The sequence below is a fragment of the Sphingomonas sp. genome, from assembly GCF_042095875.1.
Classification (GTDB): Bacteria; Pseudomonadota; Alphaproteobacteria; order Sphingomonadales; family Sphingomonadaceae; genus Sphingomonas.
In genome coordinates this window covers 93,780-147,838 of sequence record NZ_JBELMJ010000002.1, presented here as the reverse complement: position 1 = coordinate 147,838, position 54,059 = coordinate 93,780, and the positions used below count along the sequence as shown (strand labels likewise).

General features: G+C 70.4%; 51 protein-coding genes, 4 tRNA genes and 1 riboswitch (1 of these 56 only partly in view). Of the genes, 23 read left to right on the top strand and 32 right to left on the bottom strand.

What is annotated here, in order from left to right; translation table 11 throughout:
• Nucleotides 1–581 precede the first annotated feature (581 nt).
• A tRNA-Thr gene (locus tag ACFDS6_RS01745) sits at nt 582–657 on the bottom strand.
• A 201-nt stretch (nt 658–858) separates the two neighbouring features.
• On the opposite strand from ACFDS6_RS01745, the gene ACFDS6_RS01740 reads away from it, so the two are divergent.
• The 3 genes from ACFDS6_RS01740 to ACFDS6_RS01730 all read left to right on the top strand — a co-directional run bounded on the left by ACFDS6_RS01740 (nt 859) and on the right by ACFDS6_RS01730 (nt 7,245).
• Nucleotides 859–2,112, top strand: coding sequence for a hypothetical protein (locus ACFDS6_RS01740; protein ID WP_375270380.1), 1,254 nt, complete (start codon nt 859–861; stop codon nt 2,110–2,112).
• 291 nt (nt 2,113–2,403) lie between these two features.
• Nucleotides 2,404–7,035, top strand: a complete 4,632-nt coding sequence (locus ACFDS6_RS01735) for an NAD-glutamate dehydrogenase (protein ID WP_375270379.1) — start codon at nt 2,404–2,406, stop codon at nt 7,033–7,035.
• Nucleotides 7,036–7,169: 134 nt separating this feature from the next.
• Nucleotides 7,170–7,245: transfer RNA gene (locus ACFDS6_RS01730), tRNA-Ala, on the top strand.
• Nucleotides 7,246–7,263: 18 nt separating this feature from the next.
• Here ACFDS6_RS01730 and ACFDS6_RS01725 read toward each other — a convergent pair.
• Together ACFDS6_RS01725 and ACFDS6_RS01720 are read right to left on the bottom strand one after the other, a co-directional pair.
• Nucleotides 7,264–7,809, bottom strand: coding sequence for a DUF924 family protein (locus ACFDS6_RS01725; protein ID WP_375270378.1), 546 nt, complete (start codon nt 7,807–7,809; stop codon nt 7,264–7,266).
• On the bottom strand, nt 7,806–7,991 hold the full coding sequence (locus ACFDS6_RS01720; protein ID WP_375270377.1) for a hypothetical protein: 186 nt from the start codon (nt 7,989–7,991) through the stop codon (nt 7,806–7,808). The genes ACFDS6_RS01725 and ACFDS6_RS01720 overlap by 4 nt, the downstream gene beginning before the upstream one ends.
• A gap of 165 nt (nt 7,992–8,156) precedes the next feature.
• Between ACFDS6_RS01720 and cysD the strand changes: the two genes are divergently transcribed.
• The 3 genes from cysD (at nt 8,157) to ACFDS6_RS01705 (ending at nt 11,947) form a co-directional block, all read left to right on the top strand.
• Nucleotides 8,157–9,071 carry a sulfate adenylyltransferase subunit CysD gene (gene cysD, locus ACFDS6_RS01715; protein WP_375270376.1) on the top strand — a complete coding sequence of 305 codons (915 nt, stop codon included), beginning with the start codon at nt 8,157–8,159 and terminating at the stop codon, nt 9,069–9,071.
• A gap of 160 nt (nt 9,072–9,231) precedes the next feature.
• Entirely contained in the window at nt 9,232–11,142 is a 1,911-nt protein-coding gene (gene cysN, locus ACFDS6_RS01710) for a sulfate adenylyltransferase subunit CysN (RefSeq protein WP_375270375.1), read from the top strand.
• Between the two features lie 13 nt (nt 11,143–11,155).
• Nucleotides 11,156–11,947 (top strand): 3'(2'),5'-bisphosphate nucleotidase CysQ, encoded by a 792-nt coding sequence (locus ACFDS6_RS01705; RefSeq protein WP_375270374.1) that lies wholly within the window; start codon nt 11,156–11,158, stop codon nt 11,945–11,947.
• 11 nt (nt 11,948–11,958) lie between these two features.
• On the opposite strand, the gene ACFDS6_RS01700 is transcribed toward ACFDS6_RS01705, so the two are convergent.
• Nucleotides 11,959–12,414, bottom strand: coding sequence for a MaoC family dehydratase (locus ACFDS6_RS01700; RefSeq protein WP_037523666.1), 456 nt, complete (start codon nt 12,412–12,414; stop codon nt 11,959–11,961).
• A gap of 130 nt (nt 12,415–12,544) precedes the next feature.
• On the opposite strand from ACFDS6_RS01700, the gene ACFDS6_RS01695 reads away from it, so the two are divergent.
• Together ACFDS6_RS01695 and ACFDS6_RS01690 are read left to right on the top strand one after the other, a co-directional pair.
• Nucleotides 12,545–14,614, top strand: coding sequence for a catalase (locus ACFDS6_RS01695; RefSeq protein ID WP_375270373.1), 2,070 nt, complete (start codon nt 12,545–12,547; stop codon nt 14,612–14,614).
• 187 nt (nt 14,615–14,801) lie between these two features.
• A complete protein-coding gene (locus ACFDS6_RS01690; protein ID WP_375270372.1) occupies nt 14,802–16,103 on the top strand; it encodes a UDP-glucose dehydrogenase family protein in 1,302 nt (433 codons plus the stop codon).
• 48 nt (nt 16,104–16,151) lie between these two features.
• Here ACFDS6_RS01690 and ACFDS6_RS01685 read toward each other — a convergent pair whose 3' ends face one another.
• The 6 genes from ACFDS6_RS01685 to ACFDS6_RS01660 form a co-directional block, all read right to left on the bottom strand.
• Nucleotides 16,152–16,916 (bottom strand): ABC transporter ATP-binding protein, encoded by a 765-nt coding sequence (locus ACFDS6_RS01685; RefSeq protein ID WP_375270371.1) that lies wholly within the window; start codon nt 16,914–16,916, stop codon nt 16,152–16,154.
• Entirely contained in the window at nt 16,913–17,896 is a 984-nt protein-coding gene (locus ACFDS6_RS01680; protein ID WP_375270370.1) for a FecCD family ABC transporter permease, read from the bottom strand. Before ACFDS6_RS01680 ends, ACFDS6_RS01685 begins: the two co-directional genes overlap by 4 nt.
• Nucleotides 17,893–18,690, bottom strand: a complete 798-nt coding sequence (locus ACFDS6_RS01675; RefSeq protein WP_375270369.1) for an ABC transporter substrate-binding protein — start codon at nt 18,688–18,690, stop codon at nt 17,893–17,895. The genes ACFDS6_RS01680 and ACFDS6_RS01675 overlap by 4 nt, the downstream gene beginning before the upstream one ends.
• Nucleotides 18,691–18,695: 5 nt before the next feature.
• Nucleotides 18,696–20,618, bottom strand: coding sequence for a TonB-dependent receptor plug domain-containing protein (locus tag ACFDS6_RS01670; RefSeq protein ID WP_375270368.1), 1,923 nt, complete (start codon nt 20,616–20,618; stop codon nt 18,696–18,698).
• 202 nt (nt 20,619–20,820) lie between these two features.
• A riboswitch (cobalamin riboswitch) is annotated at nt 20,821–21,042 on the bottom strand.
• A gap of 64 nt (nt 21,043–21,106) precedes the next feature.
• Nucleotides 21,107–21,814, bottom strand: a complete 708-nt coding sequence (locus tag ACFDS6_RS01665) for a queuosine precursor transporter (RefSeq protein ID WP_375270367.1) — start codon at nt 21,812–21,814, stop codon at nt 21,107–21,109.
• A 152-nt stretch (nt 21,815–21,966) separates the two neighbouring features.
• Nucleotides 21,967–22,332 (bottom strand): hypothetical protein, encoded by a 366-nt coding sequence (locus ACFDS6_RS01660; protein WP_375270366.1) that lies wholly within the window; start codon nt 22,330–22,332, stop codon nt 21,967–21,969.
• A gap of 241 nt (nt 22,333–22,573) precedes the next feature.
• Between ACFDS6_RS01660 and ACFDS6_RS01655 the strand changes: the two genes are divergently transcribed.
• The 3 genes from ACFDS6_RS01655 to aguB are packed head-to-tail and all read left to right on the top strand — an operon-like array spanning nt 22,574 to nt 25,321.
• Nucleotides 22,574–23,917 carry a NupC/NupG family nucleoside CNT transporter gene (locus ACFDS6_RS01655; RefSeq protein WP_375270365.1) on the top strand — a complete coding sequence of 448 codons (1,344 nt, stop codon included), beginning with the start codon at nt 22,574–22,576 and terminating at the stop codon, nt 23,915–23,917.
• Between the two features lie 2 nt (nt 23,918–23,919).
• Complete coding sequence (locus tag ACFDS6_RS01650; protein ID WP_375270364.1) at nt 23,920–24,447, top strand: DUF421 domain-containing protein; 528 nt, start codon at nt 23,920–23,922, stop codon at nt 24,445–24,447.
• 22 nt (nt 24,448–24,469) lie between these two features.
• Entirely contained in the window at nt 24,470–25,321 is an 852-nt protein-coding gene (aguB, locus tag ACFDS6_RS01645) for an N-carbamoylputrescine amidase (RefSeq protein ID WP_375270389.1), read from the top strand.
• A gap of 19 nt (nt 25,322–25,340) precedes the next feature.
• Here aguB and ACFDS6_RS01640 read toward each other — a convergent pair whose 3' ends face one another.
• Complete coding sequence (locus tag ACFDS6_RS01640; protein WP_375270363.1) at nt 25,341–25,574, bottom strand: hypothetical protein; 234 nt, start codon at nt 25,572–25,574, stop codon at nt 25,341–25,343.
• Between the two features lie 35 nt (nt 25,575–25,609).
• Entirely contained in the window at nt 25,610–26,278 is a 669-nt protein-coding gene (locus tag ACFDS6_RS01635; RefSeq protein WP_375270388.1) for a uracil-DNA glycosylase, read from the bottom strand.
• A gap of 23 nt (nt 26,279–26,301) precedes the next feature.
• Here ACFDS6_RS01635 and folK point away from each other — a divergent pair, with 23 nt between their 5' ends.
• Together folK and ACFDS6_RS01625 are read left to right on the top strand one after the other, a co-directional pair.
• Nucleotides 26,302–26,799 carry a 2-amino-4-hydroxy-6-hydroxymethyldihydropteridine diphosphokinase gene (gene folK, locus ACFDS6_RS01630; RefSeq protein ID WP_375270362.1) on the top strand — a complete coding sequence of 166 codons (498 nt, stop codon included), beginning with the start codon at nt 26,302–26,304 and terminating at the stop codon, nt 26,797–26,799.
• Nucleotides 26,790–26,865: transfer RNA gene (locus ACFDS6_RS01625), tRNA-Lys, on the top strand. Before folK ends, ACFDS6_RS01625 begins: the two co-directional genes overlap by 10 nt.
• A gap of 154 nt (nt 26,866–27,019) precedes the next feature.
• Here the strand turns inward: ACFDS6_RS01625 and ACFDS6_RS01620 are convergent.
• A tRNA-Gln gene (locus ACFDS6_RS01620) sits at nt 27,020–27,093 on the bottom strand.
• A gap of 153 nt (nt 27,094–27,246) precedes the next feature.
• On the opposite strand from ACFDS6_RS01620, the gene ACFDS6_RS01615 reads away from it, so the two are divergent.
• The 5 genes from ACFDS6_RS01615 (at nt 27,247) to ACFDS6_RS01595 (ending at nt 32,703) form a co-directional block, all read left to right on the top strand.
• Entirely contained in the window at nt 27,247–28,320 is a 1,074-nt protein-coding gene (locus ACFDS6_RS01615) for a Ppx/GppA phosphatase family protein (RefSeq protein WP_375270387.1), read from the top strand.
• A gap of 3 nt (nt 28,321–28,323) precedes the next feature.
• Nucleotides 28,324–29,028: an RlmE family RNA methyltransferase gene (locus tag ACFDS6_RS01610; protein WP_375270361.1), complete on the top strand. Its 705-nt coding sequence runs from the start codon at nt 28,324–28,326 to the stop codon at nt 29,026–29,028.
• Nucleotides 29,029–29,126: 98 nt separating this feature from the next.
• Nucleotides 29,127–31,211 (top strand): sensor histidine kinase, encoded by a 2,085-nt coding sequence (locus ACFDS6_RS01605; RefSeq protein ID WP_375270360.1) that lies wholly within the window; start codon nt 29,127–29,129, stop codon nt 31,209–31,211.
• 224 nt (nt 31,212–31,435) lie between these two features.
• A complete protein-coding gene (locus ACFDS6_RS01600; protein WP_375270359.1) occupies nt 31,436–32,161 on the top strand; it encodes a Crp/Fnr family transcriptional regulator in 726 nt (241 codons plus the stop codon).
• A gap of 131 nt (nt 32,162–32,292) precedes the next feature.
• Nucleotides 32,293–32,703, top strand: coding sequence for a hypothetical protein (locus tag ACFDS6_RS01595; RefSeq protein ID WP_375270358.1), 411 nt, complete (start codon nt 32,293–32,295; stop codon nt 32,701–32,703).
• 13 nt (nt 32,704–32,716) lie between these two features.
• Here the strand turns inward: ACFDS6_RS01595 and ACFDS6_RS01590 are convergent, their stop codons facing one another.
• Nucleotides 32,717–33,211: a TlpA family protein disulfide reductase gene (locus ACFDS6_RS01590; protein WP_375270357.1), complete on the bottom strand. Its 495-nt coding sequence runs from the start codon at nt 33,209–33,211 to the stop codon at nt 32,717–32,719.
• 139 nt (nt 33,212–33,350) lie between these two features.
• Between ACFDS6_RS01590 and argH the strand changes: the two genes are divergently transcribed.
• The 5 genes from argH to ACFDS6_RS01565 are packed head-to-tail and all read left to right on the top strand — an operon-like array spanning nt 33,351 to nt 37,965.
• Nucleotides 33,351–34,718 carry an argininosuccinate lyase gene (gene argH, locus ACFDS6_RS01585; protein ID WP_375270356.1) on the top strand — a complete coding sequence of 456 codons (1,368 nt, stop codon included), beginning with the start codon at nt 33,351–33,353 and terminating at the stop codon, nt 34,716–34,718.
• Nucleotides 34,715–34,951 carry a hypothetical protein gene (locus ACFDS6_RS01580; protein ID WP_375270355.1) on the top strand — a complete coding sequence of 79 codons (237 nt, stop codon included), beginning with the start codon at nt 34,715–34,717 and terminating at the stop codon, nt 34,949–34,951. The genes argH and ACFDS6_RS01580 overlap by 4 nt, the downstream gene beginning before the upstream one ends.
• On the top strand, nt 34,948–36,204 hold the full coding sequence (gene lysA / locus ACFDS6_RS01575; protein WP_375270354.1) for a diaminopimelate decarboxylase: 1,257 nt from the start codon (nt 34,948–34,950) through the stop codon (nt 36,202–36,204). Before ACFDS6_RS01580 ends, lysA begins: the two co-directional genes overlap by 4 nt.
• A 16-nt stretch (nt 36,205–36,220) precedes the next feature.
• Nucleotides 36,221–36,991 carry a bifunctional precorrin-2 dehydrogenase/sirohydrochlorin ferrochelatase gene (locus ACFDS6_RS01570; RefSeq protein WP_375270353.1) on the top strand — a complete coding sequence of 257 codons (771 nt, stop codon included), beginning with the start codon at nt 36,221–36,223 and terminating at the stop codon, nt 36,989–36,991.
• Nucleotides 36,988–37,965 carry a CorA family divalent cation transporter gene (locus ACFDS6_RS01565; protein ID WP_375270352.1) on the top strand — a complete coding sequence of 326 codons (978 nt, stop codon included), beginning with the start codon at nt 36,988–36,990 and terminating at the stop codon, nt 37,963–37,965. Before ACFDS6_RS01570 ends, ACFDS6_RS01565 begins: the two co-directional genes overlap by 4 nt.
• 15 nt (nt 37,966–37,980) lie before the next feature.
• Here the strand turns inward: ACFDS6_RS01565 and ACFDS6_RS01560 are convergent, their stop codons facing one another.
• From ACFDS6_RS01560 to fliF, 18 genes are all read right to left on the bottom strand, one after another.
• A complete protein-coding gene (locus ACFDS6_RS01560) occupies nt 37,981–39,006 on the bottom strand; it encodes an AI-2E family transporter (RefSeq protein WP_375270351.1) in 1,026 nt (341 codons plus the stop codon).
• Nucleotides 39,003–39,848, bottom strand: coding sequence for a YihY/virulence factor BrkB family protein (locus tag ACFDS6_RS01555; protein WP_375270350.1), 846 nt, complete (start codon nt 39,846–39,848; stop codon nt 39,003–39,005). Before ACFDS6_RS01555 ends, ACFDS6_RS01560 begins: the two co-directional genes overlap by 4 nt.
• 172 nt (nt 39,849–40,020) lie before the next feature.
• Nucleotides 40,021–40,419, bottom strand: coding sequence for a flagellar protein FliS (locus ACFDS6_RS01550; RefSeq protein ID WP_174193855.1), 399 nt, complete (start codon nt 40,417–40,419; stop codon nt 40,021–40,023).
• 1 nt (nt 40,420) lies between these two features.
• A complete protein-coding gene (gene fliD / locus ACFDS6_RS01545) occupies nt 40,421–41,929 on the bottom strand; it encodes a flagellar filament capping protein FliD (protein ID WP_375270349.1) in 1,509 nt (502 codons plus the stop codon).
• 57 nt (nt 41,930–41,986) lie between these two features.
• Complete coding sequence (locus ACFDS6_RS01540; protein ID WP_375270348.1) at nt 41,987–43,111, bottom strand: flagellar biosynthesis protein FlhB; 1,125 nt, start codon at nt 43,109–43,111, stop codon at nt 41,987–41,989.
• Nucleotides 43,111–43,884, bottom strand: a complete 774-nt coding sequence (gene fliR, locus ACFDS6_RS01535) for a flagellar biosynthetic protein FliR (RefSeq protein ID WP_375270347.1) — start codon at nt 43,882–43,884, stop codon at nt 43,111–43,113. The genes ACFDS6_RS01540 and fliR overlap by 1 nt, the downstream gene beginning before the upstream one ends.
• A gap of 214 nt (nt 43,885–44,098) precedes the next feature.
• Nucleotides 44,099–44,380: a flagellar biosynthesis protein FliQ gene (gene fliQ / locus ACFDS6_RS01530; RefSeq protein ID WP_375270346.1), complete on the bottom strand. Its 282-nt coding sequence runs from the start codon at nt 44,378–44,380 to the stop codon at nt 44,099–44,101.
• 42 nt (nt 44,381–44,422) lie between these two features.
• The gene (gene fliP, locus ACFDS6_RS01525; protein WP_375270345.1) at nt 44,423–45,319 is read right to left on the bottom strand and encodes a flagellar type III secretion system pore protein FliP; all 897 of its coding nucleotides are present in this window, start codon (nt 45,317–45,319) and stop codon (nt 44,423–44,425) included.
• Nucleotides 45,316–45,663, bottom strand: a complete 348-nt coding sequence (locus ACFDS6_RS01520; protein WP_375270344.1) for a FliO/MopB family protein — start codon at nt 45,661–45,663, stop codon at nt 45,316–45,318. Before ACFDS6_RS01520 ends, fliP begins: the two co-directional genes overlap by 4 nt.
• Nucleotides 45,664–45,675: 12 nt before the next feature.
• Complete coding sequence (fliN, locus tag ACFDS6_RS01515) at nt 45,676–45,966, bottom strand: flagellar motor switch protein FliN (RefSeq protein WP_375270343.1); 291 nt, start codon at nt 45,964–45,966, stop codon at nt 45,676–45,678.
• The gene (locus tag ACFDS6_RS01510) at nt 45,963–46,937 is read right to left on the bottom strand and encodes a FliM/FliN family flagellar motor switch protein (RefSeq protein ID WP_375270342.1); all 975 of its coding nucleotides are present in this window, start codon (nt 46,935–46,937) and stop codon (nt 45,963–45,965) included. Before ACFDS6_RS01510 ends, fliN begins: the two co-directional genes overlap by 4 nt.
• 6 nt (nt 46,938–46,943) lie before the next feature.
• Complete coding sequence (locus tag ACFDS6_RS01505; RefSeq protein ID WP_375270341.1) at nt 46,944–47,576, bottom strand: flagellar basal body-associated FliL family protein; 633 nt, start codon at nt 47,574–47,576, stop codon at nt 46,944–46,946.
• A 15-nt stretch (nt 47,577–47,591) separates the two neighbouring features.
• Nucleotides 47,592–49,922 carry a flagellar hook-length control protein FliK gene (locus ACFDS6_RS01500; protein WP_375270340.1) on the bottom strand — a complete coding sequence of 777 codons (2,331 nt, stop codon included), beginning with the start codon at nt 49,920–49,922 and terminating at the stop codon, nt 47,592–47,594.
• A gap of 42 nt (nt 49,923–49,964) precedes the next feature.
• Entirely contained in the window at nt 49,965–50,390 is a 426-nt protein-coding gene (locus tag ACFDS6_RS01495; RefSeq protein ID WP_375270339.1) for a hypothetical protein, read from the bottom strand.
• 2 nt (nt 50,391–50,392) lie between these two features.
• The gene (locus ACFDS6_RS01490; RefSeq protein WP_375270338.1) at nt 50,393–51,712 is read right to left on the bottom strand and encodes a FliI/YscN family ATPase; all 1,320 of its coding nucleotides are present in this window, start codon (nt 51,710–51,712) and stop codon (nt 50,393–50,395) included.
• The gene (locus ACFDS6_RS01485) at nt 51,706–52,452 is read right to left on the bottom strand and encodes a flagellar biosynthesis protein FliH (RefSeq protein WP_375270337.1); all 747 of its coding nucleotides are present in this window, start codon (nt 52,450–52,452) and stop codon (nt 51,706–51,708) included. Before ACFDS6_RS01485 ends, ACFDS6_RS01490 begins: the two co-directional genes overlap by 7 nt.
• The gene (gene fliG / locus ACFDS6_RS01480) at nt 52,445–53,449 is read right to left on the bottom strand and encodes a flagellar motor switch protein FliG (RefSeq protein WP_375270386.1); all 1,005 of its coding nucleotides are present in this window, start codon (nt 53,447–53,449) and stop codon (nt 52,445–52,447) included. The genes ACFDS6_RS01485 and fliG overlap by 8 nt, the downstream gene beginning before the upstream one ends.
• Nucleotides 53,450–53,463: 14 nt before the next feature.
• A protein-coding gene (gene fliF, locus ACFDS6_RS01475) for a flagellar basal-body MS-ring/collar protein FliF (protein ID WP_375270336.1) crosses the window boundary here: on the bottom strand, nt 53,464–54,059 show its 3' portion. 1,102 nt of this gene lie beyond the right edge of the window; the window shows 596 of its 1,698 coding nt (coding positions 1,103–1,698); its start codon lies beyond the right edge, outside the window; it ends in the stop codon at nt 53,464–53,466.

Here is a 54,059-nt window from a genome sequence, read left to right as displayed (position 1 = left end):
TGCTCGTCATGGCCCCTTCCTCTCAGGAGTTGGGGCCTCCCACAAACCCGGGGCGATTCAATGCGACGGAGCGCGTTAGGGGCGAGGATGCGAACTCGCGGAGAAGTGGAGCGACATGCAGTGCATCTCGCGCGCGCAGGCCTACGCGCATGCCCCAGCCGCAGAGGCAATCGGATCGCTCCACCTGCCGCGGTCGTGAGACCTCTAGCAAGCGCGCGCCGAGCATCGCCTGCAGATCGACTTCTCGCATCGGCGAGCCATTGCTTGTCCTGCGTGATATGTCCACCTAAGCCGCGAGTAGCCGGCTGCAGACGATTGTCCGCGATACTGCTGCATGCCGCCAAGCGAAGCGAGCGACGGCTTCAGTGTGGTCGCAAAATAGGTAAGACGCTGGCGGATAACCAATGCTGCATTGAAATCGAGCGTGGCCGCAGCATGTCGGATGCAAGGGCCGCACGTCGTGACCGCCAACCCCGCTGCCTAATCAAAGCAGCCCCAACTAGGTCCCACGTGGGTTCCCAAGCCAGCGCCCGTTAGCCTCGGCCGCCGCCGCTTTCCTCGCGGAAGCGTGTCAAGAAGGATGGTGCCGCCTACAGGACTCGAACCTGTGACCCCCGCATTACGAATGCGATGCTCTACCAGCTGAGCTAAGGCGGCCTGGTGCGCCCGTGTGTGGGCGAGGCGCGGCGCTTAGCAGGCGTGGGGGTGGGTGACAAGCGGGATCGTCGCGGCCGTCTGCCGGGCGAACGGCGCGGCCGCGCGGGTCCACGGTTTACGTGGCGTTTACGGGTGCGCGCGCATGTCGGTCGCGAACGATCGCGCACCTTGGCTGGCGACGTCGTCGGGAAAGAGCAGGTTATGGAAAGCGCGCGCGGGACCGATGGCGATCGGGGCGGCATCCGCCAGGACAACGACCCGCTGGACAGCGGCGTGGGTGAGCCGCAGGTCAAGATCGGCAGCGACGAGCGGCGCATGCACGTGCGCGCCTACAACCACTGGGTGTCGCTGCTGCGCGACCGGCCGTTCCCGACGATCGCCGACCTCGACCCCGCGAGCATCGCCGACTTCGGTCCGCACAGCGTGCTGCTCGATTTCGGCGACGGACTCGACGATCCCGCGATCCAGTTCCTCGGCACCGCGCTCCGCGCCGAGTGCGGCGTCGACAAATCGATCGCCAGCATCGCGCAGGTCCCGCCGCGCTCGCTGCTGTCGCGGCTGACCGACCATTACCTGCAGATCATCGCCAACCGTGCGCCCGTCGGGTTCGAGGCCGAGTTCGTCGGCATCCGCGGGCACAGCACCTTCTACCGCGGCATCCTGATGCCCTTCTCCTCCAACGGCGAGGCGATCGACTTCATCTACGGCGTGATCAACTGGAAGGAGATGGTCAGCGTCGACGCGCAGTCTCGGCTCGACGCGGAGCTGGCGAGTGCAGTCCGTGCCGCGCCCCGCGCCGCCGATCTGTCGCCGGTATGGGCCGACGGGCCGAGCGCGGCACCCGTGCTGCTGCCCGGCGACGACACCGACCTGGCCGAGCGACTGGCGCTGGCGCGCGAGAGCGCGGCGGCGGCGCGGGTCGCGAACGCGCGCGGGCGTGTCGCGCGGTTCCGCGCGATCGGCCGGGCACACGATTTCGCGCGCGCCGCCGAGCGTGCGCCCGAGCGCTTCGCCGACCTGCTTGCCGACGCCGGGCTGAGCGAGCACGCGCGCGCGCCGCTCGGCGCGGTCGCCCGGCTCGTGTTCGACGCCGACGAGCAGCCCGCCGCACCGCGCGAGATCGCCGAAGCGCGCGCGGTTCTGTCCTTCGCGCGCCGCCGCGACGTGCCGGAGGGCGCGCTGCCGCGCTTGATCGAGGCGACGCCCGGCGGCGTGCGCGGCATGGTGGCGGCCGAGCGTGTCGCACGCCGGCGCGACGCCGCGCGCCGCAACGACCTGCCGTTGTCGGCGCGCCGCGCGGTCGCGCAACTGTCGCCAGGCACGGTCGAGGCCGGGGTAGCCGCGGGCGAGCCGGTGGTGCTGCTCGGCCGCGCCGCTGCCGACGGTGCGATCGACATCGTCGGGGCGACCACCGACGATGCGCTGTCCAGGCGGGTGCTGGCGCGACTGCGCTAGTGCCGCGCGGTCGCTCGGCGGACGTCGGGTCGGGCCGCTGATCGAGCGTTTGGTGAAGGCGTGACAGCGCCATCGCGCCCTCCGCCAAGAAAGCACTATTGGAGCAGCGACGATCTCCACCTCGTGGCGGTCGTTTCGGCCTATCACGAGCGCTCCAGAGACGCCGTCAGTTCGTTGTGCCCTACCCCCCGGATCACCCAGGGCACCAACCCACTCGCCGGCCGCTCCCGCGCTATCCCCGCCGCGCGGCGGGGGTTGAGATAGGACCGCGACCGGCGCATAGCCGCGGTGATGGCGAGGAAGTTACAGATGATACTGTTCGACACGCTGGCGGCGCGTCTCACCCACGGCGCACTTCCCGACGAGCTGCTCGATTTCACCCCGCAAGAGCAGGCGAGCGCCGCCGAGTTCCTGATCGCGACCGGCGCGACGCGCGCGCCCGGCACGCCCGCGATCGCGCTGGAGCCGCTGCCGGGCGACGGCGGCCCGCGGCAGATGCGCGTCGGGATCGTCAACGACGACATGCCGTTCCTGGTTGATTCGATCGCCGCCGCGATCGGCGCGCGCGACATCGCGATCGAGCGCATCCTCCACCCGGTGGTCCAGGTGTCGCGCGACGAGAGCGGCGCGCTGACCGCGATCGACGTCGACGGCGGCCTGCGCGAGTCGATGATCTACCTGGAAATGGACCGCGCCGACGCGCGCGACCGGCGCGAGCTGGTCGAGGAGCTGGCGTCCGTCCTCGCCGACGTGCGCGCGGCGACCCGCGACTGGCGCGCGATGCAGGCGGCGCTGGCGCACGACGCGGGTACGCTGGACGACACCGGCGGCGACGCGGAGGGCGCGAGCCTGCTGCGCTGGTTCCTCGACCGCCATTTCACCTTGCTCGGGCATCAGCGCTGGAACGTGTCGGGCGGCGACGACGTGGACGGTGCGCTCGGCATCATGCGCAACGCGCACGCGGTGCCGTTCCTCGCCGATCGCTCGCGCCACCTGGCGGTGGAGTGGTTCCAGGCGGGCAACAAGGCGCCGCTGCTGCTGAAATCGAGCCTGATCTCGCCCGTCCACCGCCGCGTCCCGCTCGACCTGCTGGTCGTGCCCGTCATGCAGGCCGGGCGCGTGACCGGCCTGTCGATCACCGCCGGGCTGTGGACCTCGGCCGCGCTCAACGCGCCGCCGCGCAGCGTGCCGGTGCTGCGTCAGCGGCTGGCCGAGTTCGAGGACAAGTTCGGCTTCGATCCCGCGGGGCACACGGGCAAGGCGCTGATGCACGCGCTCGCCTATTTGCCGCACGACCTGCTCACCGCGGTCGATCCCGCCGCGGTGGAGCGGCTCGCGCTCAGCGCGATGAGCCTCGCCGACCGTCCGCGGCCCAAGCTGGTGCTGGTGCGCTCCGCGCTCGCGCGGCACCTGTTCGCGTTCGTGTGGCTGCCGCGCGACGACGTCACCACCGCGCGCCGCAGCGCGATCGGCGAGATGCTGTCGGAGGCGGCGGGCGGGCCGGTGATCAACTGGTCGATTAGCCTGGAGGATCAGGTGATCGCGCTGCTGCGCTTCACACTCGACCTGCGCGAGGGCGGGCGCGTGCCCGATGCCGCGCCGCTCGACCAGCGGCTGGCGCGCATGGTGCGCGGCTGGGTGCCCGACGTCGAGGCGGCACTCGCCGAGCGCGTGCCCGCGCCGCGCGCCGCGCGGCTCGCGCTGCGCTGGGCGGCGGCATTCCCGCCCAATTACCGCAACGTGTCCAACGCGGATGAGGCGGCGCAGGACATCCTGCGCTTGTCGCAACTGGACGGCGAGGGCGATCGGCAGGTCCACCTCTACCCGACGATCGCGGGCGAGGATCACCGGCTCAAGATCTACAAGCTGCACGGCGCGCTGGCGCTGTCCGACGCGGTACCGGTGCTGGAGAATTTCGGCTTCCGCGTGGTCGGCGAACTGCCGACGCGGCTGCGCGAGGCAGACAACGCCTTCGTGCATGATTTCGTCGTAGAGGCGCCCGACGCGGCGTTCGACGACCAGCCCGCGGTGCTGGAGGGCGCGATCGCCGCGGCGCTGCGCGGTTACGCGGAGAATGACGCCTTCAACAGCCTGGTCGTCGCCGCCGGGCTCTCCCCGCAGGCGACCGTGCTGTTCCGCGCCTGGTACCGGTATCTGCGCCAGGCCGGGCTGACCTACACCATGTCGACCGTTGTCGACACGCTGGCGCGCAACACCGACCTCTCGCGCGCGCTGATCGCGCGGTTCCACGCGCTGCACGACCCGTCGTTCGACGGCGACGCGGGCGAGAGCGACGACGAGATCACGCGCGCGCTCGACGCGGTGTCGGGGATCGACGACGATCGCATCCTGCGCAGCTTCCGCGCGGTGATCAACGCGACGCTGCGCACCAACGCCTTTACTCCAGCCGCGAACGAGGCGCTGGCGTTCAAGCTCGACAGCGCAGCTGTGCCCGGGCTGCCCAAGCCGCTGCCGTGGCGCGAAGTGTGGGTCTATTCCCCGCGGGTCGAGGGCATCCACCTGCGCGCCGGCCCCGTCGCGCGCGGCGGCCTGCGCTGGTCCGACCGCCGCGACGATTTCCGCACGGAAATCCTCGGGCTGATGAAGGCGCAGCGCGTCAAGAACGCGGTCATCGTGCCGACGGGCGCGAAGGGCGGCTTCTACGCCAAGCAGCTGCCGTCTCCCGCCAACCGCGAAGCGTGGCTGGCGGAGGGGACCGAGGCGTATCGCATCTTCATCCGTACCTTGCTGTCGATCACCGACAACATCGTCGGCACCGGCGTCGTTCACCCCGACGGCGTGGTGATCCGCGACGGCGAGGACCCGTATTTCGTCGTCGCCGCCGACAAGGGGACCGCGACGTTCAGCGACGTCGCCAACGCGCTGGCGCTGGAACGCGACTTCTGGCTGGGTGACGCCTTCGCCAGCGGCGGCAGCGTCGGTTACGACCACAAGGCGATGGGAATCACCGCCAAGGGCGCGTGGGTGTCGGTCCAGCGCCACTTGGCCGAGCGCGGGGTGGACGTGCAGTGTCAACCGATCCGCGTCGTCGGCTGCGGCGACATGTCGGGCGACGTGTTCGGCAACGGCATGCTCTTGTCCAAGGCGATCAAGCTGGTCGCCGCCTTCGACCACCGCCACATCTTCCTCGATCCGAACCCCGACCCTGAGACGAGCTGGAACGAGCGCGCGCGCATGTTCGCGCTGCCGCGCTCGTCCTGGGCGGATTATTCCGCGCCCGTGTCGGCGGGCGGCGGCGTCCACAGCCGTGCCGCCAAGTCGATCGCGATCACGCCCGAGGTCGCCGCCGCGCTCGACGTCCCCGTCGGCGACATGGAGCCGTCGCTGCTGATCGCCGCGATCCTGAAGTCGCCGGTCGACCTGATCTGGTTCGGCGGCATCGGCACCTACGTGAAGGCGGCGGCGGAGAACAACGCCACCGTCGGCGATCCCGCCAACGACCGCCAGCGCGTCGACGCGGAGGAACTGCGCGCGATCGCGATCGGCGAGGGCGCGAACCTGGGCGTGACGCAGGCGGCGCGCATCGCCTTCGCCGCGCGCGGCGGGCGAATCAACACCGACTTCATCGACAATTCGGCCGGCGTCGACTGCTCGGACAACGAGGTCAACATCAAGATCGCCTTGAACCGCGAGATGACCGAGGGCCGGCTCGCGTACGAGGACCGCAACGCGCTGCTCGCCAGCATGACCGACGACGTCGCGCACCTCGTGCTGGAGGACAACCGGCTCCAGACGCTCGCGCTGTCGATCGCGGAAGGATCGGGCAACGAGGCCGCGCAGGCGGTGCCGAGCTACGTCCGCGTGATGGAAGTGTTCGAGGAGGCCGGGCGGCTCGACCGCCGCGTGGAAGGGCTCGCCTCCAACGTCGACTTCCTGCGCCGCGGCGTCGACGGGCGCGGGCTGACCCGCCCCGAGCTGGCGGTGTTGCTCGCCACCGCCAAGCTCGCGCTGCAGGACGCGATCGAGGCGAGTTCGCTCGGGACCGATCCCGCGCTCCTGCCCGACCTCCACGCCGCCTTCCCGGCTGCGATGCAGGAACGGTTCGCGGACGCGATCGACCAGCATCGGCTCCGCGGTGAGATCGTCGCGACCAAGCTCGCCAATCGCATCGTCAATCGCATCGGCATCCTCCACCCGTTCGAGCTGGCGGAAGAGGAGGGCGCGGCGCTGTCCGACATCGCGGCGATGTTCGTCGTCGCGGAGCGTCAGTTCGGCCTCGCCGAGCTGTGGCGCGAGATCGAGCAGACCGCGATGCCCGAGGCGGCGCGCTACGCCTTGTTCGACGAGGTCGCGGTCGCGACGCGCTCGCACGTCGCCGATCTGCTGCGCGTCGAGGCACCGGGCACGATGCCCTCGGCGGTGCTCGAGCGGCTCGGGCGCGGGATCGCGCGGCTCGACGCCGCGGCGCGCGACCTCCTGCTCGACGAGGCGCAGGCGCAGAGCCGCCGCATCGCCGCGACGCTGGAGGCGACGGGCGCGCCCGCCGACCTCGTTGCGCGCGCCGTGCGGTTGTTCGAGCTCGACGGCGTCGTCGGGCTCGCCGACCTGGGCGGTCGCTCGGGGATCGACGAGACGCGGATCGCGCGCGCGTTCACGCATCTGGGGCAGGCGCTCGGGCTCGACTGGGCGCAGTCGACTTCGGCGCGGATCACCTCGAGCGATCCGTGGGAGCGGTTGCTGATCGCGGGGCTGGCGCGCGATTTCCAGCAGCTGCGGCTCGACTTCCTCGGCCGCACCGCCAACGGCGCGCCGGAGAAGGCGGTGGCGCGCTGGCTCGCCGACAATGCCGCGCGCGTCGGGCAGTTCAAGGCGGTGGTCGACCGCGCGCGCCACGCGCCCGCGCCCAATGCCGCGATGCTCGCGCAGATCGCGGGGCAGGCGCGCGTGCTGCTGGGGCGGTGACGGAGCGGGATCGGTCGGGCCACGCGCCCGGCCGGTCCGAGCGGCGCCGGTCGCTTTTCGCGTGCGAAAGGCAGTTGCACGCCGCGATCAACGTCGCTAGTGGCAGCGCTCGGTCGCGCGCGACCGGGCCGGGCGGGGCTGTAGCTCAGATGGGAGAGCGCTGCAATCGCACTGCAGAGGTCAGGGGTTCGATTCCCCTCAGCTCCACCACCCCGCCACCTTCCCGCATCACCAACCGGCGTCGGGCTGGCTGAGATAGACCTGCTCCTCGGGCGACGACGCGCGCCCCAGCGCGGCATTGCGCGACGGGAACCGGCCGAAGCGCGCCTGTACGTCGCGGTGATCGCGCGCGAAGGCGAGCGCCTCCTCCTCCCCCAGTTGCTCGAACTTCTCGACCGACAGCGCCTGTAGCGCCGCATCCTCCGCGTGCATCAGCGGCATGTAGAGGAACTGCCGTTGCTCGGGCGTGTAGCGCTCCTCCCACCCGTGCTCGACCGCCAGCAGCGTCAGCTCGCGCGCCAGCGCGTCGGCGGCGAACGCCTCCGCTTCACCGCGGTGGATGTTGCGCGAGAACTGATCGAGCAGGACGATCGCGGCGAGCAGCGCCTCGGGCGTGTCGCGCCAACCCGCCGCGTCGCTCGCCAGCACCGCGTCGCGCGCGGGCCCGAACCGTTCGGCGATCGTGCGGTCGAGCGCATCGTCCTTCGCGAAACGCTGCTCGGGCGTGACCTCCTCGAACCAGAAGTCGAGCACGTCCCCCGGCTGGACCGTCACCGCAGCGCCGCCGCGACCGCGTCGAGCAGGGTCACGCCCGCGAGCGGCCCGAAGATCAGCATGATGAGGTTGAACACGACGATGTTGCGCATCACCCGCGCCTGCTTGGCCGTCAGCCGGCGGATCGGTCGCTCGGGCTGCCACGGCGGGGGCGGGGGCCAGTGGCGGTTGTCGACGAACATGCTCGCGTCTCCTCACCCGCGCCAACGCGCGAGGCGCACATAGATACCGCCGCCAAACCAGCGCTTTCAACCCCGCGAGCAGATCATTGTCGCAGGCGCGCGGTCGCGTCCGCATATGTTGGGTAACAGGCGCCCCAGTTTCGGCACCCAAGACGAGGACATGAAATGGCGCCCGACCAGCGCACGCTGACCCATCTCGACCGGCTCGAGGCCGAGGCGATCCACATCATGCGCGAGGTGGTGGCGGAGTGCGAGCGTCCGGTGATGCTCTACTCGGTCGGCAAGGACTCGGCGGTCATGCTGCATCTGGCGCGCAAGGCGTTCTATCCCTCGCCGCCGCCGTTCCCGCTGCTCCACGTCGACACGACGTGGAAGTTTCGCGACATGTACGCGATGCGCGACCGCATGGCGCGCGAGAGCGGGATGGAGCTGCTCGTTCATCGCAACTCCGACGCGGAGGCGCGCGGCATCAATCCGTTCGACCACGGCGCGCTCCACACCGATCTGTGGAAGACCGAGGGCCTGAAGCAGGCGCTCGACCTTCACGGCTTCGACGCCGCGTTCGGCGGCTCGCGCCGCGACGAGGAGAAGAGCCGCGCGAAGGAGCGCGTCTTCTCGTTCCGCTCGGCCAATCACCGCTGGGACCCGAAGAACCAGCGGCCCGAGCTGTGGAACCTCTACAATGCGCGGAAAGCGAAAGGTGAGAGCATCCGCGTGTTCCCGATCTCCAACTGGACCGAGCTCGACATCTGGCAGTATATCGCCGCCGAGGACATTCCGATCGTCCCGCTCTACTTCGCCGCACCGCGCCCGACCGTGGAGCGCGACGGCACGCTCTTGATGGTCGACGACGAGCGTTTCAGGCTCCTACCGGGCGAGCAGCCCGTGACGCGCTCGATCCGCTTCCGCACATTGGGCTGCTACCCCCTGACCGGCGCGGTCGAGAGCAAGGCGGCGACCCTGCCCGACGTGATCCGCGAGATGCTGCTCACCACCACCTCCGAGCGGCAGGGCCGCGCGATCGACCGCGACGCAGGCGACGCCAGCATGGAGAAGAAGAAACAGGAGGGGTACTTTTGACGCGCCACGTCATGCGAAGCGTGGCCGCGGACATCGGCGTCACCCGCCGGGTGACGAGGCGTCAACCCCGGCGCAGGCCGGGGTCCCGCGCCCAGCAGTCGTACGCCCGCGCACTGCGCCCCTCCGCCAGCCACCCGGCCCGAGCCGACGAGACCGACCGATGACCGCCTACACCCCTGACGCGCTGATCGCCGACGACATCCACGCCTATCTCGACCGGCACCAGAACAAGACCTTGCTGCGCTTCATCACCTGCGGGTCGGTCGACGACGGCAAGTCGACGCTGATCGGGCGGCTGCTGTACGATTCCAAGACGATCTTCGAGGACCAGCTCGCCGCGCTGGAGGCGGATTCGAAGCGCGTCGGCACGCAGGGTGGCGAGATCGACTTCGCGCTGCTGGTCGATGGCCTTGCCGCCGAGCGCGAGCAGGGGATCACGATCGATGTCGCTTACCGCTTCTTCTCGACCACGGCGCGCAAGTACATCGTCGCCGACACGCCGGGGCACGAGCAGTACACCCGCAACATGGTGACCGGCGCGTCGACCGCCGACCTGGCGGTGATCCTGGTCGACGCGCGCAAGGGCGTGCTGACGCAGACGCGGCGCCACTCCTACCTCGCGCACCTCGTCGGCATCCGTCACGTCGTGCTCGCGGTCAACAAGATGGACCTGATCGGCTACGACCGGGCGCGCTTCGACGCGATCGTCGCCGATTACCGCGCCTTCGCGGCGTCGATCGGCATCACCGACTTCACCGCCATCCCGATCTCGGGCTTTCGCGGCGACAACGTGACCGCGCCGTCGGCGAACACGCAATGGTACGATGGCCCGACGCTGATCGCGCATCTCGACAGCGTCGAGGTCGACCAGCACGCCGACGCCGTGCGGGCGTTTCGCATGCCGGTGCAGTGGGTCAATCGCCCCAACCTCGACTTCCGCGGCTTCTCCGGGCTGATCGCCAGCGGCAGCGTGCGTCCGGGCGACGCGGTGCGCGTGCTGCCCTCGGGGCGGACCAGCACGATCGCGCGGATCGTCACGCTCGGCGGCGACCAACATCGAGCGATCGCGGGCCAGTCGGTCACGCTGACGCTCGCCGACGAGATCGACTGCTCGCGCGGCGACGTGATCGCCGCCGCCGACGCCCCGCCGGAGAGCGCCGACCAGTTCGAAGCGACGATCGTGTGGATGGCGGACGAGGCATTGCTGCCCGGCCGCGGTTACTGGCTGAAACTCGGCACGCAGACCGTCACCGCGAATGTCCAGCCGCCCAAGTACCAGGTCAACGTCAACACGCTGGAGCGGCTCGCGGCCAAGACGCTCGACCTGAACGCGATCGGCGTCGCCAACCTCTCGACCGACCGCCCGCTGGTGTTCGAGCCGTATTCGAGCGAGCAACGCGCGGCCAACAAGACGCTCGGCGGCTTCGTGCTGATCGACAAGTTCACCAACGCGACCGTCGCCGCGGGCATGATCCACTTCGCGCTCCGCCGCGCGCAGAACGTTCACTGGCAGGCGACCGACACCGCGCGCGAGCATCACGCGGCGCTCAAGAACCAGCAGCCCGCCGTGCTGTGGTTCACCGGGCTGTCGGGGGCGGGCAAGTCGACGATCGCCAATCTGGTCGAGAAGAAGCTGGCGCGAATGAACCGCCACACCTTCCTGCTCGACGGCGACAACGTGCGTCACGGGTTGAACCGCGACCTTGGCTTCACCGACGCCGACCGGGTCGAGAACATCCGCCGCGTCGGCGAGGTCGCCAAGCTGATGACCGATGCGGGGCTGATCGTCATCACCGCGTTCATCTCGCCGTTCCGCTCCGAACGTGACATGGTGCGCGGCATGATGAAGCCGGGCGAGTTCATCGAGGTCCACATCGACACGCCGCTCGCCGACGCGGAGGCGCGCGACGTGAAGGGGCTCTACGCCAAGGCGCGCGCGGGCCAGCTCAAGAACTTCACCGGCATCGACAGCCCGTACGAGCCGCCGGAGACGCCCGAGATCCGCATCGATACGCGCCGCATGACGCCCGACGAGGCGGCCGACGCGATCGTCGCCAGACTGATACCGTGATGGGGCTGATCCCGTGAACGAAACGCCGCTCGCGCTCGCGGCGGTGGCGCCGCCGCCGGGGCTGGAGGACGACGCCGCGCTCGCGCGCCACATCGCCGAGCACGCCGGCGCGATCCTGCTCGCCGCGCGCGCGTCCAGCCTGTTCTCCGGCGCCGCGCTCGGCCAGGCGGGCGACCGCGTCGCCAATGCCTTCATCATGGAAGCTTTGCGCCACAACCGCCCCGACGACGCGATCCTGTCGGAGGAGGAGCGCGACAGCGAGGTGCGGCTGTCGGCGCGGCGCGTGTGGATCGTCGACCCGCTCGACGGCACGCGCGAGTATGGCGAGGGGCGCGACGACTGGGCAGTCCACGTCGCCTTGGCGATCGGCGGAGAACCGCTGATCGGCGCGGTGGCGCTGCCCGCGGTGTCGCTGACGCTCTGCTCGGCGCGGCCCGGCGGGCTGTGCGACGCGCCCGACCGGCTGCGCATGCTGGTCAGCCGCTCGCGCCCCGCGCCCGAGGCGCTGGCGGTGGCCGAGGCGCTCGACGCCGCGCTGATCCCGATGGGGTCGGCGGGCGCGAAGGCGATGGCCGTGGTGCGTGGGCAAGCCGACATCTACCTCCACACCGGCGGGCAGTATGAGTGGGACAATTGCGCCCCCGCCGCGGTCGCGCGCGCCGCCGGGCTCCACGTCAGCCGCGCCGACGGCACGCCGCTGGTCTACAACCGCGCGAACACTTGGCTGCCCGACCTGCTGATCTGCCGCCCCGAACTTGCCGCGCCGGTGCTGGACGCCTACGCGCGCTTCACCGCCCGCCGGTAGCGCGGTAACCCTCAGCCCTCCGCCGGCCGCCGCTTCATCATCGCCGCGCGGCGGCAGATCGCGACCAGCTCGCCGCGCTGGTTGGTCATGCGGTGCTCGAACTCGACGATGCCGACCGCCGGGTTGGACTTGCTCTCACGGATCGACACGACCTCGCTCGCCGCCTGCAGCGTGTCGCCGTGGAACACCGGCTTGGGAAAGCGCGTGTCGCTCATCCCCAAGTTGCCGACCGTGGTGCCGAGCGTCGTGTCCTGCACCGACATGCCGATCATCAGCCCCAGCGTGAACAGGCTGTTGACCAGCGGCTTCCCCCACTCGCTCTTCTCCGCGAAGTCGAAGTCGATATGGAGCGGCTGCGGGTTCATCGTCAGCAGGCTGAAGCTCATGTTGTCATACTCGGTCACCGTGCGGCGCAGCGGGTGGGTGAAGGTCTGCCCGACCGAAAATTCCTCGAACCACAAGCCCATCGTCGTCTCTCCTGATCGTAGCGCCGCGTCCTGCCGCGACCTGCCGAACCGCGCCAGCCTTTCGTCGCGGGACCCGCAACGAAGCGGTCCCGATGGACGTTGATAGGGCTTACTGGAGTGCATATCCGACATGACTGAATTTACCACCTCGCGCGGCAACGGCGGCGAGACGCATCAGCAGGCGTCGGGCGACGCGCCCGTCCTCACCACCAATCACGGCGTGCCGATCAGCGACAATCAGAATAGCCTGAAATCGGGCAAGCGCGGGCCGACGCTGCTCGAGGATTTCGTGCTGCGCGAGAAGATCTTCCACTTCGACCACGAGCGTATCCCGGAACGGATCGTCCACGCGCGCGGCTCCGGCGCGCACGGCGTGTTCGAGGCGACCGCTGACATCTCCGACCTGTCGAAGGCCGCGGTATTCCGCAAGGGCGAGCAGACCGAGGTATTCGTGCGCTTCTCGACCGTCGCGGGTGGCGCGGGCTCGGTCGACACCCCGCGCGACGTGCGCGGCTTCGCGGTGAAGTTCTACACCAGCGAGGGCAATTGGGACCTCGTCGGCAACAACATCCCCGTGTTCTTCATCCAGGACGCGATCAAGTTCCCCGACCTGATCCACGCGGTGAAGATGGAGGCCGACCGCGCCTACCCGCAGGCGGGCAGCGCGCACGACACCTTCTGGGACTGGGCGAGCCTCATGCCCGAGAGCACGCACATGCTGATGTGGGCGATGTCCGACCGCACGCTGCCGCGATCCTTGCGCATGATGGAGGGCTTCGGCGTCCACACGTTCAAGCTGGTGAACGCGGAAGGCCATGCCAGCTTCGTCAAGTTCCACTGGAAGCCGCGGCTGGGGCTGCACTCGACGATCTGGGACGAGGCGCTGAAGCTCCAGGCCGCCGACAACGATTACCACCGCCGCGACCTGTGGGAGGCGATCGACACCGGCGCCTATCCGCAATGGGATCTCGGCATCCAGGTGTTCGACCAGGCGTTCGCCGACGCGCAGCCGTACGACGTGCTGGACGCGACCAAGCTGATCCCGGAGGAGGACGTGCCCGTCCGCGTGATCGGCACGCTGACGCTCAACCGCAACCCGGACAATTTCTTCGCCGAAACCGAGCAGGTCGCGTTCCTGCCGACGAACATCGTGCCGGGCATCGACTTCTCGAACGATCCGCTGCTGCAGGGGCGGCTGTTCAGCTATCTCGACACGCAGAACTCGCGGCTGGGGACGACCAACTTCCACCAGATCCCGATCAACGCCCCGCGCTGCCCGATGCACAATTTCCAGCGCGACGGTAAGATGCAGGTCCACGTGCCGAAGGGCCGCGCCAATTACGAGCCCAACAGCCTCGCCGCGCACGGCGAGGACGGCGGCGCGCGCGAGAGCGAGGCGGGCTTCGCGACTGTCAACGCCGCGACCGGCGCGGACGAGCAGGGCGACAAGCTGCGCGTCCGGTCGGAGACGTTCGCCGACCATTACAGCCAGGCGCGGCTGTTCTACCGCTCGCAGGACGCGCACGAGCAGGCGCACATCGCCTCGGCATTCGTGTTCGAACTATCCAAGGTCGGCGTGCTCGACCAGGTACCGCCGCGCATGGTCGCCAATTTGCGCAACGTCGACGAGGACCTGGCGCAGCGCGTCGCCGATGGCATCGGTATTCCGCTGCCCGACAAGGCGGCGGCGGCGAAGGAGCCGGTCGACATGGCACCGTCCGACGCGCTGTCGATCCACAAGAACATGAAGCCGACGCTGGAGGGGCGCAGCGTCGGCATCCTGATCCACGACGGCACCGATGCGGCCGAACTCGACGCGCTGATCGCGGCGGTCGAGGGCGAGGGGGGCAAGGCGGTGATCGTCGCGCCCAAGGTCGGTGGCGCCAAGCTGTCGGACGGCTCGATGCGCAAGGCCGACGGGCAGCTCGCCGGCTCGCCGAGCCAGATCTTCGACGCGGTCGCGATCCTGCTGTCGGACGAGGGCGCGAAGGCGCTGATGAAGGAGGGCGCCGCGGTGCAGTTCGCAATGGACGCGTTCGGCCACCTGAAGGCGATCGGCGCGAGTGCTGCCGCCAAGCCGCTGCTCGACAAGGCGGGGGTCGAGCCCGACGCGGGCGTCACCGACACCGGCAGCGCGTTCGTCGACGCGGCCCGGCACCGCTTCTACGACCGCGAGCCGAGCGTCCGCATGCTCGCCTGACCGGGGTCCGCCGGGCGGCAACACCGCCGCCCGGCACCCGACGCGTTTACATATCCTTGGCACCCGCTCCGTTACGGCGGCATAGTAAGGCTTGGTGGCTGGCGCTCCGCCGGCCACGTGGCTAAGCCGCCCATCACCGCCGCGTCACCGCGGCGGCACTGCGTCCAACGGGGGTAATATCACCAACATGCGCGTCACCATGATCGGCTCGGGCTATGTCGGCCTCGTCTCGGGCGCCTGCTTCGCCGATTTCGGCCACGACGTGGTCTGCGTCGACAAGGACCAGGGCAAGATCGATAAGTTGCTCGCGGGGGTGATGCCGATCTTCGAGCCGGGGCTGGACGAGCTGGTCGCGCGCAACGTCGAGGCGGGGCGGCTGCGCTTCACCACCGACCTGCCCGAGGGCGTGCGCGACTCCGACGCGGTGTTCATCGCGGTCGGCACGCCGTCCCGGCGCGGCGACGGGCACGCCGACCTGTCATACGTCTACGCCGCGGCCGAGGAGATCGCCGCCGCGCTGACCGGCTTCACCGTGATCGTCGACAAGTCCACCGTCCCCGTCGGCACCGGCGACGAGGTCGAGCGGATCATCCGCGAGGCGAACCCCGACGCGGACTTCGCGGTGGCGAGCAACCCCGAGTTCCTGCGCGAGGGTGCGGCGATCGACGACTTCAAGCGTCCCGACCGCATCGTGATCGGCTCGGACGACCAGCGCGCGCTTGCGGTGCTGCGCAACGTCTATCGCCCGCTCTACCTCAACAAGTCGCCGATCGTGGAGATGAGCAGGCGCGCGGCCGAGCTGACGAAATACGCCGGCAACGCCTTCCTCGCGACCAAGATCACCTTCATCAACGAAATCGCCGATCTGTGCGAGAAGGTCGGCGCGAACGTGCAGGACGTCGCACGCGGCATCGGGCTCGACGGCCGCATCGGCGACAAGTTCCTCCACGCCGGCCCCGGCTACGGCGGATCGTGCTTCCCCAAGGACACGCTCGCGCTGCTGAAGACCGCGCAGGATTACGAGGCGCCGCAGCGGATCGTCGAGGCGGTGGTCGCGGTCAACGACAACCGCAAGCGCGCGATGGGGCGCAAGGTGATCGCCGCGATGGGCGGCGACGTGCGCGGCAAGTGCGTCGCGGTGCTCGGCCTCACCTTCAAACCCAACACCGACGACATGCGTGACAGCCCCGCGATTGCGGTGATCCAGGCGCTGCAGGACGCGGGCGCGACCGTCCGCGCCTTCGATCCCGAGGGTCACGAGCAGGCGAAGAAGGTGCTGGAGAACGTCCATTACTGCGATGGCGCCTATCAGACGATGGAGGGCGCCGACGCGCTGGTCATCCTGACCGAGTGGAACGCGTTCCGCGCGCTCGACCTGCGCCGCGTCAAGTCGCTGCTCAGCGCGCCCGTGCTGGTCGACCTGCGCAACATCTACCACCGCGAGCAGGTCGAGGCCGCCGGGTTCGAATACACCGCAGTCGGCCGCTAAGCCTTTTGGACCGTCATCCCTGAGCAGGTCGGGGGTGACGTGAGGCGCTCACCACACCCGCACGCACGCGCCGTGCGCGTCGCGCACCACGCGCATCTCGACCTCGTACAGCGCGCTCAGCACCTCGGCGGTGAGCACCGCGTCGGCGGCACCGTGCTCGACCACCACGCCGCCGCGCAGCGCGACCGCGTCGTCGGCGATGCGTAGCGCCAGGTCGAGGTCGTGCAGCGCCACCACCACTGCGCAGCCCGCGTCCGCCAGCGCGCGTAGTCGCCGCCCGGCGTCGAGCGCGTGGCGCGGATCGAGCCCGGCGGTCGGCTCGTCGACGATCACCACCTCAGGGCTACCCACCACCGCGCGCGCGAGCATGACGCGCGCCAGCTCGCCGCCCGACAGCTCGGTCGCGGCGCGGTTGCGCAGTGAGGTCAGGTCGAACTGCTCGAGCGTCTCCGCCACCCGCGCGCGCAGGTCGGCCGACAGCCCGCCGAACGCGGGCAGATGCGCGGTCAGCCCGAGAGCGACGACGCGCTCGACGCTGATCGGCCAGTCGACGCGCGGCGCCTGCGGCAGATAGGCCCGCCGCCGCGCCAGCGCCTGCCGCCCGACCTTTGCCAGCGGCACCTCGCCCAGCCGCACCGCGCCCGCGTCCGGCGCGATCAGCCCGGCGGCGACCGCCAGCAGCGTCGACTTGCCCGCGCCGTTCGGCCCGATCACCGCGGTCAGGCGACCGGGCGCGAACCGCGCACTCGCCTCGTGCAGCACCGCGCGCGCGCCGCGCCGCACGGTGACGGTGTCGAGCGACAGCGCGCTCACGGGCTCACCCGCCTGAGATGCAACACCAGCCACAGGAAGAACGGCGCGCCGACCGCCGCGATGAACACGCCCAGCTTGATGTCGGCGGCGAACGGCAATGTGCGCACCGCTAGGTCCGCCGCCAGCACGATCGCCGCGCCGGCAAGGCTCGCGGGCAGCAGCGTCGCGCCCGCGCGATGCGCGACCAGCGGGCGCACGACGTGCGGCGCGATCAACCCGACGAAGCCGATCGTGCCCGCCACCGCGGTTGCCGCCCCGATCCCCATCGCGGTGCCGATCAGCGCGAGCAGTCGCGCGGCGCCGACGTTCACCCCCAGGCTCTCCGCCTGCGCCTCGCCCAGCGCCAGCGCGTCGAGCGCGCGCGCGGTCGCGAACAGCATCGCCGCGCCGCCTGCGATGAACGGCCCGGCGAGCACGACGTGATCCCAGTTGCGATCGGCGAGCGACCCCATCAGCCAAGTCATGATCTCGTACGCGGCATAGGGGCTCGGCGCGAGGTTCAGCGCCAGGCTGACGCCCGCCCCGGCGATCGTCGACACCGCCACGCCCGCCAGGATCAGCGCCAGCGTGCCGCCGCTTCTGGACAAGGCCAGTGCGACCGCGATCACCGCCATCGCGCCGGCGAGCGCGAACAGCGGCGTCGCCAGCGCGAACGTCGCCGCGAACCCGTAGTAGATCGCGATCACCGCGCCCAGCGACGCCCCCGCCGACACGCCCAGCAACCCCGGCTCGGCCAGCGGATTGCGCAGCAACCCCTGCAACACCGCGCCCGACAGCCCGGTCACCGCGCCGACCAGCAGCGCCAGCACCGCCCGCGGCAGGCGGATCTCGACCACGATTTCGCGCGCCAGCGGCTCGCCCCCGCCCAGCAGCGCGCGCGCCAGCGTGGCCGGCGCGAACCAGATCGTGCCGGCGGACAGCGACGCGAGGAACAGCACCGCCACCAGCAGCGTCAGTGCAGGAACCAGCACGCGCGTCACGCCGCCGCCCTCAGCGCCGCCGCCGCGCGGCCGACCGCCGGCGTGCCGCAGATCACGCGCGATAGCGGCACGTCGATCCGCCTGGCGCGCGGCCAGCGCGTGCGCACCGCCGGGTGCTCGCGCCGGCTGTCGGCGACGCTCGCGTCGCGCTCGCCCGCGCTCATCGTGACCAGGCGGTCGGGGGCGAGCGCCAGCAACGTCTCGACGTCCGCGGGCGCGCCCGCCGGCGTCACGTCGGTGTAGCCTGCCGCGCGGATCGCGAGCGCGAGCAGCGGCGTCTCGCTCAACCCGTCGCGCGTCCACACCGCCACGCGCTCGCGCCGGGACGGGGAGGGGGCGAGGTCGCGCATCATCGCCGCGATCATTGCCTCGCCGCGCGCCTGCTCACCCAGCGCCGCCGCCAGTGTGCGGATGTTGGCGGCGATCGCGCCCGCGTCGCTCGCGTCGGGCAGCTCGATCACCGGATAGCCCAGCCGGTGCAGGATCGCGCGCCCGCCCGCGTTGGAGAAGGTGTCGGTGACGATCAGGTCGGGCCGGGTCGTCACCACTTCCTCCACCCCGCCGCGGTTGGTCGCGACCCCCCGCGCCGCCGCGACCGCGTCGGAGTAGCGCGGGTCGCGCGACAGCCACGTCACCGACGCGATCCGCGCGGGCGGCAGCAGCGCCAGCACCAGCTGGTCGGTGCACTGGTTGAGGCTCATCACCCTGACCGGCCGCGCGGGCGCAGTCCGCGGCACCGGCGCCCCCGCGCCGCACGCGGCGAGCGCGAGCGCGAGGAACACCGGCCAGCGCACCCGCCTTACAGCCGCGCCCGGATGCCGGCGTAGGCGGCGCGCCCCGCGGTGCGGAACCCCACCACCTCGCGGTAATCCTCGTCGAACAGATTCTCGACCCGGCCGTAGAGCGACAGCCCCGGCGTCAGCTGGACGTCGCCGTTCAGGTTGACCAGCGTGTAGTCGTCCAGCCGCTCGGTCGCGAAGGTCGCGAAATTGGTGTCGAGCGCGCGCCCGTTGTAGCGCACCGTCACGTTCGCGCCGAACCGGTCGTCGGGCGCGCGCCACGCCAGGTTCGCGCTGCCGATATGCTTGGGCCGGCGGATCAGCGTCGCGTCCGCCTCGTCCTCCGCGTCGAGATAGGTGTACGACCCGTCGAAGCGGAAGCCCGCGGGCAGCGCGAGGTTCGCCGACACCTCGACACCCTCGTGCGGCGATCGGCCCGCGGCATTGACCACCGTGTAGGTCGGCGCGAACACCGACACGATCTTGTCGCGCAGCACCGCGTGGAAATAGGTCACGTCGACGCGCCCGCGCCCGTCCAGGAACGACTGCTCCGCGCCCGCTTCCCAGCCGTAGGAGCGCTCGGGCTTGAGGTTGGGGTTGCCGACGAATCCGCTGGTCGGCGAGAAGCCGAACAGTTCGGAGAAGTTGGGCGCCTTGACGCCTTCGCCCCCCGCCGCGTGCACGCGCGTGCCGAAATCGAAGCGGTAGCTGCCCTGCGCGCGCCACGTGGTCGCGTTGCGGAACCGGTTGTTGTCGTCGTGCCGCACCGACGCGCCCAGCCCCAGCCGCTCGCCGACCGTCAACTGATACTGGCCGACGAAGCCCCAGTTGGTCGTGTCGCGGAACGGGTTGGCGCCGCTGATGAACGCGGAGGTGCCGCGGAACTCCTCGCGCTCGTAATCGACCGCGCCGGTGATCTGGTGCGTGACGCGGTCGCCGCCGAGCTTGAGCGATGACACGTACGATCCCTTGATCCGCCGCCCGGTGTTGCCCGACGTCTCGTTGCCTGCGTCGTCGAACAATGCGCGGTCCGTGTCGGCATATTGCGCCGACACGTCGTTGCTCCAGCGCCCGTCGGCGGTGCCGAAACGCGCGCCGAGCAGCGAGTAGAAGGCGTCGTTGCGGTACGTGCCGCCCGCGTCGATCGCGTTGCCGGTGACTGCGTAATCCTGGTCGTTCAGCTCCGCCTCGCTGTGGGTGTAGCGCACCACGCCGCGCAAGCTGACACCCGCGACTTCGTAGCCGAGCTTGCCGTTCACCGTCCCGATCCGCGACCCGATGTCGCGCGATCCGCCCGGCGCCACCACGAAGCCGCCGGTGCCCAGGTACGACCCGCCGACCGCGTAATCGACGCCCGCGAGCGTCCCGGCACCGCGCGCGGCGCCGTTGACCGTGTTGAACGAGCCTGCCTCGATCCGTCCCGCGAAGCCCGGCATCTCGCGCCCGCTCGCGGTGATGTAGTTGATCACGCCGCCGATCGCGTCCGATCCGTAGAGCGAGCTCTGCTCGCCGCGCAGCACCTCGATCCGCGCGCCCGGATCGGCGACCAGCGAGGCGAAGTCATACTCGCCCGAATAGGGATCGGCCGCCTCGATCCCGTCGATCAGGACCAGGGTATGGTTGCCTTCCGCGCCGCGGATGCGGACCTGCGTCAACCCGCCGACCGGTCCGGTGCGGTTGACCGAGACGCCCGGCACGTCGCGCAGCACGTCGGACACGACGCGCGTCTGGCGGTCGGCCAGGTCGACCGGCTTGATGACGGTCGCCGACGATCCCAGCGTCGCGGTGGAGATGCCGCCCGCGCCGCGGTTGGCGGTGACGACAACGGTGTCGGTAACGGGTGCGTCGGTGTCGGCGGGCTGGTCGGCCTGCGCGAGCTGCGCGGTGGCCGATAGCGGCAGCAGCGCGGCGGTGGTGGCGAGTGCCAGTGAAACGAACTTCATGCTTTGATCCCCTTTCGGCGTCGTGACGGACGCGCGGAAAGGGGTCGTTCGCGTGCCGAGGCGCCACGAAACCAGTCGGCGCGCGGTTGAGCGGCGGACGCGTCGCGCCACCCGGTCCACGCACCGTCGCGACCCCGAGCCGCGCGGCTTCGTCGCTCGACGAGAAAACTTCCCGTGCCCCGGCCATCCCCTGGACCAAAGCCAATGAGCGACACGCGCCGGCAGGTCTCCTGGCTCACGGGTCACGGCCCGGTGCACGGCCTTCCCAGGTTTCCCCAGTGGCTGCGAACGGCACGAACCGCCCGCCTTGTGCACCGCGCTCGCCGCTTACAGTTGCAGGGACAGCCGCGGATTGGAGGGGGAGGCCCCCTCTCACCGCATTCCCTTTCAAGCCCTCTCGGGCACCGGCGCGATCAGATGGTGCGCGGCGTCGCCGCCGTGCTCCACGCCCGGCGCCTTAGCGGATCGCGGCGGCGGAACAAGAGGGCTCAAACGCCCGGCCGCGCACCCTCGCGGTCCAGCCGCCGCCCGATCGCGACCGCCAGGTAGATGAGCGGCGGCACCAGGACCGCCGACAGCACGACCTTGGCCAGCATCTGCCCCGCCATCAGCCACCCGACCGCCGAAGTCCCGAAGGCGATGGTGATGAACAGGATCGTGTCGATGATCTGGCTCAGCGCGCTGGCGACCCCGGCGCGGAACCACAGCAGCGAATTGCCCTCGCGCCCCTTTAGCCAGGAAAAGATCGTGACGTTCAGCGTCTGCGACACGCCGTAGGCGATGATCCCGCCCAGCCAGATCCAAGGCGTCGCCCCCATCATGGTGTTGAACGCCGCCAGCCGATCGGCCCCCATCTCGCCCGCCGCGGGCAGCGCCAGCACGATCAGCGTCAGCAGGATCGAGACGAGTAATGGCACGAACCCGAACAGCACCAACTTGTTGGCGGTCGCGCGTCCGTGCAGTTCGGCCACCGCGCTGCTGGTGACGACCAGCAGCAGGAACGCGAAGATGCCCGCCTCGATCGCCAGCGGCGGCAGGCCGACCGCGGGGCCCAGCGCGGACAACGGCCCGAGCGACACCTGCTTGTTGCCCAGCACGCCCGCGATGCACGTCATGCCGCCGTAGAAGATCGAGAACACGAACAACGACCGCGAGATCGCGGGCGTCTGGTGGATCGGCGTGGGCGGGATCGGCATGGCCGAACTGCTAACGCGAAACGCCGCCCGGTCAATCGCCCGGAGAAGTCAGAACGTTCATGCCCCCGCAGTGCCCGCGTCCGTGCCCGATCGACAGGTGGTGCGCGTGCCGGCCACGATGATCGTCGCGCGCTCGCCCGGCTGCATCGGCGTCACCACCTTCTTGCCCTTCCAGATGAACTTGAAGTGAGCGGGCCGACAAGGTTGCAGGTCGCACCCTTGTCCTCGGGCATGCACAGATCCTCCAGCCGCCGGTAATCTGCCGCGGTCGCGGGCTCGACCGGCGTGACCCTGACACCCGTCGCCGCTGCGCCGCCGAAGATGAAGCGCTGGCCGAAGTTGAGCGCGTTGACCGTCCAGCTGGTTGGGCCGGGCGGCGGCGGTGCCGGCCGCTCGATCCCGGCATTGGCGGCCAGTCGCGTGCAGAAATCGCCGTCCGGTGCCGCGACCGGCGCGGCTTGTGCGCTCAGCAGCAGCATCGGCGCGCACCACGCCAGCCGCCTCGTCGTCATCGTCATCGACACGTCTTTCCCCGTTCGGCGTCATGTTGAGCACGACGACGCGAGCGCTTGCAAGGCGCAAGGTGGCCTCGATCGCCGTCGCCTCCGTCGTCGGTGCGGTGCCCGAACCGCGGTTTTGCACGCTTTTTCCCGCTGTTACCGGCGATCCGCAGCATGTATGGCGCCGCACCGACCCGTGTGTATGATGCCGGTCAGCGCGGGGGGCCGCGCTTCTCGATCCACCTGTCTCGGAAATTTCATGCAGCGTATCCTCATCGGCCTAGCCGGCGTCGCGGTGATCCTCGGGATCGCGCTGCTGCTGTCCACCGATCGCCGCGCTATCCGCCTGCGCGTGGTCGGCTCCGCCTTCGCGCTCCAGGCCGCGATCGCGGTCATCGTGCTCTACTGGTCGCCCGGCCGCGCTGCGCTCGCGGGTGCGTCGGGCGGGGTCGCGGCGCTGCTCGGCTACGCGCATGCGGGGGTCGAGTTCCTGTTCGGCCCGCTCGCGCGGCCCGAGATTGGCGGGACGAGCTTCGCGATCGCGGCGCTGCCGGTCATCATCTTCTTCGCCGCCCTCGTCTCGATCCTCTATCACCTCGGCATCATGCAATTGGTGGTGCGCTGGCTCGGCGGCGCGATCGAGCGCGTGATCGGCGTCAGCAAGGTCGAGAGCCTGTGCGCCGCCGCCAACATCTTCGTTGGGCAGAGCGAGTCGCCGCTCGTCATTCGACCCTATCTCGCCGGGCTCACCCCGCCGCAGGTGTTCACCGTGATGACCAGCGGGATGGCGGGCGTCGCGGGGACGATCCTCGCCGCTTACGCCTCGATGGGGATCAGCATCGACTATCTGCTCGCCGCCAGCTTCATGGCGGCGCCCGGCGGCATCCTGATGGCGAAGATCATCATGCCCGATCGGCTCGCCCCGCGCGCCGGCGAACTGCCGCTCGACGACCCCAACGACCCCTTGAGCATCGAGGATCGCCAGATCGCGATCGCGGAAGGGCGGCTCGACGCGCGCGGCCCCGCGGTGCTGCCGTCGGAGACGCCGGGCGAACCGCTGCCCGACGCGACGCACGACGAGGAGAAGCCCGCCAACCTCATCATGGCGGCGGCGCAGGGCGCGCAGACCGGCGTCAAGCTCGCGGTCGCGGTCGGCGCAATGGTGCTGGCGTTCGTAGCACTGGTGGCACTCGCCAACGGCATCCTGGGCGGCATCGGCAATCTGCTCGGGCTACCGGGGCTGAGCTTCCAGGGGCTGCTCGGTTACGTGTTCCAGCCGGTCATGTTCCTGCTCAACATCCCGTGGAACGAGGCAGGGATCGCGGGCGGGCTGTTCGGCGAGAAGATCGTGCTGAACGAATTCGTCGCCTATATCGACCTCGGCAAGCAGGCGGCGGCGCTGTCGCCGCGCACGGTCGCGGTGATCACCTTTGCGCTCTGCGGCTTCGCCAACTTCTCCTCCATCGCGATCCAGATGGCGGTGACCGGCGGCCTCGCCCCCAACCAGCGCCCGACGATCGCCAAGCTCGGCTTGCGCGCGCTGGTCGCGGGCAGCCTCGCCAACCTGATGAGCGCCGCGCTCGCAGGGTTGTTGATCGGGTGACGATGTTCGCGTTGTCCCCGTTGACCGACGCGGTCGTGCGCGGGGCGGCATTGACGATTGCCGGGCTGTTGTGGATTCTGCTGCTGGTGCGGATCGTCGGCCTGCGATCCTTTTCCAAGATGACGGCGTTCGACTTCGTCATCACGCTGGCGACCGCGTCGCTGCTCGCCACTGCGGCGACTGTCACCGGCTGGGCCGCCTACGTGCAGGCGATGGTCGCGATCCTCGCGCTGCTCGCGACGCAGGTCGCGCTGGCGCTGCTGCGTCGATGGCGGGCGGCGCGCCGCGTGATGGAGAACACGCCGGTGCTGCTGATGCACGAGGGTGCGTTCATTGACGCGGCGTTGCGCAGCACCCGCGTGTCACGCAGCGACGTGATGGCGAAGCTACGCGCGGCCAACGTCCACGACCTAGCGCAGGTGCGGGCAGTGGTGCTGGAGACGACGGGCGACATTTCCGTCCTGCACGGCGGGCCGGTCGCCGCCGCGCTGCTCGACGACGTGGAGGGCGCGAAGCTGGCGCTTGAGTAACGACGTCGCTATCTGCGCGGGCATGACCGAGATCACCGTCGCTGCGCTCCAGCTCGCCTTCTCCGCCGACATCGACGCCAACATCGCCAAGGTGTCCGAGGCCGTGCGCGAGGCGCACGGGCGCGGCGCGCAGGTTATCCTGCCGCCTGAATTGTTCGAGGGCGAGTATTTCTGCCGCGTCGAGGACGAGGGGCTGTTCGCCAATGCGGCGCCGGTGGGCGAGCACAAGGCGGTGCTCGCGATGCAGGCACTGGCCGAGGCGCTGGGCGTGTGGATCCCGACCAGCTTCTTCGAGGCGGACGGCCCGCACCATTACAACAGCCTGGCGATGATCGGCCCCGACGGCGAGGTGGGGGGCGTCTACCGCAAGAGTCACATCCCCGACGGCCCGGGCTACGAGGAGAAATTCTACTTCCGCCCCGGCAACACCGGGTTCAAGGTGTGGCCGGGCCCGAACCGCACCACACTCGGCGTCGGCGTCTGCTGGGACCAATGGTACCCGGAGACCGCGCGCGCGATGATGCTGATGGGGGCGGAGGTGCTGTTCTACCCCACCGCGATCGGCAGCGAGCCGCACGATACCTCGCTCGACACCGCGCGGCTGTGGCGCCGCGCGATGGTCGGCCACGCGGTGTCGAACGTCGTCCCCGTGATCGCGGCCAACCGCGTCGGCACCGAGCACGGCCAGACCTTCTACGGCACGTCGTTCATCACCGACGAGCGCGGCGACATACTGGCCGAGCTCGACCGGGAGGAGGAGGGCGTCATCACCGCGACGCTCGACCTCGCGCGCGTCAAGCGCCACCGCGCCGCCTTCGGCTTTTTCCGCGACCGCCGCCCCGAACTCTACGGCCGGCTGGTCGCCGACATCTGAGGCATTGGCGCCGCCGCTATCAACGTCGCCGCGCGCCGATGTCCTCGCGTACCTTGACCGGGCGCGAGCAGCCGTTCTCGCTTCGCAGCACCGTCAGCACCGCGTCGGCATTGGGTTCGTGCGCGAGCGGATGAATGCCGCCCGCGCGCTTTCCCGCGATCAGCCGAGTCTGCATGTCCTGGCAAACGGGCTTGGCATTGAGCGTCTTGGCGGGCGCAGCACCGGCCAGCGCGACGAGCAGAAGAAGTGACACAGTCGAACTCCTCGTTCAGCGATGCAACAATCGTATCACGCCCCAACCCGCTCGCGAAGCTCGAGCGCGCGCGCGAACACCGCCTCGAACATCTCGGTGGTCAGCCGCCCGGTGTTCTGGTTGTAGCGCGAGCAGTGATAGCTATCGAGCAGGATGCGCCCGTCGGGCATCTCGTGCTCGGCCAGATGCCCGAACTTCGCCTTGGGCAACCGCCCGCCGAGCAGCTTGACCGCCGACTGGTGCGCGATCTGCCCCAGTGCGACGAACACGCGGACGTTGGGCAGCACCGCGGTCTGCCCCGCCAGGAAGGTACGGCAGGTGCGGATTTCCTCGGGCGTCGGCTTGTTCTCGGGCGGCAGGCACTTGACCGCGTTGATGATGATCGCGCCGTCGAGCGTCAGCGTGTCGTCCGCCCGCGCCTCGAACGTGCCGTGCGCCAGCCCGTATTTGCCCAGCGTGTTGAACAGCAGCTCGCCCGCGTAATCGCCGGTGAACGGCCGCCCGGTGCGGTTCGCGCCGTGCTTGCCGGGGGCGAGTCCGATGATCGCCAGCCACGCGCTCGGGTCACCGAAGGCGTTGACCGGCGCGTTCCACCAGTCGGGGTACTCGACGCGCAAGGCATCGCGAAAGGCGACCAGCCGCGGGCAGCGCGGGCAATCGTGCGGCGGCTCGGTGTCGGGGATGGGGGAGGGTGCGAAATACATCCGCGTGCGATAGGCGCATCGCCATGGGTCGCTCAACCTACCTCGTCGCGCTCGGCTCGAACCGCGTCGGCCGCCACGGCCGACCACGCGACGAGGTCGCCGCCGCGCTGCGTCTGCTGGGCGGGCGCGCCTCGCCGATCGTCGCCAGCGCGCCGCTCGGCCCCTCGACCCGCACCTTCGCCAATGCCGCGGCGCTGATCGACACCGACGAGTCGCCGGCCGACCTGCTCGCGCGGCTCAAGCGGATCGAGCGGGCGTTCGGTCGCCGCGCCGGTCGCCGCTGGGGGGCGCGGGTGATCGACCTCGACATGATCCTGTGGTCCGGCGGCCGGGTCGCGTCGCGCCGGCTGACCGTGCCGCATCGGCTGTTCCGCCAGCGCGCGTTCGTGCTTGCCCCCGCCGCCCACCTCGCCCCTGAGTGGCGCGATCCGGTGACCGGCCTCGCGCTGCGTCACCTGCGCGCCCGGTTGACCGCGCGCCGCCCCGCCCCTAGGTCGCGCGAACACTGTTGGGGTCCGTAGCTCAGTCGGTAGAGCAAGCGACTTTTAATCGAGAGGTCCCGGGTTCGAGCCCCGGCGGACCCACCAGTGCTTCCCAATCGCTCGCACGCAGCCGTCGCCACCGCGCTGAACCCAGGTGGCCAGATCGAATCAGTTGAAAGAAGCGGGGTTGCTGCTGGGACACTGCGGTTCGCCAGCCTGGGTCGATTGCTCTCGAATCGAGAGGCTATTTAGCGGTAAGTGGATGCCCGACAAGGACTCGAACCTTGATTGACGGAGTCAGAGTCCGCTCTCTTACCATTAGAGGATCGGGCAACGAGGCCGCGCATTTAGGGTGGCGTGGCAGGCGTGTCAACGCTCATCTGCGGGCGGCTTGCCGCGGGGGGCGGGCGCTGCTAACTTGCTGTTCAAGCACCGGCGCGTCGCTCCAGCGATGTCGTGACGGAAGAAAAAGTGAGTACGACGGCAATGGTGGAAATACCCGCCGAATTGCCGCGCCGGCGGGACCCCGATCCCGCCCGTTCGGCTAGGCAGCAATCGCCCGACGCGCGCGGCGGCCAGAACCCACGCGGCGGCACCCATCCGCGCAGCGGCTACGCGCGGCATTACGCCGCGCTCGACCTCGGCACCAACAATTGCCGGCTGCTGATCGCGCGGCCGCAGGGCGAGGGCTTCGCGGTGGTGGACGCCTTCTCGCGCATCGTGCGACTGGGCGAGGGGCTCGCCTCGTCGGGGCGCCTGTCAGACCTGGCGATCGAGCGCACGATCGCGGCGCTGAAGGTCTGCTCGGATAAGCTCCGGCGCCGCAACGTCACGCTGGCGCGCTCGGTCGCGACGGAGGCGTGCCGCCGCGCGGCGAACGGGCAGGATTTCATCGCGCGCGCCTACGACGAGACGGGCATCCACCTCGACATCATCTCCGCCGAGGAGGAAGCGCGCCTCGCCGTGCTCGGCTGCCACGCGCTGCTGGAGCCGGGCACCGGCCATGCGCTGGTGTTCGACATCGGCGGTGGCTCGACCGAGCTGGTGCTGATCGACACGACCAGCACCGTGCCGACCGTCAAGGACTGGCACAGCGCGCCCTGGGGCGTCGTGTCGCTGACCGAGAGCGCGGGCGGTGGCGACGGCGCGGGCGAGCGCGCGGCGAGCTACGCCCGGATGCGCGCGCTGGTGCGCGAGAGTTTCGCGCCCTTCGCCGCGCGCTTGCCCGAGCCAGGCGAGCGCCCGCGGCTGCTCGGCACCAGCGGCACGGTGACCACGCTGGCGAGCGTCCACCTGGAGCTCGAACGCTACGACCGCGCCAAGGTCGACGGGCTGATCGCGCCCGCCGCCGCCATGCGCCGGATCAGCCAGGACCTCGCCGGCATGTCGCTCGCCGAGCGCGCGCGCTTTCCCTGCATCGGGCGCGAGCGCGCCGACCTGGTGGTCGCAGGCTGCGCGATCCTGGAGGGCATTCTCGACCTGTGGCCGGCCGAGCGGCTCGGTATCGCCGATCGCGGCATCCGCGAGGGCATCCTGCGGCGATTGATGGAAGCTGGCTGAACCATGTCGAGAGGTGGATCGGGAGGACGCACCCGCGTGCGCACCGCGCGCGGGCGCAGCGCGCAGTCGACGCGCTGGCTGGAGCGGCAGCTGAACGACCCGTACGTCCGCCGCGCGAAGGCGGAGGGCTATCGCAGCCGCGCGGCGTACAAGCTGCTCGAGCTTGACGAACGGTTCGGATTCCTGCGCGGGCAGAAGCGCATCCTCGACCTCGGCATCGCGCCGGGCGGCTGGAGCCAGGTGGTGAAGCGCCGCACGCCCGGCGCGACCGTGGTCGGCATCGACCTGCTGCCGGTCGATCCGATCGACGGCGTGACGATCCTGCAGTTGGACTTCATGGACGATGCAGCGCCCGATCGGCTGACCGAGGCGCTGGGCGGCGCCGCCGACCTCGTCCTGTCCGACATGGCGGCGAACACCGTCGGCCACCAGCAGACCGACCACCTGCGCACCATGGCGCTGGTCGAGGCCGGGCTCGCCTTCGCGATCGACGTGCTGCGCCCGGGCGGCGCGTTCGTCGCCAAGGTATTCGCGGGCGGCGCCGACGCCGATCTGGTCGCGGAGATGAAGCGCAACTTCACCACGGTGAAGCACGCCAAGCCGCCCGCCAGCCGCAAGGATTCGTCCGAATGGTACGTGATCGCGCAAGGGTTCAAGGGCCGTGCGCGTCCCGACCAAGGCGCTGCCGGCGACGACGAGGAAGCCTGACCGCCACGCCGTGCATCGTTCGGGCGCGTCGCCGGTTATGCGATACCCAGCCTGCGGTGCGCGGCCATCGTGACCGCGCGTAAGGAAAGGAACGCCCGGTGACGCAGCCCGCCCACGACGACGCGCCGAACCCCGACCGGATCCCCGCACACGACAGCGCGGAGGCGAGCGCCGCCCAGCGCCTGGGCGTCAGCCCGGCGCGCTTCACCTCCGCGAGCGACAAGGCCGGGCTGGAGGCATTGTGCCGCTTCGCCGCGGAAGCCTATCTCGACAACCCGCTGCCGCCGTTGTTCAAGGAGCGCGCGTTCGTGCGCCTGTCGCAGGCGGCGGGCGTGCGCTACTGTTTGGTGCGTCACGTGAGCCGCCTGGTCGGCAACGGTTATCCCGCCGGCGAACGCGACACGCCGCACCAGGACAGGCAGGCGGTGGTGGCGCTGCTGCGCCGCCCCTTCGTCACGCGGGGCGAACTGGATGATCTCGTGACGCGGGTCACCGCGCGCGACGCCGCCCCGGGTTCGCTCCCCGCTGCGGGCTCGGACGACGAGGCCGACGTGCTCGACGCGCTCGCCCGCGTGTTTACCTGCCCGGCTGACGCGGTGCCGGTCGCCGAGGCACTGACGGCGGCGGTCGGACCCGAGCGCTACGCGCAGATGGTGGCGCTGCTGTCCTACGTGCGCGCCGAGCATTTCTGGGCTCAGGCGCATCCCGAACTGTCGTGCGCGTCCGATCTCGCGTGGCTGGATCGCCATCACCCCGATCTCGCCGCGCTGCTCGTCGACCCACGGCCGATCGCAGATGCCGACACGGCGGCGACACGCCGCGGCAGCAGCGCCCCGCGCCGGCGCGGCGGCGGCGAGTTGCAGCGGTTGCTCGATTACACCGCCTTCGGCATCCTGGTGCTGGCGCGAAACGGCACGCTGATCGAGGCCAACGACCGGTTGCTCGCCAAGACGGGTCGGACCCGCGCGGAGCTGGAGGCGGGCGCGCTCGACTGGGTCGGGCTCGTGGCTCCCGAACACGCGTCGGACGCTCGGCACCAGCTGACGATCTTCGCCACCACCGGGCGGGTGGGCCCGTTCGAGACGCAGTTCGTGGCGCCCGGCGGGGCGCGCAGATGGGTGCTGATGGCGGGGCGCGAGCTGGAGGACGGCACGCTGGTCGCCTTCGCGATCGACATCGACGCGGGCAAGCGCGCGCAGGCGGCACTCGCCGAGAGCGAGGCGCGCCAGCGCGCGCTGGTGGAGGGCATGCCGCAACTCGTCTGGCGCGCGGTCGACGGCGGCGAGTGGACGTGGTCGAGTCCGCAGTGGAGCAGCTTCACCGGGCTGACCGCGCAGCAGAGCCTCGGCTTCGGCTGGGAGGCCGCGCTACATCCCAGCGACCGCGCCGCCGCGCGCGCCTTCTGGCGCTCGGCCGAGCGCACCGGACTGCTGGAGATGGAGGGCCGCATCCTCCACGCCGCGACCGGCGAGTATCGCTGGTTCACTACCCGCGCGGCGCCGGTTCGCGACGCGCGCGGCGCGGTCGTCGAGTGGCTCGGCACCTCGACCGACGTCCACGATCTGCGCGTGATGCAGGAACGCTACGTCCGGCTCACCGCCGAACTGCAGCACCGCGCGCGCAGCATTCTGTCGGTGATTCGATCGGTCTTCATGCGCACCGCGGAGGCGACGCACGACCGGTCGGACATGGTTGATCACTTCCGCGGCCGGCTCGACGCGCTCGCGCGCACGCAGGTGATCGTGACGCGCTATCCGCACGGATCGGCCGATCTGGAAGCTTTGGTGCACGACGAACTGATCAGCGTCGGCGCGACCGACGCCGCGCGGGTGAGCGTGACCGGCCCTGAGGTCGCCCTGTCGCTCTCGCTCGCCGAGGCGATGGGACTGGCGGTCCACGAACTGACCACCAACGCGCTTAAATTCGGCGCGCTCAAGGGCAACGGACAGGTGGACGTCCGCTGGCGCGTCGACGTCGATCAGGGCGGCGCGCGCGCGCTCGACTTCAACTGGATCGAACGCGGCGTGCCGGCGATATCGACCGACCCGAGCAGCGACGGCTTCGGTCGCGAGTATATCGAGCAGGTTCTGCCGCAGCGGCACGGCGCCGCGACCAGCCTCTCGTTCCGCGGTGGCGGCGTCACCTGCTCGATCCGGATGCCGCTATCGTCCGACGATGGCTGACGCCCGATAACGGCTGACGCCCAGGCCCGCGACGCGGAGGCGATCACGACGGGTGCGCACATCAACCGGTTGACGACGTCGCCATTCCGGCCTTTATTCGGATAAGATGACGACGGTTCGTCGCTACTCGACGCCCGTCGGACGACGTTGCGCTTGACCAGTTCTCGCGCACCCGCAGAGACACTCGCGACCGTAGCCGCGCACCGCGGGCGGGGAGACAAAGAATGATCAATGCCCGCGCCCGGATCGACGAACAATCGGCGATCGTCTCGCGCTTGTCGAGGCTGGTGACGCTCGACGACGAGGCGGAGCGCCTGCTCGGTGCGGCGGAAGCCGAGGCTCACGCGCTGCGCCCGCGCCAGGAACTGCTCACCGACGGCTACGCCGTGGAAACGCCGCTGATCCTCCTCGAAGGGTGGGCGGCGCGGGTCCGGGTGCTGGTCGACGGCCGGCGCCAGATCGTCAGCCTGATCCTGCCCGGCGACGTGATCGGCGTCAGCGACCTGCCCGATCCGGTGTCGACCTCGACGATCGTCGCGCTGACCCACGTGCGCGTGTGCGCCGCGCCGCCGCGCGGCGTCTCGCCCGCGCTCGACCTCGCCTACGCGGTGAGCCGCGCGCACGACGAGGCGTATCTGCTCGCGCAGGTGACGCGCCTCGGCCGGATGAACGCGCAGGAGCGGATCATGGACCTGCTGCTCGAACTCTACGAGCGGCTGGGCCTCGCCGGGCTCGTGAGCGATCGTGGCTTCGACGTGCCGCTGACGCAGGAAACCATGTCGGACGCGCTCGGGCTGACCCCCGTTCACGTCAACCGCATGCTGCAGGCTGCGCGCAAGGCGGAGGATCTGACCTGGACCGGCAAGCGGATCACGCTAGCCGACCCGGCACGGTCCGCGCGCGATCTCGGGCGCGTTCCGCTGCGCGTCACGGGAACACCGCTCGTCTGAGCGAGCGTTCGCCTTTTAGTGACGTTTGACAGGGGATCGGCTGGCGGCACCGCTGCCGGCCACGCCCCCGACCGCGCGAAACCCATTCGTCAGTTCGTGGATTGAGCGGGGCACGAAGGAGTGATCGCGTCATGCTCAAACCCGCCATCCTCGCCGCGGTCGCCGCCGTCGCGCTCGCCGGCTGCCAGGAACAGATCGACCGTCAGGCGGATCGCCAGGCCGACCGCGTCGGCAACGCGATGGCGGAGGACATGGACGCCGCCGCGGCGAACGTGTCGAGCAGCCTCGACAATCTCGGCGACGCGATCCGCGGGCAGGCCGACCGCGTCGGCGAGAGCGCGGTGGACGAGGCGGCGAACCAGACCAGCCGCGCGGCCGACGACCTCGCCGACCAGATCCGCCGCCACGGCGACCGCGCGGTCGGCGACGTCGGCGCGGCGTTGCAGCGCGCCGGCGCCTCGCTGCGCGACCGCGACCGGGCGCGCGAACCGGTCGACGAGCGCGGCTACGACCGGACCGACCAGCGCGACGAGCGCCGCTGATCGGCCGCTGGCCTCAGACCTCGCTCAGCAGCGCGCGCGACTCAGCGCTGGTCCAGTCGCGCTCGCCCGTCACGCGCCACACCTCGCGCCCGCGCTTGTCGTACAGGATCGTCGTCGGCAGGTTGGCGTTCAGCGCCAGGCTGAACCCGAGCTGCGGATCGTACATCGGTTGAAGCGTCGACAGCCGGCGCTCGGCGAAGAAGGCGCGCGCCTTCTTCGGGTCCATGTCCTGGCTGATCGCGACGAAGCGGACGCGCCCCGACGCTTCCTTCGCCGCGGCGTCGAGCGCGGGCATCTCCTTGACGCACGGCGCGCACCACGTCGCCCACAGGTTCACCAGCGTCGGCTTGCCCGCGAACGCCTTGACGGTCAGCGGCTTGCCCGCCGCGTTGGCGAAGGTGGCGGTGGGGGCTGCCTCGCCCTTGTGGCTGCGATCGACCATGCCCGCCGCGGGGGCGGGCGCCTGCGACGCGGGCGCCTCGTCCGACGTCGGCGCCGGCACGGCCACGTTATCCGCCGACGCGGCTTGCCCTCTCGACGCCGCTTGCCCGTTGTCCGATGCGGGCTTATCGCAACCGCCGATCGTCGATGCGATCCCGAGGAGAAGTACGATCGCCGAGCGCGTTGACATAGAAGCTTCCAACCAGATGTGGGGCGGGCGGTTCGCCGAAGGACCGGCGGCCGTGATGCGCGAGATAAATGCCTCCATCCCCTTCGACAAGCGGATGTGGCGGCAGGATATCGCCGGCAGCCGCGCGCACGTCGCGATGCTGGGCGCGCAGGGCATCGTCTCCGCCGCTGATGCCGCCGCGATCGGCGACGGGCTGGAGCAGGTCGCGCGCGACTACGAGCAGGACGGCGTGCCGGTCGACCTGGCACTCGAGGACATCCACATGGCGACCGAGGCGCGGCTCGCCGACGCGATCGGACCCGCCGCCGGACGCCTCCACACCGCGCGCAGCCGCAACGACCAGGTCGCGACCGATTTCAAGCTGTGGGTCCGCGACGCGACCGATCAGGTGCTCGCCGCGCTCCGCGCGCTCGACGCCGCGCTGCTAGCGCGCGCGGAGGAACATGCCGGCAGCGTGATGCCCGGCTTCACCCACCTGCAATCGGCGCAGCCGGTCACGCTCGGCCATCACCTGATGGCCTATCACGAGATGATTGCGCGCGACCTGAGCCGCTTCACCGACAACCGCGCGCGCGCCAATCTGTGCCCGCTCGGCTCCGCCGCGCTCGCCGGCACCGGCTTCCCGGTCGATCGCCACGCGACCGCCGCCGCGCTCGGCTTCGACGCGCCGACGCGCAACTCGCTCGATTCGGTCAGTGACCGCGATTTCGCGCTCGATTACCTGATGGCGGCGACGCAGTGCGCGCTGCACCTGTCGCGGCTCGCCGAGGAGTTCGTGCTGTGGGCGTCGCAGCCGTTCGGATTCATCAGCCTGTCCGACCAATGGTCGACCGGCAGCTCGATCATGCCGCAGAAGCGCAACCCCGACGCCGCCGAGCTGGTGCGCGGCCACGCCGGGCGGATCACTGGCTGCCTCGTCAGCCTGACCGTGACGATGAAGGGCCTGCCGCTCGCTTATTCCAAGGACATGCAGGACGACAAGCCGCCGGTGTTCGAGGCGCACGACCTGCTCGGCCTGTGCCTCGCCGCGATGACCGGCATGGTCGAGAGCGTCACCTTCCGCACCGACCGGATGCGCGCCCTCGCCGAGAGCGGCTTCGCCACCGCCACCGATCTGGCCGACTGGCTGGTGCGCGAGGCCGACGTGCCGTTCCGCGAGGCGCACCACATCACCGGACGCGCGGTGGCGCGTGCGGAAACGCTGGGCGTCACGCTCGACCGCGTGCCGCTCGCCGACCTCCAGGCGATCGACGCGCGGATCGACGCGCGCGTGTTCGACGTGCTGTCGGTCGACGCCTCGGTCGCCAGCCGAACGAGCTTCGGCGGCACCGCGCCCGATAACGTCCGCGCCGCAATCCGTGCGGCGAGGGGAGAGACGGCATGAGAACCACGCTGCTGATCGCCGCCGCGCTGCCGCTCGCCGCCTGTGGCTCGACGCAGGACCTCAAACCCGCGCCGGGTGCATCGCTGCCCGTCGCGCCGCGCGGCGCAACCGCGACGCCCACGCCCGCGGAGTTGCTCACCCCCTCGGTGCAGGCGCGCCCGACGCGCAGCAACGAGCTGCTCACCCAGTCCAAGCCCCGCAAGCCCGACGAGTTTGACCTCCCCCCGCAATGACCCATTTCCATCATCACGACGGCGCCTTGTGGTGCGAGGGCGTGCCCTTGTCGCGCATCGCGGACGAGGTCGGCACTCCCGTCTACGTCTACTCCGCCGCCGCCTTTCGCGACCACGCCCGCACCTTCCGCGACGCGCTGTCGGGCGTAAGCGACAAGCACCTCGCCTACGCGATCAAGGCCAACCCCAATATCGCGGTGCTGCGCCTGCTCGCCGCCGAGAGCTACGGCGCCGACGTCGTCTCGGGCGGCGAGATGGCGCGCGCGCTCGCCGCCGGCATGCCCGCCGCTGACATCGTCTTCTCGGGCGTCGGCAAGACCCCGGCCGAGCTGCTGCGCGGCCTCGACGCCGGGATCGGGCAGTTCAACATCGAGCTGGAGGAGGAGGGCGTCGTGCTCGCGGCGCTAGCCGCCGAGCGGGGCATGACCGCGCGCGCGGTGCTGCGCGTCAACCCCGACGTCGATGCCGGCACCCACGCCAAAATCTCGACCGGGCGCAAGGAGAACAAGTTCGGCGTGGCCGTGGATCAGGCCGCCGCGATGTTCGCGCGGCTGTCCGCGCTGCCGGGCCTCGACCTGCAAGGCGTCGCGATCCACATCGGCAGCCAGCTGTTCGACCTCGCCCCACTCGAGGCGGCGTACACGCGCGTGAAGGCGCTGGTCGACGAACTGCGCGCCGCCGGTCACCGTGTCACGCGCGTCGACCTCGGCGGCGGGCTGGGCGTCGCCTACAAGGCCGACGATCGCCCGGCGCCCCCCGCCGACTACGGCGCGATGGTCGAGCGCGTGACGCGCGGCTGGGGCGTGGAGCTGATGTTCGAGCCCGGCCGCGTCATCGCCGCCAACGCGGGCGTGCTGCTGACCCGCGTGATCTGGGTCAAGCCGGGCGTCGTGAACCCCTACGTCATCGTCGACGCGGCGATGAACGACCTCGCGCGCCCCGCGCTCTACGACGCGTGGCACGATTTCGCCGCCGTTCGGCCCAGCGGCGAGCGGATGACCGGCAACATCGCGGGTCCGGTGTGCGAGACCGGCGATACCTTCGCGATGGCACGCGAGATCGACGCGGTCGCGAGCGGTGACCTCGCCGTGTTCCACAGCGCGGGCGCCTACGGCGCGACGATGGCCTCGACGTACAACAGCCGCGCCTTGGTGCCCGAGGTGCTGGTCGACGGCGACCGCTACGCCGTGGTCGCCGACCGCATCGCCGCCGAGACGATCCTGGCCGCCGAGCGCGTGCCCGAATGGTTGTAGGTGAGGGGACGACACGGTGAGCGACTGGCCCGCGCTGCCGATCTTCGTGCGGCTCTCGGGCCGCGCGGTGGTGCTGGTGGGGGAGGGTGAGGCCGCCGACGCCAAGCGCCGCCTGCTCGAGCGCGCCGGCGCGACGATCGTCGGCGAGCAGCGGGTGGGCGAGGCGCGGCTGGCGGTGGTCGCCGACGACGAGGCCGCGGCGCATCGGCTCAAGGCGCGGGGCCTGCTCGTCAACGTCGTCGACCGGCCCGAATTGTGCGACTTCACGCTGCCTGCGATCGTCGATCGCGCGCCGCTGCTGGTCGCGATCGGCACCGGCGGCGTCTCCGCCGGGCTCGCGGCGGCGGTGCGTCAGCGGCTAGAGGCGATCCTGCCCGCCGACCTCGGCCGCCTCGCCGAGGCGCTCCACGCCGCGCGCGACGCGCTGCGCGCGCGCTTTCCCGAAACGCCCGAGCGCCGCCGCGCGATCGGCGCGGCGCTCGCCTCGGGCGGCGCGCTCGACCCGCTCGACGATCACGGCAACGTCGATGTGGCGGCACGGATCGCCGCCGGCGCCGCGCCGCGCGTCGCGCACGTCCGCCTGCGCTCGACCGATCCCGACGACCTCACGCTGCGCGAGGCACGCTGGCTCGCGCAGGCCGACCGCGTCACCCACCGCGCAGACGTGCCCCATGCCGTGCTCGACCGCGCGCGCGCCGACGCGGTGCGCGCGGCGACCGACGCCGCGCCTGCAACCAGCGCCGAAGGGCTCACCGTCGACGTGGCCTTCGCGGGGCAGGGCGCGTGAGCGGCTTCGCCTACCGCATCGCCGACGGCCGCGCCGAGCCGGTCGAGATCGACCACGCGCTTGGCTGCGGCGCGCCGTTCGTCTGGGTCCACCTCGCCACCACTGCCGAGCACGCGCAGGCGTGGCTGCGCGACCGCGCGAAGTTGGAGGCGTTCACGGTCGACGCGCTGACCGCCGCCGAGACGCGCCCGCGCTGCGAGAAAATGGGCGGCGACAAAGGCGAGGGGGCCTTCCTCAACCTGCGCGGCCGCACCGACGAGCAGATCGAATCGTCAGACATGCTCGCCTCGATCCGCATCTGGGCCGCGAAGGGCCGCGTCGTGTCGGTCACGCGCAAGAAGCTCGTCGCGCTCGACGCCGTGGTGGCCGAGGTGAAGTCGGGCGCGATCCGCGACCCCGGCGACCTGCTGACCGCCTTCGCGACCGAGATCACCGAGGACCTCGACCCCGTCGTCGCCGACCTGGGCGACTGGTTGGACGATTGCGAGCAAGAGCTCGATACCAAGCGCATCTTCGAGCTGCGCCGCGGCGTCACGCGCGTGCGGTCGGAGGCGATCAACTACCGGCGCTTCCTCAATCCGCAGCGCATCGCGCTAGAACGCCTCGCGACGTTGCCGGGCGACTGGCTCGGCGACGACGACCGCGCGCATCTGTCGGCGGCGGCCGACCGCGCCGCGCGCATGGCGGAGGAGGTGGAGGCGATCCGCGAGCGCGCGGGCGTGGTGCACGAGGCGCTGACCGACCTCCGCGCGGAACAGCTCGATTCGCGCAGCCTGGTGATCGCGATCGCGGCCATGGTGTTCCTGCCGCTCACCTTCCTGACCGGATTGTACGGCATGAACGTCGACGGGCTGTGGCTGGCGCACGAGCCCTGGGCGTTCGACGCGATCGTCGCGTTGTGCGTCGTCATCGCCGCGGGCACGACCTTGTTCTTCGTGCGCCACCGCTGGATCGGGCGCGGCACGGGCATGTAGCGCACCCCGCGGCGTTCACGACGACAACAGCCGCGCGATCCAGCGGCTGCGCTCGAACTGGCTGCACACGATCGCGATGCCGGCGGTCAGCGGCACCGCGATCAGTGCGCCGGCGATCCCCCATACCCAGCTCCAGAACGTCATCGCGACGATGATCGCCAGCGGGGAGAGCGACAGCTGCTTGCCCTGCATGATCGGGTAGACGAAGTTGCTGATCGTCAGTTGCAGGACCGCGAACCCGGCGAACACCAGCAGCGGCATCTGCCATCCGCCGAACTGGATGAACGCGAAGATCACCGGTGGCACGATGCCGACGATGTTGCCGATCACCGGCACGAAGTTCAGCAGGAAGTTCAGGATTCCCCAAACCAGCGCCAGCTCCAGCCCGGTGATCCACGACCATGCGGCGGACGCGACGCCGGTCAGGATGCTGGTCGCCAGCGTGGTACCCAGGTAGCGCCGGATCTGGTGCGAGATGTCCTCGCCGACCTCCAGCATGTCGCGCCGCGCGCCGCCCTCGAACATCTCGTACAGCTTGCGCCGCAGCCGCGGCACCTCGGGCAGGCCCAGCACCACCACGATGCCGATGAACCCCACGTAGGTGACGAACGCGTACACGCCGCTCGCCAGCATCTGCAGCACGCCCGTGATGCGCTGCCGGTCGATGGTCCCGCCCAGCGGTACGGCGTGCTCGCTCGCCGCGCGCGCCAGTCGTACATAGGCGCGCTCCAGCGTGGTCCACTGCGACGACAGCGCGTCGAACACCTGCCCGATCGACAGGTACACCGCCGCCGCGAACGCGCCCAGGATGCCGACCAGCGCCAGCATTGTCAGCGTGTAGGCGAGCCACGAAGGGACGAACCGCGCCAGCCAGTGCTTGAGCGGCCACAGCGCCGCGACGATGATTGCCGCGAACGCGACCGGCATCACCACCGCGAATGCCCCGCGCAGCGCCGCGATCAGCAGGATCGCGGTGATGATGCTGAGCAGCCGGTTGCGGTACCGGTTCTGCGTGGCCGTGTCGGTCGTGTCCGCGCTCATGCCTGCTTGCCTCCTTCCGGCTGGTTCATCGCTTCCGCGTTCAAGCGGGCACCCAGCAGCAGCGCCCAGGCCGACACCGTCAACCACAGCATCAGCACGACCACCGCCGACAGCGATCCGTAGGTGTTGTCGAAACGCGCGAGATGCGACACGTAGCCGCGGAACAGCAGCGTCGCGGACAGCCACATCGCGACGCCCGCGATCGTGCCGGGCAGCGCCTGTTTCCACGGCACCGGCTCGCCCGCGACCGCGTAGCGATAGATCAGGATCAACCCGCCGCCCGCGCCCAGCGTCAACGACCCGAACAGGATCGCGGTCGAGGCGAGCCGCGCACCCGGCAACCCGTCGGGCACGTAGCTCTGCAGGATGGCGAGCACCGACAGCGAGATGAGCGCGGTCAGCACCAGCGCGGCGCAACCGAGCACCAGCAGCGTGGACACGACGTGCCGCCTGATCCCGCGCCGCTCGCGCTCGATGCCGTAGGCGAGGTTGATGCCATGCAGCATCGACCGTCCCGCGCGCCGCGCGCTGAACAAGGCGACGCCCAGCGACGCAACCAGGGTGACGATGCCGCGACGGTCGAGCGCGGGCGCGAGGTGCAGGCTGCGCACCACGATCCGTTGCGCGTCGCCGGGCAGGATCGTGGTCAGCTGGGCGAGATTGGCGGCAACGGTCGCGTCCGGCACGAGCAATCCGTAAGCAGCGGCGACGAGGCCGATCAGCGGCACGATCGCGAGAAAGGCCGCGAACGCGATCGAGCTCGCCGCGATGCCGAAATCGTCGTGCACCGCGCCGCGCACGGTGCGCGCGAGCAGCACGACCCAGCGCGTGACCGCCCGCATCGCCGCGCCATGGTGCGCTATCCGGCGCAGCGTGGGTCGTCCCGCGAACGCGTCCGTCCCGCCATCGGGTAAGCACCGTTGTTCGCTGTTCAACGCTTGTCCACTCATCGCTCGCGCAATCAAGTGCGCGACAGAGCGGGGTTGTTCCGCGGGCGTGACGACGATGCGGCTCTCAGGCCGCGCGCGCCTGCTTCCACGCCTGCGCGATCTCATCCAACTCGTCGGCGACATGGCGGAACGGCGCGCCCGAGTGGCCGATGCTCGCCTCCACTACGCGGCGGCGCGCGCCGGCGTACAGCCGCGCGAGCACGGTCGACACTTCGCCGCCGCGCTCGAAATCGAGGTTGGCTTCCAGCGCGAACAGGATCGCGGTGGCGCGCGTCACGCGCTCGCTCTTGACCGCGTAGCGCCCGTTCTCCGCCGCCCAGGCCGAGGTGCGCAGCGCCGCGATCAGTTCCTCGTAGAGCAACTGCACCAGCGCCGGGCCGTCCGCCACCGCGGTGCGGCCGGCGAGGTCGATCTCGCGATACGTGCGCGCCGGATCGCGCAGCAGGGCCGAAGCATAGGCCATCTCAGTTCGACTTCGACCATTGGTCGATCTGCTGCTGCATGAACGACTGCGTCGACTTGTACGCCGACACCTTGGCGTTCATGCTCGAGAATTGCTGCGTCAGCCGCGCGGTCATCGACGCCGCCTGATCGGTCAACTTGTCCTGCTTCTCGGTCGTGTCGCTGCGCGTCTTCAGGTAATTGCTCGTCGACGCGCCGAGGCCGTAGATTGAGCTGGTCGCGTTCAGCTGCAGCGACTGCATCGCCGAGTAGATGCCGTCGGACGTGCCGTAGGAGAACATCGCCTCCACCGCGTCGGCGTTGGTCGTCATCGCCGCGGTCAGCGCCTTGTCGTCGACCTCCAGCATGCCCTGCCGCGTCGTGCGGATGCCGATCGCGGCCAGCGTATTGGGTACGCCCGCGCTCGCCTGGCCGTTCAACACCCTGCTCGTCAGGCCCTGGAGCGCGCGCAGCAGGTTCTTCGCCGCCGGGTCGGCGCGCAGCACGCCGGTGATCGGGTCGGTCTGTTCCTTGATGGTCGCGACGATGCCGTTGTAGGTGTCGACGAAGTCGCTCACCGCGTTGGTGATCGCGGTCGTCGGCCGGCTCGAGGTCAGCGTCGTCGTCCCGACCGCGGTCAGGTTGAGCTTCGCGCCCGCGATCAGGTCGCTGACCTCGTTGAACGCGCGCTCGACGTCGACGCCATCCATCGTCAGCTTGGCGTTCTGCGACTGGCTCGACACCTTCATCGCCGAACCGGACGACAGCGGATCGACCGCGAACGGCGCGAGGTCGGCCGAGTCCGCGGACAGCGAGAACGCCTGCGCCGCGCCGGTCGCACCTTTGAGCGACAGATACGCACCGCCGTCGGCGTCGGTCACGATCGAGGCGGTGACGCCCGACTTCTTCGCGTTGATCGCCGCGGCAATGCCCGACAGCGTGTTGTTGGTCCCGTCGATCGCGATCGCGATCGTGTCCTCTGCGCCGTCCCCGTCGGCGTCGCTGCCCTTGAGCACCGGCTTGCCGTCCGTGCCGGTCGTGACCGTCCCGATCTTCAGCGTCAGCGTGCCCGAACCGAACGTCGTCGCCTTGGGCGTCGCCACCTTCGCGCTCACCGCGGTCTGCGCGGTGGCGAGCTGCGTCACCCTGATCGTGCTGTTCAGCCCCGACAGCTTGCCGCCGGTCAGCGCGGTCGCAGACAGCACGCCCGTGTTCGACACCACCGGCTGCGAGGCGAGCGTCCCGCTCTTGACCAGATTCTCCAGCGCCTTGGTGAAATCGGTGATGTTGCTCTTGAGCGTCGCGACCGCGGAAATCTGAGACGAGATCGTGTCGAGCTTGCTCGACAGCGCGTTCTTCTTCGCCGCGAACTGCGCGTCGACCAGCGAGGTGACCAGGCTGGAGGTGTCCACCCCCGATCCGGTGCCGAGCGAGGTCAGCAGCGAGTTGGTCGCGGAGGTGGTGACGCTCGCGGTCGACTTGGTCGGCATGGGCGTCGGCGTCGTGCCGCTGGTGGCGCTGGTCGTGGTCATGGCTGTGATCCGTTAAACGACCGGCTGGTCCGAACCTTTACGCCTGCTGCCAGCTTTTCACCCCTGCTGGATGCCGTTCTCGTCGAAGCGCGCGCCCGCCGGCACCTCGACCGGCGGCTGCGTGCCGCCCGCCGCCGCGTTGACGCCGAACACGAACGCGAGCACCGTCGCGATCGCGAGGTACAAATCGTCGCGCACCTCCTGCCCCTCGCGGCTGGTGTAATAGACCGCGCGGGCGAGGGCGGGATATTCGAGCACCTGCAAGCCCCGCTCCCCCGCCAGCTCGCGGATCGCCAGCGCGGTAGCACCCCGGCCCTTGGCGACCACCACCGGCACCTGGTCGCGCCCGCGATCGTAGCGCAGCGCGACCGCGAAATGCGTCGGGTTGGTCAGCACGACGTGCGCCTCGCCCACCGCCTTGCGCACCCCGCCCGACAGCATCGCGCGCGCCTGCGCGCGCTGATGCCCCTTCATCTCCGCGTTACCCTCGCTCTCCTTGTGCTCGTCCTTGACCTCCTGCTTGGTCATGCGCAGCTTGCCGAGCAGCTGGATGATCTGCAGCGGCACGTCGAGCATCGCGATTCCGACCAGCCCCATCGCCATCACCAGCAGTACGCCGGTCAGCGTTGACCCTAGCGACGAGATCGCTTGGTTAATGTTCGAGTAAGCGAGCCCGAAGCTCGACTGCGCCACCCCCCACAGCATGTAGGCGCCGATCGCGCCGAGCAGGATCACCTTGAGCAGCGACTTGCCCAGCTCGGTCCAGCCGTTGGTCCCGAAGATGCGCTTCAGCCCCGACGCAGGGTTGAGCCGCCCGCCCTTGGGTGCGAGCACCGAGGCGTTGAACGACAGGCTGCCGAGCGCCGCCTGGCTGACCACCGCCGCCGCCATCGTGATCGCGAACAGGGTAGCCAGCGCGGGCGCGAGCTTCCATCCCGCCTGCACCAGCGGCCGCCACGGCTGGAAATCCTCCACGTCGCCGCGATCGAACGTGAAGCTCGCCGCCATCACCGCCTTGCACGCCGCGATTAGTTGCGGCCCGAAGAAGATCATCCACGCCACGCCCGCCAGCACGACCAAAGCGGTCGCGAGGTCCTTGGACTTGAGGATGTCGCCCTTCTCGCGCGCGTCCTTGCGGCGTTTCTGGGTTGGGGCTTCTGTCTTGTCGCCACCCTCCGACATCAGGCGAGCACCAGGCTCTGCGCGGCGGCGAGCGCTTCACGCACGATGACCTGCAGGTAATCGCCCATCGCCGGGAAAGCGATCGCGATCGAGACGACGCCGACCGCGAGGCTGGCGGGCAGGCCAATCGCGAACAGGTTGAGCGCGGGCGCGGAGCGCGACAGCATCCCCATGACGAGGTTGAGGCACAAGAGCAGGAACCCGACCGGTAGCGCGAGCAGGAGCCCCGCGAGGAACGCGTAACCGCCGAACAGCGCGATGTCGCGGAACTGCGCGCCGTCCAGCCACGCCGCGCCCGGCGGCAGCGCCTGGTAGCTGCGCACGATCATGTCGACCAGCACGAGGTGCCCGTCGAGCGACAGGAACAGCAGCGTCAGCATGATCGACAGGAACTGGCCGATCGCGGGGCTCGACCGCCCCGAATTGGGGTCGATCATGTTGGCGAATCCGATCCCCATCGCGCCGCCGATGATCTCGCCGGCCACCAGCGGCGCGGCGAACGCGATCTGGAGCACGAAGCCGAGCGCCAGCCCGACCAAAGCCTCCGCCACGACCGACAGGATGGTGGTGAGCGTGAAGATTTCGGCCGGCGCCTGGATCGTGTTGGTGCCGAGCACCAGCACCGCGATCGCGCCCGACAAAGCGACGCGCACCGGCAGCGGCACGGACACGTTGCCGAACACCGGCGCCGCGATCAGCGCCGCGCCGACGCGAACCATCACGAACAGCAGCGCCCAGAGCTGCGGCTCGATGGCGAGACCGAAGCCTAACACCGCGCAGCTCGCGAGAGGCTGCGTGTCGCGGCCCACGCGCGCAAGCGCGGCCAGCCTCGGCCCTGCCGAGGACTGACGACGCGGCTTTGCCGCGGCGTGGCGGGATCTCGTGGCAAGCGCCGCGGCGAAGCCGCGTCGTCGAACGGGCGCAGGGCGCGCGCCGGCCGGGCTTGCCTGCGTGGCGCGCAGCGTGCGCGCTCTCGCAGGCTGCGCCTCACCGCACCAAATCCGGGATGCGCGCGAAGATCTCGACCGTGAAATCGCTCAGCAGCCCCAGGATCATCGCGCCGAAGATCATGATCGACACCGCGACCACGATCAGCTTGGGCACGAACGACAGCGTCTGTTCCTGGATCGAGGTCGCTGCCTGCACCATGCCGAGGATCAGGCCCGACAGCAGCGCCGGGATCAGGATCGGCGCGGCGGCGAGTGCCAGCACCCACATCGTCTGGTTGGCGACCGTCAGGAAGTAATCGGCGTCGGCGAGGGGCTGCATGAGTTCAAATCCGCGAGAGGTCGGTCGGGTAGGGCGGGTGCGTCAGGTCGCGAACGAGTTGGCGAGGCTGCCCATCGTCAGCGCCCAGCCGTCGACCAACACGAACAACAGCAGCTTGAACGGCAGCGAGATGATCGTCGGCGACAGCATCATCATGCCCAGCGCCATCAGGACGGTGGCCACCACCAGGTCGATGACGATGAAGGGCAGGAACACGAGGAAGCCGATCTGGAACGCGGTCTTGAGTTCGCTGGTCACGAACGCGGGCAGCAGCACCGAATAGGGGATGTCGCGCGGCGACGCGTACGGTCCCGACTTCGCCATCTCGGCGAACATCGTCACGTCCTTGACCCGCGTCTGCTTGGTCATGAAATCGTGCAGCGGCGCGCCCGCGGTGGAGATCAGCTGCGTGCCGTTCAACCGGCCGGCGGCATAGGGCTGGATCGCGTTCACGTTGATCTGGTTCACTACCGGCGCCATCACGAAGAAGCTGAGGAACAGCGACAGGCCGATCAGCACCTGGTTGGGCGGCGTTTGCTGCAACCCCATCGCCTGGCGCAGGATCGACAGCACGATGATGATCCGCGTGAAACTGGTCATCATCAGCACGATGCCGGGCAGCACCGTGAGCAGCCCCATGATGATGAGGACCTGGAGCGACAGCGATAGCGAGCCGCCGCCCGGCGTCGCGCTCGCGTCCCCGCGCGAGAGCTGGCCGAGCGCACGGTCGATCGCGTCGCCGACGCCCGGTGCAGGCGCGGCGGGTGCGCCGGCGGGCGGCGCGACCTGCGCGAAGGCGGGGACCGCGATGCACAGCATGATGAGAATCGCGGCGAGCGCCAGCACGACGCGGGTCCAGCTATGATTGTTCTGCGGACGCGCCGCGACCGGTACGATCAGCGCGGGGCCGCGCCCGGTACGGGTCACGGTGATGCTCACGCGCGCGATCCCTTGGTGAGGCTGGCGAGCGCGTCGCGGAACGACGGCGTCGGAGCGGCAGCGGCGGGCACGAGCTCGTCCGACGCCGACACCGCGCCACCCTTGTCGACCAGCGTCACGCCGGTGCGCGCGACCGAGACGAGCAGGCGACGCCCCTCGAACTCGACCACCGCCAGCTTGACGCCGGGCGAGATCATCATCGTCTCGCGCACCGCGATCCCCCGCGTCGCGGCCGCGCCCGGCATCCGCGTCTCCAGCTTGCGCCACAGGTACAGCGAACCGATCATCAGCCCGCACACCAGCGGCAAGAGCACGATCAGCTTGAGCACGTAGGTCCACATCATCGGACTTGCGCCTCAGCCGCGCTTCTCGGGCGAGACGAGCTCGAGCAGCTTGACGCCGAAGCGCTCGCCCACCGTCACCACCTCGCCGCGGCCGATCAGCGTGCCGTTGACGAACACGTCGAGCAATTCGCCCGCCTGGCGGTCGAGCTCGATCACGCTGCCTTCGCCCAGCGCCAGCAGTTCGCGCAGCGCCAGCGTCGTCGATCCAATCTCGACCGTCAGCTTGACGTCGACGTCCTGCAACAGCCGCAGGTTCGCGGCCACAGCGGAGTCGACCGCGAAATCGGCGGTCATGTCGTTCATACGATAGGTCCTTTGAGCGTGGAGATGCGGATCGCGGCGCGACCGTTGGAGGTGCCGACAGTGCCGGTGCCGACGCAGGTGTCGCCGATCACGATCGGCACGTCGTTGTTGAACGCGATCGGGATCACGTCGCCGGGTTTCAGGTCCATCAACCGGTGCAGCGGCAGCACCGGCTCGGCGAGCACGGAGCGAACGGGCATCCGCACCGTCATCGCGGCGCGGGTCAGTGCCATCTGCCACCCGGCGTCGACCTCGACCGCCTTGGCGACGACCTTGCCGGTCAGCACCTGCGTGAAGGGCTTGAGCGTGCCGACCGGGTAGAGCAGGTCGACGAACACCGGCTTGGCGCCCTCGCTCGCCACGCCGAAGCGCGTGACGACCATGACCTCGTCCGTTTCAATACCCTGAAGGTGCGCGGCGTTGGATTCGCAGATCCCGACCGAGAAGGCGGCGCGCGCCACCGGTTCCCACGTCAGCTCCAGCTGGTCGGCGACGCCCGCGCCCAGCCGCGTCACCAGCGCCTCGGCGGCGGGCGACAGGTCGGTCGCGGCGACCGGACCGGTGCCAGTGCCGGTGCCGCCGAAGAAGATGTCGAGCAGCCCGACGACGAACGCGCCGTCGACCGCGCACAGCATCGCGCGCCCGTCCATCCCCATCGGCAACCACGCGGTCAGCGCGTCGCCGCGCTCGGCGCGATAGTCGGAGAAGCGGACGACCTCGAGCGGCTCGGCCCAGCAGCGTGCCTCGCGGCGCATATAGCCCTCGAACACGGGGCGCAGATTGCGCGCGAGCCGTGCCGACAGGTGCTGCAGCGTGTGGAGGTCGCCGAAGGGATGCAGCTTACTCTGCCCCAGCAGCCCCGCGTCCGCGCCGACGTGGCCGCGCGTGCGCTCGCGTCGCTCGGACGCGGGACGTGGCGCGGCGGACTTGCGCGCCGGCGTCGATTCGGGGGTTGCGGGCCTGTTAACCATGCCCGTTCACTGAACAACGAAATTGGTAAAGTAGACGTTACTGACCCCGCCGAATCCTTCCTTTTGTTCGAGCACGCCGTTGATCGCGGCGACCAGCTTGCGGGCCAGTTGCTGCTTGCCCTGGCTGGTGAACACCTGCTCCTCGGTGGTGTCGCCCAGCGTCATCAGCACCGCCGATCGGATCGCGATGTCGTTGGTCTTCAGGTGCTCGATTACCTTGTCGTCGTACGGCGTCGAGATCGCGACCCCGACCTGGACGAAATGCGTCGAATCCTGGAGGTTGGAGGTGAACTCCTTCTCCATCGGGTAGTAATTGGACGCGAACTTGTCTCCGGCCATGCTCTCCGGCGTGGGCAGGCCGCCGTGGCTCTCGGACGCCGCTTCCTCGCCGCCGCCGCCGTGGCCGCCGCCCTCGCCACCTTCGCCCGCGCGCTTCTGCTCGGACTTGGGCACCAGGTGCGGCTTGTTCGGGTCCTCCTTGGCCTCGGCATGGCCGCCGCCGACCATCCCGCTGTTCGCGGCGTACAGACCCGCGCCGACGCCGCCGCCGACCAGCACGCCCAGCCCCAGCACCAATCCCACTATCTTGACCAGCTTGCCCTTCTTCTTCGGAGCGGGCGCCGCTTCCTTGTCGCTCATGTTCGATTATCCCCGTTAAGCAATGCGTTGATCGGTCGAGCCCGCGTCGTCGTGCGAGGCCGTCTGGCGGCTCGTCGATACGGGCGTGGATGGATGGTGGCGCGGCGCGTCGCCACCGGGGCGGTCGCCGCCGCCCGCCTGACCGCCCGCGTGTCCGCCGGTCAGGTGCAGCTTCACCCCGCGCGCGTCGGCCAGCTCGGCCAGGCGCGGCTGCGCCTCGGCGAGCAGCTGCCGCGTCTGCGCCTGCTCGGCGCTGATCTGGACCTGCACCTGATCGCCGTCGCGGCGCAGCGACACGTCGATCGTGCCCAGCATGTCGGGCGACAGTCGCAGGCGGGTGTCGTTCTCCGCCGCCATGTCGCGCAGGGAGACGATCCGCTCGATCATCGCCGCGGGCCAGTGTTCGTGCCGCAGGTCGAGCGGAGCGCCCTGCGCCGTGCCGGTCGTCGGAACACCGTGGAGCGCGGGTGCTATGGGCGCGAGCGTCGCGACAAGGTCGCTCGGCTGGCGCGAGACCTGTTCGCCGAGCGCGTGGTGGATCGCCTCGGCGAACACGCGCGCCGCCGGCGCCGCCGCACCGGGCACCGGCGCTCCGACCGGCGTGCCGGTCGTACCAACGCCTGCGAGCGGAACGCCAGGAGCGGCCCCCCCGCCGGGCAGCACGATGGGAGCCGAGGCGGTCGACCGCGCGCCCACCGACACCGGCGCTCCGCTAAGTGCCCCTGCGCCCGCGTCCGAGACAATCGCAGCACCCGCGAACGGTGCGCGCGATCCGGTGACGCTCATCTGCGCTGACGCGAACGTGATGGCCTCACTGGTCGGTATTGCGGGCAAGGACGCCGCAACCGCCGGCTCGGCTACGGCGGGTAGCGGCACCGCGAGAGACATATTCGGCAGATCGATGCGGACCCGTGCTGGCTCGCCGATCATCTGGGTGAACCGCTGCTGCCCAATCGGTGCCCGAGACGTAGGCGCCACGGACGCGATGCTCGGCGCAGGCGCGCCAGCGACGAGCGACACACTGCCCCCATTCGATCGAACCCATCTGGCGGGCACCGGTGTCGCCGCCGCCTCTACCCCGATCGCCGACGCGACGATCGGAGTGGCGAGCGGCTCAGGCAAGAACGGTTGGGCGCCGGTCCGAACTGCCGGTCCCGTATTGCCGAGCGGCGCACCCGCGCGTTCGTCCTGCGCGAACATGGCAGCGGGCGCACCCGACGTCGGGAGGTCGGCAAGACCCACGATCTGCTCGGAACTCGCGGCATTATCCGGCACGCCGCGCCCGACCGACGCAGGTGCGTGCGGCACGGCGAACTCAGAAGCCGAGGGCAGGGAGACGTCCACTCCGCCCGACGCTAATGCGGGCGATGCGCGCGTACCCGATGCCAGCGACGCGTCTTCGTCGCTCCCCGGCAGCCGTGTCGTTATTGCGTCTCTCTGAGCTGCCGACGTGCCGATCGGTGCAGCAAGCGGCTCACGCGAGAATGGCTGGGTGGCAGTCCAACTCGTCGCTCCCGTGACGCCGAACGTCGCACCCGCGCGATCGCCGTTGACGAACATGCTGGTCGGCGCACCCGGCGCCGGAATGGCGTAGCGACTGAAGCGCTGCTCGGGCACGGCGACGTCATCTGACGCGCCGAGCGTCACCGATACGGGCGCGTGCTGCACGGCGAACGCCACCGGCGAGGTCAAGGAGGCGCGCAACTCGGCCGAGTGGGCTGCTGGCGACGTGCGCGTGCCCGACACGACGGAGGCGACACCATCGCTTGCCGGCAGTGATGGCGTCAACGCATGGACCCCGCCTGCCGACGTACCGATCGGTGATGCGAGCGGCGCACGCGAGACCATGAACCCGACCATCGAGGGCAGATCTTCGACCGCGTTCGCGGCGGACGCGGGCAATATGCGCGTGCCCGACGCCATCGACGCCACTCCGTCGCTTCCCGGCAGCGGCGCAGCAAGCGGAGCCATGAGCGGCGCAACAGGCGACGGCCGCATCGTGCCGACACTCGCCGTGCCCACTGTCGGCACGACCAACCTCAACGCCGGCACACCGCTGCCATCCGCGCCCGGCGCCGGACCCTCGGTCGGCGCGACCATCGCCACCACTGGCGAAGCCGTCACGCCGAGCCAGGCCAGCGCGTCCGCGTCGCTACCCAGTGCGTCGTCCTGGAGCGGCAGCGACTTGCCGGACCCGGCGTCGCTTTGCCGCTCCCCCGGCACCAGGTCGAGCATGACGGGCGCGAGCAGGTCGAGGAAGGAGGCGAGCGTTGGCGTCGCAGCGCCCGCGCTCACGGGCGGCGGCAGCGCGGCGGTGGACGACAACAGGCTGGAGATCGCGGTCATGGGCAAACGGAAACTCACCGGCAAGGGGCACCGGAGAGTGGATCAGCAAGGATCGTGCCGGTTCTTCCGCGGGGTGCCGGGCAGGTCCTGCAACGCGCGCAGCTCCGCCTCGACCAGCGCCTGCTGCCCGCGCTTGATCAGCTTCTCGATCGCGCTCTGGTCTCGCTTGGCGGCCTGCGTCGCCGCGACGGTGCGCTCGGCCGCCTGCTCGGCGGTGCGCACACGGTTGGTCGCGGCTTCCGACGATCGCTGCAACCGCTCGCGGTAATGCGCGGCGGCGGCGAGCGTCGTCGCACCCGCCTGCGCCTGGCTCGGCGCGACGGCGGCGGCGAGCTGCGCGATACGTCCGGCCAGCGCCTGCTCGCTCGCCACCTGCTCGCGCGCGCGCGCCTCGTCGGCCTGCGCCAACCCGAGTTGGAGCGTGCGGACGCGGTGGACGCGTGCGAGGCGTTTCGAGTCGAGCGCCACGTTCAGGCGTCGCCGAACACGCCGGTGAGCTCGGTCACCGCGTCAGCGAGGCTGACCGACTGATCGGTATCCTGCCGCACGAACTCCATCACCGCGGGATGATAGGCAATCGCGGCGTCGATCGCGGGGTCGCTCCCCGCCCGGTACGCGCCCATCAGCACGAGGTCGCGGTTCTGCTCATAGGTCGCCAGGTGTCGCCTGAGCGCGCGCGCTGCCGCCAGGTGCGGGCGCTCGGAGATGTCGGTCATCACGCGGCTGACCGACTTGGACACGTCGATCGCGGGGTAGACGCCGGCTTCCGCCAGCGCGCGCGTCAGCACGATGTGCCCGTCGAGGATCGAGCGCGCCGAGTCGACCACGGGATCGTTGCCGTCGTCGCCGTCGGCCAGCACGGTGTAGATCGCGGTGATCGCGCCGCCGGTGTGGACGTCCGACCCCGCGCGCTCGATCAGGTTGGGCAGCATCGCGATCGCGGACGGCGGGTAGCCGCGCGCCGACGCCGGCTCGCCCAGCGCCAGCCCGATCTCACGCCCGGCGTGCGCGACGCGGGTGAGCGAATCGATGATCAGCAGCACGTTCTTGCCCTCGGCGCGGAACGCCTCGGCGATGGCGGTGGCGCGCAGCGCGCCGCGGATGCGCAGCACCGGCGAGTGGTTGGCCGGCACCGCGACCACGACCGATCGCGCGCGCGCCTCGCCCGCCACCTTGGTCTCCAGGAAATCGGCGACCTCGCGGCTGCGCTCGCCGATGAGCCCGATGACGATCACGTCGGCCTGCGCCGCGCGCACCATCATGCCGAGCAGCACCGACTTGCCGACGCCCGATCCCGCCATGATGCCGACGCGCTGCCCCTGACCGATCGTCAGCAGCCCGTTGATCGCGCGCACGCCGACGTCGAGCGGTTCCAGCACGCGCCCGCGGTCGAGCGGTGATTGCAGCTTGCCCGCCAGCGGCCAGCGCCCGGCACCGCGGATCGGGCCAAGCCCGTCGATCGGCTTGCCCGCGCCGTCGACCACGCGGCCGAGCATCGCGGCACCCACCTCCGCCTCGCCTGCCGGCCCGCTCGGGCGCACCGGCGCCTGCGGGAGGAGCGGCGCGGGTCCACCCAGGTTCATCATCAGCGTGCGACCGCCGCGAAACCCGATCACCTCCGCCTCGACGTGGTCGCCGACGCGGCACACGGTGCCGACCGGCAGCGACAGGCCGACCGCTTCCATCAGCAACCCATCATAGGATGACAGCCGACCCGACACGCGCGCGCGCGGCGCGAAGTCGGCGTTGGCGATCGTGTCGAGGTAATCGCCCGAGAAGACGTTCAACATGTGGGCAATGCCACCCGGTCGATCGCGGCGGTGAGCTGGTCGAGCCACATCTCGGGCCCGTCCTCGACGATCGTCGACGCGGCCTCCAGCACGAAGCTGCCGCGCGTCACGCTCTCGTCGCCGACCGCGAACACGGTCGCGGGCAAATGCCCGTCGAGCAGCGCCACGTCGCCCGGATGGACGCGCAGCATCGCCGATTCGCTCGCGTCCGCCAGCAGGTCGGTCGCCGCCTCGACCCGCCGCGCGAGCAGGTCGGCGGAAACGCCCGCCTCGCCGATCACGCGGCTGACCAGCGTCATCACGGTCGCGCGCAGCCGCCCGGCGAGCAGGTCGCGGTCGAATCCGCTCGCCTGCGCCAGTGCGGCGGCGAGCCCGGTCAGCATCGCACCGTCGCGTGCCGCGGTCGCCGCCATCTCGGCGCGCGCCGCCGCGACGCCCTCGGCGTAACCCGCCTCGCGCGCGGTCTCGACCGGATCGATGAACGGCGTCGGCTCCGCGTCCGCGTCCATCGGGTCCCAGCCCGCGGTCGGGTCAGTGTCCGGCGCGGCGGGCGAGAAATGCTTCGGCCCGCCGCCGAACGCTTCCTCGATCCGCGCGATCAGTTCCGCGGGCGTGAAGCCCGACGGCCGCGTCGCGTGCGTGTCGGCGAGCGCGCTGGCCGCGGCATCGCGGCGCGCCGGGAAACCGACCACGAACCCACCCGTTTCTGCTGCTCCCGCGGAGAAACTCGCCTCAGACATAATCGTCGTCGCCCGCGCCCATCTGGATCGTGCCGTCCTTGGCGAGATTGCGCGCGACCTGGATCATTGCCTTCTGCGCGTCGAGCACCTCGGAGAGCTTCATCGGCCCGCGCGCTTCCATCTCGTCGCGGATGCCGTCGGCGGCGCGCGCCGACATGCAGCCGAGCAGCCGCGCCCGCGCCGCCTCGTCCACGCCCTTCAGCGCGCGCGTCAGCGTGTCGCCGTCGACGTTGCGGATCAGCGTGCCGAGGTTCTTGTCGTCCATCTCCAGCAGATTGTCGAAGACGAACATCGCTTCCTCGATCTGCTTGGCGACGTCGCGGTCGAGCTTGAACAGCTTCGGCATGACGCGCTGCTCGGTCGCCTTGCGCGCGCCCTGCAGCAGCTTCGCCGCCTCGCGCGTGCCGCCCAGTTGCAGCCCCTGGCTCGGTCCGCGCCCCGCGCTCTTCGCCGACCGGTTGGCGATCATCTGGCGCAGCGTCTCGACCGCCTCGGGCGTGATCGGCCCCAGCTTCGCGATGCGGTGCAGGATGTCGGGCTGTGCCGCGTCGGGGAGCAGTTCGAGCACCTGGCTGCCGACCGCGGGATCGAGGTTGGCGATCAGCACCGCGGCGATCTGCGGATGCTCCTTTTCCAGCATCTGTGCGATCTCGGGCGCGTCCAGCCAGTCGAGCAGCTCGATCTCGCACGCGGCCTCCGCCGGCGTGATGCGCGCCAGCACGCTCTCGGCCTTCTCCGGACCCAGCGCGCGGTTCATCACCGCCGCGACGTGCGGGCGCGGATCGAACGCGATCCCGTTGCGCTCGCGCGCGCGGCCGACGAAATCGTCGAGCACCAGCTCGACGTCCTCCTCGCTCACGTCCGCGACCGCGAACATCGCGCTGCCCAGTCGGCGGACCTCTTCCGGCTCCAGCTTCTGCAGGATCGCGGCGGCTTCCTCCTCGCCCACCAGCATCATCAGCACCGCGGCGCGCTCCACGCCGGTGAAGTGCCGCATCGGCAATTGCTCGCTCACGATTTCGCGTCCGCCATGATCATGTCACGCACCGCCAGCGCCGCGCGCGCCGGATTATCGCGGGTGAAGCCGCGCACCGCGCCGATCTTCTCGTCGTAGCTGCGGCTCGCCGCGATCTGCTCCAGGCTGACCGGGGGCGCGACCGTGATCGCGGGGTTGCCGTCGGCGTCCACCGCGGGCAGCGGATTGCCGTCCGCGTCGACCCCGGCGGGCGCGGCCAGGGCAGGGGTCGCCTCTTCGCGCTTCTTCATCAACGCCTTGGCGATCGGCCGCACGCCCAGCAGCAGGACCAGCAGCGCGATGACGATCGCGGTCAGGTTGCGCGCCAGCACCGGCAGCCAATTGTTGTCGTACCACGCCGGGCCGTCCTTGGCCGCATCGTCGGCGCCCGCGAACTTGCGGCTAATGACGGTCACCTGGTCCTGCCGATTGCCGTCGAAGCCGACCGCGGACTTCACCAAACTGTCGATCTGGTTGATCTCCATCGCGGTGCGGCGACCCTTCTCGGGGTCGCGCAGCAGCACCGCGACAGAGAGGCGCTTGATGCTGCCGGGTGCCGCGCGCGTCACCGACACTTCCTTGCCCAGGTCAT

Excerpts from the sequence above, each read along its gene's own strand:
- ACFDS6_RS01580 (WP_375270355.1), top strand. The coding sequence starts at position 34,715 with ATGAGAACCACGCTGCTGATCGCCGCCGCGCTGCCGCTCGCCGCCTGT.
- ACFDS6_RS01595 (WP_375270358.1), top strand. The coding sequence starts at position 32,293 with ATGCTCAAACCCGCCATCCTCGCCGCGGTCGCCGCCGTCGCGCTCGCC.
- ACFDS6_RS01660 (WP_375270366.1), bottom strand. The coding sequence starts at position 22,332 with ATGACGATGACGACGAGGCGGCTGGCGTGGTGCGCGCCGATGCTGCTG.
- ACFDS6_RS01690 (WP_375270372.1), top strand. The coding sequence starts at position 14,802 with ATGCGCGTCACCATGATCGGCTCGGGCTATGTCGGCCTCGTCTCGGGC.
- ACFDS6_RS01695 (WP_375270373.1), top strand. The coding sequence starts at position 12,545 with ATGACTGAATTTACCACCTCGCGCGGCAACGGCGGCGAGACGCATCAG.
- fliG (WP_375270386.1), bottom strand. The coding sequence starts at position 53,449 with ATGCGGCACTTCACCGGCGTGGAGCGCGCCGCGGTGCTGATGATGCTG.
- ACFDS6_RS01600 (WP_375270359.1), top strand. The coding sequence starts at position 31,436 with ATGATCAATGCCCGCGCCCGGATCGACGAACAATCGGCGATCGTCTCG.
- ACFDS6_RS01655 (WP_375270365.1), top strand. The coding sequence starts at position 22,574 with ATGCAGCGTATCCTCATCGGCCTAGCCGGCGTCGCGGTGATCCTCGGG.
- ACFDS6_RS01735 (WP_375270379.1), top strand. The coding sequence starts at position 2,404 with ATGGCGAGGAAGTTACAGATGATACTGTTCGACACGCTGGCGGCGCGT.
- ACFDS6_RS01740 (WP_375270380.1), top strand. The coding sequence starts at position 859 with ATGGAAAGCGCGCGCGGGACCGATGGCGATCGGGGCGGCATCCGCCAG.
- ACFDS6_RS01490 (WP_375270338.1), bottom strand. The coding sequence starts at position 51,712 with ATGTTGAACGTCTTCTCGGGCGATTACCTCGACACGATCGCCAACGCC.
- ACFDS6_RS01650 (WP_375270364.1), top strand. The coding sequence starts at position 23,920 with ATGTTCGCGTTGTCCCCGTTGACCGACGCGGTCGTGCGCGGGGCGGCA.
- ACFDS6_RS01665 (WP_375270367.1), bottom strand. The coding sequence starts at position 21,814 with ATGCCGATCCCGCCCACGCCGATCCACCAGACGCCCGCGATCTCGCGG.
- aguB (WP_375270389.1), top strand. The coding sequence starts at position 24,470 with ATGACCGAGATCACCGTCGCTGCGCTCCAGCTCGCCTTCTCCGCCGAC.
- ACFDS6_RS01615 (WP_375270387.1), top strand. The coding sequence starts at position 27,247 with ATGGTGGAAATACCCGCCGAATTGCCGCGCCGGCGGGACCCCGATCCC.
- fliQ (WP_375270346.1), bottom strand. The coding sequence starts at position 44,380 with ATGCAGCCCCTCGCCGACGCCGATTACTTCCTGACGGTCGCCAACCAG.
- lysA (WP_375270354.1), top strand. The coding sequence starts at position 34,948 with ATGACCCATTTCCATCATCACGACGGCGCCTTGTGGTGCGAGGGCGTG.
- ACFDS6_RS01520 (WP_375270344.1), bottom strand. The coding sequence starts at position 45,663 with ATGATGTGGACCTACGTGCTCAAGCTGATCGTGCTCTTGCCGCTGGTG.
- fliD (WP_375270349.1), bottom strand. The coding sequence starts at position 41,929 with ATGACCACGACCAGCGCCACCAGCGGCACGACGCCGACGCCCATGCCG.
- ACFDS6_RS01485 (WP_375270337.1), bottom strand. The coding sequence starts at position 52,452 with ATGTCTGAGGCGAGTTTCTCCGCGGGAGCAGCAGAAACGGGTGGGTTC.
- fliN (WP_375270343.1), bottom strand. The coding sequence starts at position 45,966 with ATGAACGACATGACCGCCGATTTCGCGGTCGACTCCGCTGTGGCCGCG.
- ACFDS6_RS01635 (WP_375270388.1), bottom strand. The coding sequence starts at position 26,278 with ATGTATTTCGCACCCTCCCCCATCCCCGACACCGAGCCGCCGCACGAT.
- ACFDS6_RS01610 (WP_375270361.1), top strand. The coding sequence starts at position 28,324 with ATGTCGAGAGGTGGATCGGGAGGACGCACCCGCGTGCGCACCGCGCGC.
- ACFDS6_RS01510 (WP_375270342.1), bottom strand. The coding sequence starts at position 46,937 with ATGGTTAACAGGCCCGCAACCCCCGAATCGACGCCGGCGCGCAAGTCC.
- ACFDS6_RS01670 (WP_375270368.1), bottom strand. The coding sequence starts at position 20,618 with ATGAAGTTCGTTTCACTGGCACTCGCCACCACCGCCGCGCTGCTGCCG.
- cysN (WP_375270375.1), top strand. The coding sequence starts at position 9,232 with ATGACCGCCTACACCCCTGACGCGCTGATCGCCGACGACATCCACGCC.
- ACFDS6_RS01720 (WP_375270377.1), bottom strand. The coding sequence starts at position 7,991 with ATGTTCGTCGACAACCGCCACTGGCCCCCGCCCCCGCCGTGGCAGCCC.
- cysD (WP_375270376.1), top strand. The coding sequence starts at position 8,157 with ATGGCGCCCGACCAGCGCACGCTGACCCATCTCGACCGGCTCGAGGCC.
- ACFDS6_RS01700 (WP_037523666.1), bottom strand. The coding sequence starts at position 12,414 with ATGGGCTTGTGGTTCGAGGAATTTTCGGTCGGGCAGACCTTCACCCAC.
- ACFDS6_RS01550 (WP_174193855.1), bottom strand. The coding sequence starts at position 40,419 with ATGGCCTATGCTTCGGCCCTGCTGCGCGATCCGGCGCGCACGTATCGC.
- ACFDS6_RS01505 (WP_375270341.1), bottom strand. The coding sequence starts at position 47,576 with ATGAGCGACAAGGAAGCGGCGCCCGCTCCGAAGAAGAAGGGCAAGCTG.
- folK (WP_375270362.1), top strand. The coding sequence starts at position 26,302 with ATGGGTCGCTCAACCTACCTCGTCGCGCTCGGCTCGAACCGCGTCGGC.
- ACFDS6_RS01560 (WP_375270351.1), bottom strand. The coding sequence starts at position 39,006 with ATGAGCGCGGACACGACCGACACGGCCACGCAGAACCGGTACCGCAAC.
- ACFDS6_RS01555 (WP_375270350.1), bottom strand. The coding sequence starts at position 39,848 with ATGCGGGCGGTCACGCGCTGGGTCGTGCTGCTCGCGCGCACCGTGCGC.
- argH (WP_375270356.1), top strand. The coding sequence starts at position 33,351 with ATGTGGGGCGGGCGGTTCGCCGAAGGACCGGCGGCCGTGATGCGCGAG.
- ACFDS6_RS01540 (WP_375270348.1), bottom strand. The coding sequence starts at position 43,111 with ATGTCGGAGGGTGGCGACAAGACAGAAGCCCCAACCCAGAAACGCCGC.
- ACFDS6_RS01500 (WP_375270340.1), bottom strand. The coding sequence starts at position 49,922 with ATGACCGCGATCTCCAGCCTGTTGTCGTCCACCGCCGCGCTGCCGCCG.